Here is a 50003-nt window from a genome sequence, read left to right as displayed (position 1 = left end):
TACTTAACAACTCAGCACTTTATGCTTCGTTCGTTTCCGTCTATCTCGTCGGTATGGGGTGCATTCTATACCATTTCTTTCTCAACGCAACCCCCAAAATGCATTATTCATGCCAAGCGACTTTTTTTTATACCAAATTACTCTTTTAGTTCGCTTTTCGCCTATTTATTCAACAAAATTACTCTAAATAATCTGATTCTTTTATAATAATCTCAATATAAAAGCCTCAAATAATCCAAATTCAACTAATCTTTCAACATCAAGCTCTTTTTTACTCTAGTAAAATAGTTGCATTTTAAAATACCTATATAAGGCTTTTGATTTTCTTATACCAATATCGTCATACCTTAAAAATATAAAAAATAGGAAACACTACAATTTTCTCAAATATTTAAAATCCCAATATTCCTACTATCACTTCAGTGCCTATTTATAAATAGAAGCTAGTTTTTAAAAGTGATCTAGTAGAAGTAGAAGTTTAGTCGTCTAAATCACTTTTATATCTATATATAGATGCATTAACTTATTTTTAAATCTTTTTTATAGCTCTATCCCATATTAGATATATTTTTTTATTTCCTACTGATGTAAACGATAGAGTAACTATGTAGTTTTTATAAATTATAAAATAGTTATATTTAAGCTACACATCTTATTGAAAGTCTCTTCTTTTTTATCACGACTATTTATGTATAAAAATTGCAGATCAAGGATCTGCCTTTTTTGTTTATGATAATATCCATGAAGAATATAATAATTTTTAAATATCAATATATTAAACCAAAAACACAAGTGAAAATCTTATAGTCAGAACTTTTATTCATAGCATAACGATTGTCGCTTTATAGTATTGTTGAATAAATATCTTCACAAAGCTAAACCCTATTTTCTCATTAATGATAAATCATTTTCATACTCAAGTTTTTTATCAGATAACTTACTCCACGTGGAACAATCGCTATTTTGCTATAGTTTTTGCGATCAAAAATATCGATCCAAATAGAATCTAAGAAAAGGAAAGTTGATTGATATTATACGTTAGAATCATATAGCAAAGAAAAAGGGAAACGATCTCTCCCAAAATCATTCCCCTATTAAAGTCAAATCTAGTGATTTGACCGATTATTTCGCAGTTATTATTATTTTGTACTTGTGCCCTCTGAAATGTGATTTAAACCACAATTTTCGTTACTTAATATAATCAGATTATTTAGCAAATGCAATCAAAATAGAAAAAATTAATCACTGTTTTTATAGATGTTTTTTTTATGACAATATATTTAATAGAGATAAAGAAATATACAAAAAGGCCACCTTTTGGCAGCCTTTATTTTTCAATTACTTAACAACAAATTACCTTAATCAGTAAAGGTTACTTTCGCAATTGCTTTCTTACTTGCCTGAATAATCAAAGTACCATTTTCTTTGACCATAAAGCCTGCATCAACTACATTCCAATCAACCTTAACTGCACCACGACCAACAGCATCTTTAGATTGAGCTGAATTTTTGGTTAAGCCTGCGGCACGAAGAATTGAAATAATCGAAACTTCACCACCAAACTCACCACGTGAAATGGTTACTTCAGGCGTTCCTTCAGGAAGTTCACCTTCAGTAATTAAGTTACCTGCTCCTTTGTGGGCATGTTCAGCAGCTTCAGTACCGTGGAAACGTTCAACCAATTCCAGTGCAAGAATTTTCTTCACATCTTGAGGATTACGACCTTCTTCAACCTCTTTCAATAGAACCGCAATTTCATCTAATGATTTGAAGCTGAGTAAATCAAAATAGCGTTCAATTAAGCTATCTGGCATAGAAAGGACTTTTTGATACATCGCACCCGGTGCATCAAATACGCCAATATAGTTGCCTAAAGATTTAGACATCTTATTTACACCATCCAAACCTTCAAGGATGGGTACAGTAATACACACTTGCGCTTCTTGATCATAACGACCTTGAAGTGTACGTCCCATCAATAAGTTAAAGGTTTGATCTGTACCACCCAACTCAACATCGGCTTCAAGTGCAACCGAGTCATAACCTTGTACCAATGGATACAAAAACTCATGAATTGCAATCGGCTGATGGTTGTTATAACGCTTGGTGAAATCATCACGTTCAAGCATACGCGCCACAGTTTGCTGTGAAGCCAACTGAATCAAATCAGCCGCAGATTTTTCTGCAAACCATTCTGAGTTAAAACGTACTTTCGTTTTAGCAGGATCAAGAATTTTAAAAACTTGTTCTTGATAGGTTTTAGCATTCTCTAATACTTGTTCACGTGACAATGGTGGACGGGTTGCGCTCTTTCCTGTTGGATCACCAATCATGGCAGTGTAATCACCAATCAAGAATGTCACGTCATGACCTAAGTCTTGGAACGTTTTTAATTTATTGATTAAAACGGTATGACCTAAGTGCAAATCTGGCGCTGTAGGATCAAAGCCCGCCTTAATTTTTAAAGGACGATTTTCTTTGAGTTTCTTTAAAAGATCCTCTTCAGAAATAATTTCGTGTGTACCTCGTTGAATGAGGGCAAGTTGTTCTTCGGCTGGCAGGAAATTTGACATCACAAAACCCAAATACATATGTTGTTCAATTTGTGCGATATACTAACACTTTTTCAGCACAATGCAGGCGAAGTATATTTCATGACAACAATCTATATTGGCGTAATGACGGGCACGAGCATGGACGGCGTCGATTTTGTTGCTGCTTCATTTAATCCACTCCACATTCATGCAACATTAACCGTACCTTTCGATCCTCATTTACGTGATGAATTGATGGAACTCACGTTACCTGATGACAATGAAATTGACCGCATGGGTAAAGCTGATATGGCTTTGGCTACTATGATTGGACACGGCGTAAACCAATTGATTGCTGAAAATAATCTAGATAAAACTCAAATTAAAGCCATTGGTTCACATGGGCAAACCATTCGTCATCGTCCTGAACATGGTTTTACCTTACAAATTGGTGATCCCAACATCATTACTGAAATCACGCAAATTCCAGTAATTTCCGATTTTAGACGTCGTGATATGGCAGCAGGTGGCCAAGGAGCACCCTTGGTTCCTGCATTTCACCAAGCACTCTTTCAACATGAAAGTATTCATCGGGTGATTTTAAACTTAGGCGGTATTGCCAATGTCAGCATGTTGCCCGCAGGTCAACCCAATGCTGTTTATGGTTTTGATACAGGACCTGCCAATATTTTGATGGATGCATGGTGTCACCGCTATACGGGCCAACCTTATGATGAAAATGGTAATTGGGCAGCGTATGGACAACCAATTCGTAGCCTACTTGATCGTTTACAGTCACATGAATATTTCTCCAAAGAACCCCCAAAAAGTACAGGACGTGAAGACTTTAATCTTGAATGGTTAGATGAAAAAATCACAGATTGGCGCAATGATCTTGAATATGATGAACTCGAAGATACACCTGAAAATGTACAAGCAACTTTACTAAAACTGACTACTCGTGCAATTAAAAAAGCCATTTATCGTTCAAATATGGATACTGGTGAAGTCTATGTCTGTGGTGGCGGTGCATATAATTCACATTTGCTTGAACAACTCCGTTGGCGTTTACGCAAACATAATTGGTCTGTGCAAACAACGTCTGCACTCGGACTTGCACCAACTTGGGTTGAAGCGACTGCTTTTGCATGGTTAGCAATGCGCTCAGATCAACATCTCAGTGGTAATCTTCCTAATGTGACAGGTGCTAAAGGTGATCGTATTTTAGGTACTATTACTTTTGTTTAAAATAGTTGAGTTATAGGTCGATCATTGTTCTACAATTTTCGACCTATAAAGCCTATTGCCTGTCCTGTACTGCTGTGAACAAAAAATATAAAACTGCCACTATCAATAAAAATAATTTTGAGAATATTCCACAATGAACGTGAAACAACAACGCATCGAACAATACCAAAGAGATGGACTCACTTTTGATGTGATAGATCGTGGTCCTTTAGATGGAAAGCCGTTTGTATTACTGCATGGATTTCCCGAAACCAATCAAAGTTGGCAACACACTGCTGAAATTCTCAATCAGCAAGGCTACCGTACTTTTGCAGTCAACCAACGTGGATATAGTCTTGGTGCACAACCCTCGAAACGTCGTGACTATCGTAGCTCAGCGTTGGTTGAAGATATTAATACTTTACTTGATATTATTCAGGAACCTGCTTATTTGATGGGACATGACTGGGGTGCAGTTGTTGCGTGGGAAATAGCACAAACTTATCCTGAAAAAATTAAGCATCTCATTACTATTTCAGTACCACATAAAGCAGCATTTATGCGTTCAATGCTCAGTAGTAATCAGCTTTTCAAATCATATTATATTGGACTATTCCAACTACCTAAAATCCCAGAACTACTCTTTGAAAAATTGCCAAGAATTGGTCTAGGTTTATTAAAAAATTCAGGAATGAATGAGCAACAATTGAAAGATTTTCAAAAAGAAATGGTACAAGACAAACGCCTAAGTACAGCGTTGAATTGGTATCGTGCCCTGCCATTTAGTTCAAATAAAAATTTAACGAAACCTGTGACTGTACCGACTTTATTTATTTGGGGCAAACATGACACAGCAATTGGTGAAAAAAGTGTAAAACTCAATAAAGATTATGTGGAAGCACCGTACCAAGAAGTGATTATGGATGCTACACATTGGATTCCTGTACAAAATGCCCAAGAACTTACACAACATGTATTAGGGAGCATTCAATAACATACCTATTTTTATGCTTAACCATTTCACACTTAATTAAAATCCATAAAAAAGCCCTCATTATTTGAGGGCTTTGATATTTCATTCGTCAGTCAGTACATCAGCATATATTTTAGATTGAGAATGATGATCCACAACCACATGTAGTCGTTGCATTTGGATTATCTACAATAAAACGTGAACCTTCTAAACCTTCAAGATAATCTACTTTTGAACCGACTAAATACTGATAACTCAATGAGTCTACGAGCATTTTCACATCGCCATTCGAAAATTCGGCATCATCTTCATTTTGGCTTTCTGCAAAATTAAAGCCATAAGAAAAACCTGAACAACCGCCACCTGTCACATAAACTCGTAACATCAAATCTTGATTCCCCTCGCTATCACGTAGCTGGCGAACTTTATTTGCAGCATTATCAGTCATCTCAAGCACTTGTGCATTCATGATCGGTATTCCTCAAACAATCTGGATGGTTCTAAAAAGACAAAACCATATATTCAATATAATAACATACTCAATATATGGTCAGTCTACGAACTTTAAAGTTTATTCAGAGTAAAAGACTCTGAATAAATTTGAGCTTACTTGTAGTTTTCGTCCTGAAGTGCGCATTCAAAGTTTTTCGGATTTTGTTTACAGCGGAACTGCCACAAAAACTTCATCATTTGTTTGTTATACACACCTTGCTTGGTCAAGCTAATACGTGATTCACGCATCAACTTTTGATAACCTGGTTGATCACCTGCAGGAACTTGCATCCAATATTTAGCAGGAATATCAGCCTTCATTTTTCCAATAATACCGTTAGCACGTGGTAATTGTGATTTTACCCAATCACGCGATTTTTGACCAAAACCTGCTGGGAATTTATCTGGGCGAATAATCAAATTACCCGTAATTTGCAAAATTGGATAATTGACAATCGCACCTTTGGTACCTAAACCTTTATGTAATTCTAACGGTTTAAATACAGCAGCAGGTGCACCAATAATGTCGACCTGACCATTGTTAAACTTTGCACCAAAGTTAGTTACATCAGCACTTACCGCCTGTGCACCGATTTGCTGAACCATAATTTTTTGTGCTTGATCATAATCAAGTACTGCTATTTTCTTACCTGCCGCTTTTGCAACGGTATTAATACTACGGTCATTAACCATAAGATAAGCATCGCCGACAGGAATAACACCGACTACTTCATATTGACCACTAGTCATGTATTTTGCAAATGCAGGAGTTGAAAGACCTTGCATCACTTTTACCGCAAGGTTTACATCAGGAATAGCACCAATTGCATCTAAAGAACCTGTAAAGTTATTAAACTGACGACCACGCATACCCGTCACACTAATACCGTCACATTTACCCGCTTTAAAATCTTCTGCAATCACTGCTTCATTTTGATTTACACGTAACTCAATATCAGCCCCCCAACTTTTGGCAGCAAGCTGATAATCTTTCATTAAAGTATAAACATCACCACTTTTACCTACTAGGTCAAATACACACATCACTTGCTTTGCTTGAGTTGCTGAAGCAGTTGCCATAAGCCCTGCTGACAGTAATAAAGCTTTGGATAATTTCATTATTTTTTTCCTTTCCTTGATCATCTCTTTTAATTATTCATGATCTGCCCTAATCATCCAAATGAGCGTAGGCATAGACAATAAATACAACTTTATATCTGATCACATAATACAAAGTCTCTACTTTTCATCACAAGAATACTGGATTTAAGAGCAACCACAATGGCAAGAATGACATGAAAATACAATTTAAAAAGTCTAGATCGAAATCTAGACTTTTTATTAAAAATCAATAATCTTAATTATTATTCACCGCCAAGTGAACACTCAAAATTCGCTTTATCGACAGAACAACGTGCTTTTTTCAATACAGACATCATACCTGCATCATAGATGCCTTGTTTCGTCAGTTCCAAACGACCGTCACGCATCAACTTTTGGTATTTCAATTTATCTTCAGGCGTTAGGTTCATTTTGTATTTTGCAGGAATAGTCGCTTCCAAGCGATTGATCATAGCAAAGCTTTTTGGCAAATTTTTTACAAAATAATCACGCGATTTTTGACCAAAACCTGCTGGAAATTTCTCAGGACGAATGACAAAATCTGCTGTTACTTGTAATACCGGAAAGTTAAACATTGCACCGTTTGTACCTAGACCTTTTTGAATTTCAAGAGGTTTGTAGGCATAAGCTGGCGCACCAACCATATCGACTTGACCATTGTTAAATTTTGCAACAAAATTAGTAATATCCGAAGGAACTGCTTGTGCACCAACACGCTGTACAAGTATTTTTTGAGCATTATCATAGCTTAAAACAGCAAATTTCTTACCTGCTGCTTTTTCAATCGAATTGATACTTTTATCACGTACAAATATAAATGCAGAACCTAGTGGGGCAATACCTGCAACTTCATATTTTTTTCCACCAAGCGTTGTCGTCATTTTTGCAGCATTACGTGGATCTAATGCAAAAGTAATTGCTTTTTGTGCAATCGCATTACTTGGAACACCACCAATAGAATCAATTGAACCTGCAAATTTATTGTATTGACGTGCGCGCATTGCAGTCATAAATACGCCATCACATTTACCTGCTTTGAAATCATTGTCCGCTACTGCTTCATCTTGCTTAGGTAGTAAAACAACATCAGCACCCCAAGATTTAGCAGAAAGCGCCCATTCCTGAGCCATTTGATACGATTCGCCAGACTTACCTAACAAGTCAAATACGCATACATTGACAGCAGCTTGTGCAGATGATGCAAAACCGACCACTGTTGTTGCAGCAATTGCTAAGGCAATTTTTTTCATAATTACATCCTTTTCGATTTATTGTTCAGGAATACAGAACGCTCCATATGCGCAATATTAATCAGCTTTATATAAAAAAAATAGAGCATTTGCTCCATTTTTTTTAGACATTTTATTTATTAATATTTTTCATATACTTATGTTTTGACTGTACATTCAGTTTTACAATTTTTCTATATTCTTTGCAAGAACTCACAGTTTCATCGCATAGTCTTTACATAGGAATTTATAAAATTATTCATTTTTAATGATGAAATAAGCAATTACGCCAATACAGTACTCAACTTTATAAAAATTAACCTGAAAAACAAAATATTCTAAAAGTATATAAAATAAGCCAATTTTTATTGTCGTAATAACTCTATTTTATTGAATGTCCCGATATTTTCAAATTTTTTACTCATTCCTATTATTCACCACTTAACGAATACTCAAAGTTGGTTCGTTCAATAGTACAACGTGCACGTTTTAAAACAGACATCATCGTTGCATCATACACACCATTTTTAGTGAGTTCTATACGTCCATCACGAAGTAATTTTTGATAGCGAAGTTTATCTCCAGCTGAAATATCGAGTTTATATTTAGTAGGAATTTCAGCTTCCATAACGCAAACTGATTGCTTCGCTTGAGCAATCTGCGGTAAAAATACACCACTCAAACCGAGTATCATTAATTTATTTAAAATTTTCAACTATTTACCTTTTTATTATACATTTTCGTTAAAGCTCTCACGAAGAATGAATCCATCAATTAAAATCACACCTAATATTTTTATGTTTACATTAATTCTAAAATTATTTTAGTCTTACAAACTCATCAAATTACAAGATAGAGGTTGAAATATTTTTTAATGTAATTTTTTTCAATTTATAAATATAATGTGACTTATTTTGCAAAAAAGGTGTCTTACATTTTTTCCGATAAAGCGCACATTTAAATTTGAGATTTTTTTATTTTATTGATGATTATCAGTTAATTAAACTTATTTAAAGATGTAAATTTTAAATCATCTGATTTTTCATAATATAAAGATATTTTAATATATAAAATAATTAAAATTAAACAACAGTATGTTTAACTTCATACTTCAAAAAAAGAGCCTTTTAAAATTAAATTTCAAAAGGCTTTGAATTAGTTCAGAAATGATCAAAAATTAGGTATGAATTAAGCGATTATTCTCCACCCAATGAGCATTCAAAATTGGTGCGATCGACTGAGCAACGTGCACGTTTTAACACCGACATCATACTTGCATCATAAATGCCTTGTTTGGTCAGTTCAATCCGACCATCTCTGAGTAATTTTTGGTATTTTTCTCGCTCTTCTTTACTCAAATCTATCCGATACTTAGCAGGAATACCATCTTCAAGGCGCTTTACCATAGCAAATTGACGAGGTAATTGTTTAATAAACCAAGTTCTAGATCGTTCACCAAAACCCATAGGAAATTTGGCTGTATTAAAAATTAAATCAGCAGTGACATTAAGCACAGGAAAATCAACCATTGCACCTGTTTGACCTAAACCCTTCTCAATTTCTAAAGGTTTATAAGCATAAGCAGGTGCCCCAACCATATCTGCCTGACCTTTATTAAACTTTGCGACAAAATCAGAAACATCAGAAGGTACAGGTATTGCTCCCACACGTTTTACCATAGCAATTTGGGCTTTATCGTATTCAAGAACAGCGAATCGCTTCCCCACACCTTTTTCAATCGTATTGATTCTTTTATCTTTTACAAAAATATAGGCAGGACCAATTTGCCCAATACCACCGACTTCATAATCCACACCATCAATATTGGTTTTTAAACGCTTTATATTACGTTTATCAAGGACATAAATAATCGCTTTTTGTGCAATTGCATTACTTGGTACTCCACCTAATGCATCGACTGAGCCAGCAAATTTATTATAAGATCGTGCACGCATAGTGGTCATATAAACAGCATCACACTTACCTGCTTTAAAATCTTCGTCTGCGCGCTCTTCATTCTGATAAGCGATTAATTGAATATCTGCGTTCCATCCTTTAGCTGCTAAACGCCATTCTTCCATCATTTTATAAGATTCACCGGCCTTGCCCAGTAAATCAAATACACATACATCTTGTTTTGCCTGAGCAGTGCTTGTCATTCCCATTGATATTAAGACAGCCAATGCAAGTACGCCATTTTTCATTGTATTTCCTTATACTTTTGATTGTATTTTATACAAATTAACAATAAATCACTTTTTCCCACAAAAATAGAGCCTTTGCTCTATTTTCCGATAAGTAACGATAACTCAATCTTTTATAATTTTTTTTGTTTTACTCAAGATATCCTTTAAAATAGCCAACCTTGTGTTCAAAAGAATGACGTTTCATGATTCAGCTCGACCAACTTTCGATTCGCCGTGGCGGACGAATTTTATTTCAAAAAGCGTCTATGCAACTCCATCCAGGCTGGAAGATTGGTTTGACAGGTGTCAATGGTGCAGGTAAATCAACGCTTTTCTCTGCACTTTTAGGTGGTATGGAATCTGATGGTGGCTCTTTAACTCGTCCAGCAGTTTGGACCGTTGCACACATGGCGCAAGAAATTAAAGCCTTAGACATGAAAGCCATTGATTTTGTACTTTCAGGCGATGAAGAATTTTGGGAAATTCAAAACAAACTCGATCATCCTGAAAACTTAGATGACAATGAACTTGCACATTTATATGGACGTTTTGATGAAATTGATGGTTATACAGCACCCTCAAAAGCATCACAACTCATGGCAGGACTAGGTTTCTTTGAACATCAATCACAACTTGATGTTTCGAGTTTTTCTGGTGGTTGGCGCATGCGTTTGAACCTCGCACGCACCCTCATGAGCCGTTCAGACTTATTATTACTTGATGAACCGACTAACCATTTAGATTTAGATGCTATTTTATGGTTAGAAGATTGGCTGAAAGCCTACGAAGGTACATTGGTACTCATTTCACATGACCGTGATTTCTTAGATGCCATTACTGATCATATTTTACATATTGAAAATCAAGAATTAATTCTCTATACAGGGAACTACTCTACCTTTGAACGTACTCGTAGTGAACGCCTAGCGCAACAACAACAAGCGTATGAAAAGCAGCTTGAAACTCGTGCGCATTTACAAAAATATATCGATCGTTTTAAAGCACAAGCAACCAAAGCTAAACAAGCACAAAGCCGTATTAAACAGCTTGAACGCATGCAAGAACTTTCTGCTGCACATGTGGATACACCATTTACCTTTAGTTTCCGCGAACCAACAAAAATGAGCTCACCATTACTTGAGCTTGAACATGCAGATATTGGTTATGGTGAAAAACTGATTGTCACCAATGTGAATTTACAAATTACACCGACTAGTCGTATTGGTTTACTCGGGATGAATGGTGCAGGTAAATCGACATTAATCAAATCTTTAGTTGGTGATTTACAGCTCATGCAAGGTCTTCGTAAAGACTCTGAACTGCTGAATATTGGTTATTTTGCACAGCATCAAATGGATGCTTTGGATGGTAATGCGAGTCCAATGTTGCAATTGGCACGTATTGCCGATAAAAAAATCAGTGAAGCAAGCTTACGTTCATTCTTAGGGAGCTTTGGTTTTAGTGGCGAACGTATGGATACACCAAGTGAAAGCTTCTCAGGCGGTGAACGTGCACGTTTGGCTTTGGCTCTCATTGTATGGCAACGCCCAAATGTTTTGATTCTCGATGAACCGACCAACCATTTAGACTTAGATATGCGCCATGCTTTGACTATGGCACTCACCGACTTTGAAGGTGCTGTGGTTTTGGTTTCGCATGAACGTCAATTGGTGGCGAGTGTTTGTGATGAGCTTATTTTAGTTCATGGCGGTGAAAGCCGTGAATTTGATGGCGATTTGGTTGCTTATGCAGATTGGTTACGCCAAGCTCGTATCGACATGATGAAAAATGGTCAAAAACCTGCTGAACCTGTTAAATCTCAAGTCATTGAGAAAACAGCATCTTCAAATAAAGGCGATAAAGAGGCACAACGTAAAGAAGCTGCTCGTCAAAGAGAGCTGAGTCGTCCGATTCGTAAAAATATCGAAAAAATTGAAGCTGAAGTTAGTAAAATCCAGCCTCGTTTAGCAGAAATTGAAACCTTACTTGGTGATTCAGCACTGTATGAAGCCCATCGTAAAAATGATTTACTAAAATTAATGGATGAACAAAGTGTCCTCAAGGGTAAATTAGAAAAATCTGAAGAAAAAATGTTAGAACTGATGATGGAATTGGAAGAGCTCGAAAGCTCTTTTGAATAATTTTTCATTTTGTGCTTAAAAGCCGCTATTTAGCGGCTTTTTTTATTATCGAAAAATGTAAAAAAATAAATATCACTCTTATTTACAAAATGAATATTTTATTTAATGACTCTGCTGACCTGAATCCCCTTTAATATAAAACAATATTAAGATCAAGTATTTGATTTTATTTCAAAAAAAATACATAACTTTTATTTATATGTTTCCGTGGAACATTTTTAACATTCTTTATTTTAACTTAACTAATGCATTTAAAACAATATAACTAAATACCTTCATCTCCTTAACTCTCAAGGAAATCATGTTATCCACAATGCATAAAAATATAATTTAAATTTAATTCCGATGCCATTTATATATCAATAAATAATACCTGTGGATAAGTGTTGATTTTTTGTTTTATATTTTTAAATTTCTCTCTGATACAAAACTATTTATGAATATGAATGGCATAAAACTGCTACTTTTTTATTATTAGAATAATTTTCTACACTTATTTTTTATTATTTTAGCTTTATGTTTGATTAAAATACATACAATTCTGACGAATAACACTGACTATTATCGCTTTTTAAAGAGATTTTTTAGCTACTTAGGAAGTAAATTTGAGTATTCTTAATTCCTTTCCATAAAAAACTCTTACTACAAAAATACGCTCATTAGACATATCAAATAAACGATACTAAGCAATAATCAAATTTTTAAGCAAAAAAAAAACACTGTCCATACAATGTTTTTCTCACTCACACACCATTTAAATCACTTATATATTTTGAACTTTTCTCACCTTACAAAAGCGAAGCTCTATAATTTTCCAATCCGAATCATAGATCCATAATTCTTGAATTTGACGTAATTCATTTTCAAGCTCCAAAGTCACTTTACAATGAGTTTGCTCACGATCAAACTCAAATTCCTCACTCGAAATTTCAGGTTTTTGTGGCTTCCACACACCATTTTTAACCGCATGTGCAATTTTTTCATAGCGAGTTACACTACTTTCAGTAATCCCTTCTTTTTCATAAATTACCTTAAATGATGGTGCTTCAAACTGCGCTAAAACTTCATAATTTCCCGTAAAAAAAGCATTAATCCAACCATCTCGGGTTTGTTCTAATTGTCTATCCATTATACTTAGCCTCTTATTTTATAATAATCTAGAGATTGATGATTCAATATGCCACAAAAATAAGTCATTTTCATAAAAGAAATATTGCGCTACGAAGACACTTTTATTCAAATAAAAGAAAACCCCGAGAGAGTTAACTATTCGGGGTTTTTTGCAGAATTAATGCTCAATTAAGCATCAATATCTGCATTTAAAGCATTTTCTTCAATGAATGCACGACGCGGTTCTACGTCATCACCCATCAAACAAGAGAACATACGATCTGCTTCAATCGCATCATCAATGGTCACTTGAAGCATATTACGATTTTCAGGATCCATTGTCGTTTCCCAAAGCTGTTCAGCATTCATCTCACCCAGACCTTTATAACGCTGGATCATCATGCCACGACGTGAATCAGACAAAATATGCTGCCAAACCTGATGGAATGTAGCAACATTAATTTTCTTCTCACCTTTTTGCAAATAAGCGCCATCTTCAAGTAAAGTAAACCAACTCTTCGAGTTTTGTAGTAAACGCTTGTATTCATTTGATGCAAGTAAGCCCTGATCAAGTAAATAATGATGTGGCAAATTATGAACATAAATCGTTACACGTGGCCAAAAGTGTGTCACTTTCGTGCCATCTGCATGTTCTTTATCAAACGGCTCTAATGTAATTTCAGGACGCAATGAAGGCTGATTTTGAGCAATAGCTACAGCCAATTTCTCGCCCCATTGCTTCACATATGACTCATCATGATTCTGATCAAGCTTAAAGCCTTCCAACTCAAGCAAACCATCTAATAAACTCGCTGGATAGCGTACTGTTAAACGCTGAATACTCTTTTGTGATGTTTGATAATCAGCAATCACTTTAGCTAGTGCATCACCACGAATAGCAGGTGCTTCTGCACTAATATGTAAATTCAGTTCATCAATCGCATTTGAAATAAGGTAAGTTTCAAGTGCATCATTATCTTTGAGATACTGCTCTTGCTTACCCTTTTTAAGTTTATATAACGGTGGTTGTGCAATATAAATATAACCACGTTCTACAAGTTCAGGCATTTGACGGAAGAAGAAAGTCAGAAGTAAAGTACGAATGTGTGAACCATCCACGTCCGCATCGGTCATAATAATGATTTTATGATAACGCAATTTATCGGGATTATATTCTTCACGACCAATACCACAACCGAGTGCAGTAATAAGCGTACCCACTTCTTGCGATGAAATCATTTTGTCAAAGCGTGCACGCTCTACGTTCAGGATTTTACCTTTTAACGGAAGAATGGCTTGCATCTTACGGTTACGTCCCTGCTTCGCAGAACCACCCGCAGAGTCACCTTCGACTAAGTATAATTCAGAAAGTGCAGGATCTTTTTCTTGGCAATCTGCTAACTTACCTGGCAATCCAGCAATATCTAATACACTTTTACGACGAGTTAATTCACGCGCTTTACGAGCAGCATCACGTGCACGTGCCGCATCAATGATTTTACCCGCAATCGATTTGGCTGCTGCAGGGTTCTCTAAAAGATATTCAGAGAACGATTTATTCATCGCTTGCTCAACAGCCGTTTTTACTTCACTTGAAACCAATTTTTCTTTGGTTTGTGAGGAGAACTTTGGATCAGGTACCTTCACTGAAACAATTGCAGTTAAACCTTCACGCGCATCATCACCTGAAACAGCAACTTTCTCTTTTTTGAGTAAGTTTTCACTTTCCATATAGCTGTTTAAGCCACGTGTTAAAGCTGCACGGAAACCGGCAAGATGCGTACCACCATCTTTTTGAGGAATGTTATTGGTAAAGCAACGAACATTTTCCTGATAAGTATCATTCCACTGTAATGCAACTTCAACACCAATGCCATTATCTGCCATTGTGGTGAAATGGAAAATGTCATTCAGATGTGTTTTGCCCTGATTGATATATTTTACAAACTCAGACAAACCACCTTCGTAATCGAATACATGCTCAGACCCAATACGATTATCCGCAAGTACAATACGTACGCCTGCATTCAAAAATGAAAGCTCTCGTAAACGACGTGCTAAAATATCAACATTAAAAATAGTTTGGCTAAACGTTTCAGCGCTTGGCCAAAAACGAACAGTAGTACCTGTTTCAGTTGTATCGCCAATGACTTTAAGCGGATAAACAGAATCGCCATGTTTATATTCTTGTTGGTGAATATGCCCAGCACGCTGAATGGTCAATTCAAGTTTGCTTGAAAGTGCATTTACAACGGATACACCAACACCGTGTAAACCACCTGAAACCTTATAACTGTTATCGTCAAATTTACCGCCTGCATGCAGAATCGTTAAAATCACTTCTGCTGCAGATACGCCCTCTTCTGGGTGAATATCGGTTGGAATACCACGACCATTGTCCGATACACTAACCGACTCATCCTCATGAATCGTAACTTTAATCTCGTCACAATAACCTGCTAAAGCTTCATCAATGGCATTATCGACCACTTCAAAAACCATATGATGCAAGCCTGAACCATCATCAGTGTCACCAATGTACATGCCTGGACGTTTACGTACAGCGTCCAATCCACGTAAAACTTTGATACTGGAAGAGTCATAAGCCTTTTCAGTGGTTTGTTCTGTTTGAGATGCTGATTGATCTTCTGAACTCATGGTTTCTCCCTGATAAAAAGTGGGTCTGTCCAAATCTGGCTAAAATATAAAATCATGGCACAACAGCCTGAACTTGACCGTGGTCAACATAAAATAATCGATATGAAATAGACAAATCATGTAAATGTTTTTTGACTGAGTCATGGTCTAGTGTGGTCATAAAAACCTGACTACCCAATTGGCTTAAACGCTTAATTAAACGCTGTTGTGCAGTTAAATCTAATTCTGCTGTCACATCATCTAATAATACCACAGTTTCCTTATTACAGGCATGTAACATGGCGATTTGAGATAGTTTTAATGCCATGATTAGTAACTTTTTTTGACCTCTAGAAAGCACCACATCAGCGTCACCTAGAGGCGTTTTTAAGCGCAAATCTGCCCGATGTGGACCATATTCGGTATAACGCCGATCGACATCTTTTTGATGATACTGAATGAGATCATTAGCCAAACCCTGTTCCACGTGAAACCCCGCACTATATTCCAATTGAATATTTAAATGAGGTAATAATTCAGCAAGGTCTTGTTGTAAATATTTTTTCCATTGCTCCACAATTTCCATTCGTTGAGAATGTAAAATCTCTCCATAGTCGCTGAGCATTTTATTCCACGGTTCTAAATCTTGTAGAGATAAATGACGCTTTGTTTTCAGTAAACCATTTCGTTGTTTCAATGCTCTGGAATAATATTGCCACGCATGATAAAAATCAGGCTCCACGTGAAACATGAGCCAATCAAGCAACTGACGTCTAGGCTTTGCCCCATGATCAATAATATCGGTACTCAGCGGATCAATCAGTTGTAACGGTAGAATTTTTGCAAGTTGTCCTTGAGTAGCAACGGTATCACCATTCACCTTAATAAACTGTTCACCACTTTGCATTTTCTGCATACCGATTTTTTCAGTCGAGGATTGCGCAAAGACAATTGCATCAGATGTATTATTTTGAATATAATTTTTGGGAATATGCGTACGGAAAGAACGTCCCGTTGCAAGTAGATGAATTGCCTCAAGAATCGATGTTTTTCCTGAACCATTCTGCCCATAAAAGACATTAAACGGCTGCAACTCATGGAGTGCAACCGTTTTGATGTTTCGGACACGCTGTATATTTAAACGTGTAATATGCATGATTTAGTTTAAAGAATCAGAGTAAAAATCAAACACGCATCGGCATAACGACATAGGTTTGATTTTGCTGAGTTGGATCTTGTACCAATACAGATTGGTTTGCTTCTGTCATGGTCATAATCACATCATCGCCATCCAAAACACTTAAAACTTCTAAAATGTATTGTGCATTGAATGACATTTCCATAGGTGTATCTGCATATTGAATCGCTAAATCTTCAACTGCTTCATCTTGCTCTGGATTATTAGCACGCAACTGTAAAGAATCCGCACCAAAATTTAAGAATACACCACGAAGTTTTTCATTACTTAAAATTGAAACACGCTGTAAAGATTGCTTAAAAACATCATGAGCAATAATCACTTTTTTATCACCACCACGTGGAATCACACGACGGTAATCAGGAAATTTCCCATCAATCAGTTTTGTCGTGAAACGTACGGTAATATCACCCTGCTCTTTATCACGGCTTGGCGTATTAATCGTGACGTTTAATAATTCACGACCAATTAGCAAAGTTAACTGTTCATCTTCAATACTTAGTAAACGTTGCAACTCACCCACAGCTTTACGTGGAACAATCGCCTGTACAGGCTGTGTTGCTGTAGATGATGCCAATGTTTCGCACAATGCCAAACGGTGACCATCTGTTGTCACAGCACGTAATTGATCTTCATCAATCTCAAGCAGCGTGCCTGTCAAATAAAAACGAACATCTTGGACAGCCATTGCAAACGATGTTTTTTCAAATAAGCGTTTCAATTCACGTTCTGTAACCTGAACTTGCGTGCCCTGACTATTTTCAGTGGTCAATAATGGGTAATCTTCCGCAGGTAAAGTACCGAGAACAAAACGACTTGCACCTGATTTTAAAATACAGCGTTGATCATCGGTAATTTGTAAATCAATCAATGCGCTCGTTGGCAATGATTTACAGATATCCATCAACTTACGTGCGGGTACAGTGGTTTCCCCTGCTTGTAAACATGCACCATCAGCCAATGTTGTACTTGCCACCAATTCAACTTCTAAATCTGAACCTGTAATGGTTAAAGCTTGTTGATTTGCTTGAATTTTTACGTTTGAAAGAATGTTTAAAGTATGGCGACGTTCAACAGCACCCACTACATGAGATAAAACATTAACTAAGCTTTCTTTCGCGATTTTCAAACGCACGATGGATTCCTCTAAAACTAGATATAGGTAAATTTTTTGTCGAATGACGTACTATGCGGCAGATTATGCCGCATTGCAAGAACTGGAAGTTAAGAATATTTTTTGAGCGAATTTCTGCTTTGTCACATCAACTTTGCAACAAACGCATGAGGTTTTTATAATCCTCATTAAAAATTGGATCTTCATCACGTAAACTTTGCACTTTATCACACGCATGCATCACGGTACTGTGATCTCGACCGCCAAAAGCCATTCCAATTTCAGGAAAACTATCACCAGTAAGTTCTCGTGCCAATCCCATTGCTAACTGACGCGGACGTGCATAAATACGAGTACGCTTTGGTCCAACAAGCTCTTTGAGGGGAATTCGGAAGTACTCACTCACTACACGCTGAATATTTTCAGTGCTGATGTTACGGGCACGAATTGCCAATACATCTTTAAGCGATTCACGAACCACTTCAAGATCAATATTCGTACCTTTAAAACGTGAAATTGCTACGACTTTATTCAGCGCACCTTCAAGTTCACGAACATTGGCAACGACTTGCTGTGCAATAAACAAGGCACAATTACGCGGTAAATCAACACCGCTGCTTTCTGCTTTTTTCAGTAAAATTTCAATACGAGTTTCAATATCAGGTGGTTCTACACCCACTGATAGCCCCCATGAAAAACGTGAAACTAAACGTGGATCAAGTTCTGTTAATTCTTTCGGGTAACGATCAGAAGTTAAAATAATCTGCTTTGACTCATCGAGTAAAGCATTAAACGTATAGAAAAACTCAACAAGACTTGCTTCTTTACCTGCCAATAAATGAATATCATCAACCAATAATAAATCAAGTGAACGACAGTTTTTCTTAAACTCTTCAACCTTACCTTTTTGTAAAGAACTTACAAAATCTTGTACAAAACTTTCTGCAGTCATATACATGACACGCGCATTCGGTTTTGCTTGTAGTAAAGAATTCCCCACAGCTTGCATTAAATGAGTTTTACCCAAACCAGTAGGTCCATATAAAAACAATGGGTTATGTTGTGATTCACCTAATTGGGTCAATACTTTACGGCATGTTTCAGCTGCCATTTGATTAGAACGACCTTCAACAAACAGTGCAAAAGTAAAAGATGGGTTCAGTACACGTTTACGCGTGTTCTTTGGTGAAATCGTTTCATGTTCTTTTTTTACACGTGTTGTTATTGGTGTAACAGATACAGGTGCCGAGTCCAACGCTGCAGTTGTTGTTGCAGGTTGTTCAGCTGCAGATAAAATCGCACCAGGGCGAGAATCTACTAAAATTTCAACTTTACGGATACGCCCTTCTGAAAGCTGTTCAGCAAGAATTGAAATCAACTCAAGATGATGCTCTTGAATATAGCGTGTCCAATAAGGATTCGGTGCATAGAGTTTAAGTGTATCTTGTACTTCTTCTGCAATAAGGGGTCGAATCCACATCGCATAGACATTATCAGAGAGCTCTTGTCGCAAGCGAGTTAAGCAGTCGGTCCAAAGCATGTGAAACCCCTTAATTAATTCTGTTTAAATTTAAAAACAGCCCTCAACCATTGAGGGGTCGCCATTCTAACCAAGTTATCCACATCTGTCATGAACTAATATTCAATTCTTGAATAAAAAAACAACATTCTGTGAATTATTTTAAATTCAACCCCCTTGTGGATAAAATTCCAAACAAGCTGTGGATAGAATAAATGCCAAAGTTATACACAGTTTATCAAGACAATTAAAACATAGTTATTCACAATATAAGAAAATGATTTTAAAAAATAAAATATTGATTTCCACAAGAAACCAAGACCCTAATAGTAATAAATTTAAATTTATAAATTTGAATTTAATTATATATAACCCTTATTTCTGGGGATAACTAGCATAGCGAATTAAATTTAAATTCAAATAGGAAATATAAATTTAAAAATGAATGTTTAAATTTATACGCTTAACGGTTGTGGGTATTTCTATTGATATCTCTGTTGATAACTATCATTTTTAATATAAATTATGTGTTTAGCTTGTGAATACTATTTTTATGCTTCCTGATAATCAATTGTTGATTGATTTTGTAAATTGATCAAAAAAAAATCTTTTATTAAAATAAAATAGGTTATTCATTGACAGAACAAACAATGCACAATAAACTCGCGAACCTTTATACAAAGATCATTTTTGGAGTTTCGATATGAAACGTACTTTCCAACCATCTGAATTAAAGCGTAAGCGCGTTCATGGTTTCCGTGCTCGTATGGCTACTAAAGCTGGTCGTCAAGTTCTAGCTCGTCGTCGTGCAAAAGGTCGTCATAGCTTAACTGTTTAATTCATTAAACAGTTTTAGCTTACGATTTGGGTGTTATGTCACTTTATAGTTTCAGTCCTTCGGTGAGAATCCGTTGTGCTGCAGATTACAAATGTGTATTTGATGGTGCGCTTTTTAAAGTGCATCAACCCCATTTTTTATTTTTAGCAAAAGTTACCGAACAGCCTCATAGCCGTTTGGGTATTGTTGTTGCTAAGAAAAAAGTGCGCCGTGCGCATGAAAGAAATCGAATAAAACGGCTTGCTCGGGAAAGTTTTCGCTTACATCAGCAAAACATTGAGTTGCTCGATATTGTAGTGATGCCAAAAATGGGTATTGATACAATTTCAAATGCTGAATTACATCAGCAATTACAATTTGCGTGGCAAAAATTGCAACGCCTTGTCAAAAAGCACCATAAAATAGCTCCCTCTTCCTCTCAAAATTAGAGATGACCAATGGCTCGATTACTGCATTGGCTGATTCGTTTCTATCAAATTGCGATTAGTCCTTTAATTGGACCTCGTTGCCGTTATATTCCAACTTGTTCTCAATATTCATTGGAAGCGATTCACGTTCATGGTGCCTTAAAAGGTAGTTGGCTTGCGACAAAAAGAGTATGCCGTTGTCATCCTTGGGGTGGTTTTGGTTATGATCCTGTGCCTGTTCCTAAAAAAGTAATTCGTTTTATTTCATTTCAACCAGTGGATTCTCAAACGGTTCATGTTGCTGTACCCTTGCGTGGACGTTTATTGAACCAAAATCATTCACACCATTTGGGGTAATTGTTATGCAACAATGGGCCAGATTTGCAATTCTCGGGGCCATGTTTGTCACTGCGTATTTATTAATATTGGCATGGCAAAAAGACTATGGACATTCTAGTCAATCTGAGCAAAAACCCGCAGCTATTGTTGCGCAAGATACAACTCAGGCGCATCTTGCTACTGATCAGCCACAAGTTGGTGCGACTGCCCCTGCGGCAAAGACTACACCACAAAAGCTGATCACGATTAAGACCGATCTTTATAATATTTCTATCAATCCCAAAGGTGGTGATATTGAGCGTGTTGAACTGCTAAATCATGATAAGAGCAAAAATAGTGACGATTCTTTCGTTATGCTTGAAAATGATGCAACACGTAAATATATCGCAGAAACTGGTTTTAAAGGTTTGAATGGTACGGATAACAATCCGAATGCCCGTCCTCAGTATGAAACAGAAAAAGCGGCTTATACACTTGCTGATGCAAAAGATGTAAAAGGTAAGGACGGCAAAGTTGAAAAAGTGATTTCAGTGCCGTTAGTGTTTAAAACTGCTGATAATGTTGAAGTGATTAAAACCTTTACATTTAAGCAAGGCACTTATCCAATTACAGTTAGCCATAAAGTAACGAACCGCAGTGCACAACCGTGGCAAGGTCAACTTTACGGTAACATCATCCGCGATAATTCTGATGATCCAGGTAAATCGGATCAAGGGATTTTTACACTAGGCACTTACTTAGGTGGTGCGTGGGGTACACCTGAAGAGCATTACAATAAGCTTAAATTTACCAATTTCTCTGAAGAAAAATTGAATAAAGAAGCGACTGGTGGATGGGTTGCAATTGTTCAGCATTACTTTGTGAGTGCTTGGATTCCAGGTAACTTTAATGGTCAGCCATTTAAAGCGACACTTGAATCAAATAAAGACAATAACTTAAATGTGATTGGCTTTACTTCACCAGCAATTAATATTCCTGCTGGCACAGCAATGGAAATTGATGCGACATTCTATTCAGGTCCAAAAGTTCAGTCTGAACTAAGTGATTTGGCTGTTGGTTTGAACCAAACTGTTGATTATGGTTGGTTATGGCCAATCGCAAAATTATTGTTCATGGGCTTACAATTCTTCCATGGTATTGTGGGTAATTGGGGCTGGGCAATTATTCTGCTAACCATTTTGGTGAAACTGATTCTTTGGCCTTTATCTTCAAAAAGCTATCGTTCTATGGCGAAGATGCGTGTAATTGCACCTGAAATGCAACGCATGAAAGAAGAGTTTGGTGAAGATCGCATGCGTTTCTCTCAAGAAATGATGGCGCTTTACAAACGTGAACAAGTGAATCCACTTGCGGGCTGTTTACCGTTATTACTTCAAATGCCAATCTTCCTTGCGTTGTATTGGGTATTGATGGAGTCGGTTGAATTACGTCATGCACCATGGATGCTTTGGATTCAAGATTTATCTGCAATGGATCCATGGTTTGTACTTCCATTGATTATGGGTGTGACCATGTTTGTACAACAAGCATTGAATCCACAACCAACTGATCCTATGCAAGCAAAAGTGTTCAAAATCATGCCGATTATGTTCACTGTATTTATGTTGTTCTTCCCTGCTGGTTTGGTTTTATATTGGATCGTGAACAACTCGATTACGATTCTTCAGCAATCATTTATCAATAAAAGTGTTGAAAAAGCCAAAGCAAAAACGACAGAGGTTGTGTAAATGATTGAGTCTTTATAAAGATTCATCACCAAGCAACAGCTGAAAAAATCCGCTTAAGATGGTAATCTTAGGCGGATTTTTTATTGTCTAAATTTAGAGATTGCTCATGAATACACCTGCCCAAAACACGACGATTGCAGCCATTGCAACACCACCTGGTCGTGGAGGTGTTGGTGTTATTCGTTTATCAGGTCCGAAAGCCTATGCAATTGCTGAAGCACTGACACAAAAAGTATTACCTAAAGCACGCTTTGCTGGTTTTCGTCAGTTCTTAGATGAGCACAATGAGGTTATGGATGAGGGCTTAGTGATTTGCTTTCCGAACCCACATTCGTTCACAGGTGAAGATGTAGTGGAGTTACAAGGGCATGGTGGTCCAATCATTCAAAATACTTTGCTCGCTCGTTTACTTGAATTGGGTGCAACAGCGGCTAAAGCGGGTGAGTTTTCCATGCGTGCTTTTGAAAATGGCAAAATGGATTTGGTGCAAGCAGAAGCAATTGCCGATTTGATTGATGCAACTTCACAAGTGGCAGCACGTTCTGCAGTTCGTTCATTACAAGGTGTATTTTCTAACAAGGTCAATACGGTATTACAAAAACTAATTCATTTGCGCTTGCATGTGGAAGCCGCAATTGATTTCCCAGAAGAAGAAATTGATTTTTTAGCTGATGGTAAAATTTTAAATTTGCTTGAAGATGTTCAATCGTCAGTGACCACCGTTCAACAATCTGCACGTCAGGGGCAATTGTTACGTGAAGGCTTACAAGTGGTGATTGCAGGTAAGCCGAATGCTGGAAAATCATCTCTTTTAAATGCTTTAGCAGGTAATGACCGTGCCATTGTGACTGATATTGCAGGTACAACGCGTGATGTTTTGCATGAAAAAATTAGTTTAAACGGCTTACCTATTACCCTGACAGATACAGCTGGTTTACGTGATACAAGCGATATTGTTGAACGAGAAGGTATTCGCCGTGCGATTAAAGAAATTGAGCAGGCTGATTTATTATTGCTTGTCTATGATCTAAGCCAAGGCGACAATCCGTTAGAATTAGCGAAGAGTTATTTTGCTGAACATATAGAGCCAAAACGTTTGATGTTGATTGGCAATAAATGTGATTTAACTACGCAAGCACCCGAATTAAACGATTTAGAGGGTTTCCGTCATATTACTGTGTCTGCAAAGCAGGAAATGGGCGTTCAAGTGCTGATAGATGCGATTACAGCGCATGCAGGCTTCCAACCTGAAGAAGATACCTTTATTGCACGAACTCGTCATTTGGACGCAATGAAGCGCACTCAACGCTATTTAGCGGAAGCACATGAGCAATTGACGATTTATTATGCAGGTGAGTTGGTCGCAGAGTCACTTCGTCTAGCACAAAATGCTTTGGGTGAAATTACGGGTGATTTTAGTGCAGATGATTTATTGGGTGTGATTTTTGGATCGTTTTGTATCGGAAAATGATGATTTAATAAAAATATTTAACATAAATAATAAAAAAGCTGACATAAGTCAGCTTTTTTTTTGATTAAAAGTTGTTTTTCAGTAAATTTCATTTATTCAGAAGCTAAAATTATTTATGGTAAAGATAATTTCTTTAAAAGGAGTAAAAATAATGAATAAATTTTCTCTAGCAATTTCTACAATTTTATTGGCTTCTACTGCGCAGGTTTGGGCATATGACTTAGAAGATCAACACATCATTACAGCAGCTGAAAAGCATCCTGTAACGACTGCACAAGCGCTTAAATTAGCAGATGAAACTGCCGTAAGTGTAACGGGTACAATTGTCCGTAAGATTAAACATGAACATTATGTACTTAAAGATGCAGCAGGTCAGATCAATGTTGAAATTGATGAGAAATTGGCAACACCTGCACAGCTTAAAGTTGGAACAAAGATTAAGGTTCTAGGTGAGGTCGATACACACCGTACTAAACCAACTGATATTGATGCAGTGAAAATTGAATTTTTGAAATAATTTTCTATTTAGTTCAAGAATTTTATATTGTGTGATAGACCTAAAAAGTAGGTACTCACTATTAAGGTGAGCCTACTTTTTTCTATTTTAAAAATCTAATAATAATGATTAAACAGTGCTTTTTTGTACGTTCAGATGTTTCAATAACAAGCCGATGCATAACAATCCAACGCCAATACAGAAGCCAAAGACCCCCATTTTTAAACCAAAATGATCAGAAAGCCATCCTGCAAAAATAATTGGGACAATTGTTCCAAAGTAAGCAATAAATAAGTATGTAGACACAACTGCGGCGCGGTTTTCAGTTTGGGTCATGTGATGGATTAATGCAAAAGCACCAAGTAGTGCCAAACCATGCCCTATTCCGACAAAAATGACGCTTATAAAGAATAAAAAACTCCAATGCATCGCCATACACATTGATAAAACAACATAACTTAAAGTCAATGAAATTAGACCAATATTCAGTGCCTTATGCATGTTGGTCGTTTTGAAAATGAATTGAATTAAGGCTGAAATTAGCAAAATACTAGCGATCGTGATTCCGCTAACCATTGGACCATGCCACGGAATGACATCCTGAATAAACGATGGTGCTAAAGAGGCAAATAGACTGAATGAACCAAATGCACAGAAGGCGGCAAAACTTACAATATAAAATAATGTTTTGAATTTTGGTGCAGGCAATTCTAAATGGGGTGCAACGGAAAATGCTTGTTTCTCAAAAGTAGCGATTTTGACACGTGATAAACCAACAATACTGAGTAATGCAGCAATGATGACGGGGATATAGGGTGTAACCAAAGGTGCTTGAGAAAATTGTGCGATTGTTCCACCAATTAAGGGTCCTAAACCGAAGCCAATGACAGTAATAATCGAACACAGTTGTGCAGCATATTGTTTGTGCGAACCAGGAATGGTCAGAATTAATCCAAGCATTGCAGAGGTGCTAATGAGACCTGAAGCAATACCAATAATAAAACGCCCAAATCCGAGTAAGCTGGTGTTACTTGCAAAAACTGAAAAAATCAGTCCAATAACAGCGAAGAATAAGCCCATTTGTAGGGTACGAATAAAACCAAAACTATTACTACTACGTCCTAAAAAGAGTAATGTCGTCATACAGCCGAACATATAGGCGATAAAAATATAAGTGATTTGGCTTGGTAAAAGTTGCCAAAGTTGCTGATAAATTGGATATAAAGGACTAGCAAGCGCTGTACCGATGGTTCCAACGCACAGCGCAAGGCTCACCATATAAAATGGTCGCCAAGATTGAGGGTTCATAAATGTCCGTAACAACAGAAATAAAGAAGAATGCTGATCTTCAATAAAAAAGGAAGATTGGCATGAAAAACTGAAGATTAAATTGAGATTAGAACTTAATCAAATAGAGGTCAATGTCTAATTTATTATTTATATGATTATTCATGTGTCACAAATAGGTGGAGGTAAAGTTTTAGTGGTTTTAGCTTCAGAAACTAGGGATAGAGTGGTGAATGTCGATGTAAATCGTCAAGAATTGCCTGCACATAATGTGTTAGTACGTCTTTTAGTAGAAATTAATACCGCAGCAATTTGAAATTTTGTTTCACGTGGAACCTAAAATTTATCGTTTTTAGTTTTGATCCTTTAATTGATCACTTACTACAGTTTTCACACAAGTTGAGTCCATGGTTATGCTTTAATGCGACTGAATTATTTTTTTAGATTTAAAGTCTATGTTAAAACAATTGATCACATTGGGTCTAAGTCTGGCATTTTGTAGTAGTAGTTTTGCAAATGTTGAGAGCGTTAAAGCGAAATTGGTACAGCAATATCCACAAGTTAAAATTGAAAATTTACAAGCTACGGAAATGCAAGGTTTATATAGTGGAACACTTGATCATCAGATTGTTTATATCAATGAAGATGCACAACATTTATTTATTGGTTCGATGATTCGTTTGAAAGATCAGCGTAATTTGACCAAAGATTTAGCAATGAAAAAAGACATTGTTGACTTTAAAAGTCTTCCTTTTACAGATGCAATTAAAACTGTTCGAGGAGATGGAAAACGCCAATTGGCCGTATTTTCTGATCCAAATTGCCCATATTGCAAGGTTCTTGAAGGCAATTTAGCGAGCTTAAATAACGTTACGATTTATACATTTATGTACCCAATTAAGACACAATCTGTGCAGTCATCAAAGCAAGTATGGTGTTCAGCTAATAAAGATTATGCATGGAAAAATTTAATTCAAAAAGCCATCCAACCAACAGCAAGTGCTGACTGTGCAACGCCTATAGAACGTAATTTACAATTAGGTAAAAAACTGGGTTTACAGGGAACACCTGCCATTATTTTTTCAAATGGTTATAAAGCATTGGGTGCCTACCCTGCAGTTGAAATTGAGAAAATTTGGCAGCAAGCGGGTTTATAAAAAAATATAAAATATGCAACATTCAAAAAAATCACCATTTAAATGGTGATTTTTTACATTATTTTTAGTTTTGTAATAACTATGTGTTAAGTTCGTTTAGAAACAAAGTTGTAAATGACCAAGACAATAATTGCACCGATAACGGAAGCAATGAATCCAGCAGATGATCCAGGTGGGTAAATTCCGAGTAATTGACCGCCATATGTTGCGACTAATGAACCTACGATACCTAGAGCAATAGTGACAAGAAATCCAGCTTTGTCATCCCCTGGATGGATAGCTCGAGCAAGTAGTCCTGCAAAAAAACCAATAATAATTGAACCGATCAGTGATAGCATGAGTCTTCTCCTTATCCTGTAGTTTTAAATACTAATTTTTATAACTTCATAGATTTACATCTTCAATATGCATCAATAATGGGATGATAAATAGTTATTCTATGCTAAGACATGTTGCCTTTTTGTTCGAACTTTTGTCGATAAATAAAAAAAGCGGCTTACGCCGCTTAAATTCTAAAAGTATCGTCTTAAAGACCAATTTCACCAATAAAAGGAATGTGGCGATACTTTTGATCGTAATCTAAGCCATAACCAACAATAAATTTATCTTCAACTTCGAAGCCCAAAAATTTAACATCAAGTTCAATTTCACGGCGTGAAGGTTTGCTGACTAAAGTACACAGTTCAATTGAATTTGGACTGCGTGTTTCCAAAATTTCGAGAACTTTACTGAGCGTATTTCCTGAGTCAATAATATCTTCAATGACCAAGACATCTTTGCCACGAATTTCGCCATCTAAGTCTTTTAAAATTTTCACATCACGTGAAGATGATGTGCCACCACCGTAGCTCGAAACGGTCATAAAATCGAGTTCGTGTCCTTTGCTAATTGCACGGCATAAATCTGCCATGAAGATTACAGAACCTCGTAACAGACCAATCAGAACGAGTTCTTTGTCGCTACTCGCATAATGGGCATCAATTTTTTGTCCAAGTTCTTTGACTTTTTCCTGAATTTCTTCAGTTGAAATCATTACTTTCATTTCAATGGTCATGGGAAATACCTAAAAACATCAATCATGCAAAAATAAAAAAGGTGTTGACGTGCAACACCTAAAAGATGAATCAATTTTAAAACATATCAAATCAAGATGCATCTTTTTTGACAATTCATTGTGTAAACGGTTCTTTAATGTGCATCACGTTTAAGTAAAAACGCACATGCAACACATATCGAGCCGATTAAAATTAACGTTCGCTTTGATCGTTTTTGCTTAGGTCGATAGACTTGTTGCTGAGTGTGTTCTTGCTCATGATTTTTGTTCATACGCCTTTTCTCCGTAAATATAGGTCGCGTGAATGTTACGATCATCACCCATAGTCAGCAGTGCAAATAACGCATCTTCAATATTTTTAGCACGTTCTTGACGCAGTTGTTGTAATGCCGTGGCTTTTAAATTCAGCACCACAAAATCAGCTTCTTTACCAATATTGAAGTTGCCCAATTTATCATCCAAATGTAGTGCTTTTGCACCACCTAAAGTGGCGTGATAGAGCGATTCAAAGGCAGAAAGTTTATCACCCTGAAGTTGTTGAACTTTATAAGCTTCATTTAACGTCTGTAATTGGCAAAATGATGTTCCTGCACCAATGTCAGTTCCTAAGCCAACTTTAACCTGTTTTTCCCACGTTTTTTTCAGTGGAAATAAGCCACTACCAAGGAATAAATTAGACGTTGGGCAGAAGGCAATTGCTGAATCGGTATCGTGCATACAATCCCATTCATGCTCTTCTAAATGCACACAATGTGCAAATACAGAACGCTCCCCTGTTAAGCCAAAATGATGATAAACATCTAAATAGCCTTTTTGCTCAGGGAATAAATCTTTTACCCATGCGATTTCATTTTTATTTTCACTTAAATGGGTATGTACATAAACATCAGGATATTCGGCTTTTAACTGCCCTGCTCTTGCCAATTGTTCAGGTGTCGAAGTTGGTGCGAAACGTGGCGTAATGGCATATAGATTACGCCCTTTACCATGCCATTTTTCAATGAGGACTTTTGAATCGTGGTAGGCGCTTTCTGCCGTATCGGTTAGTTCATCAGGTGCATGACGATCCATCATTACTTTACCCGCAATTAAGCGCATTTGATGCTGCTCTGCTGCTTCAAATAAAGCATCAACTGACTGAGGATGAACGGTACAAAAAACTAATGCTGTGGTTGTACCATTTTTAAGTAATTCATGAACAAAAAACTGTGCGATTTTATCTGCATAGTTTTTATCTGCAAATTGCATTTCAGTTGGGAATGTATAAGTATTCAGCCATTCCAAAAGCTGTTCGCCGTAAGCACCGACCATTTCTGTTTGTGGAAAATGGATATGTGTGTCGATAAAACCTGGAACAATTAATTGTTCAGGATAATGTTGAATTTGGGTATTTTCGGGGATGTGTTGTTGACCTGCTTCCCATTCACCAAACCAACTAATTTTGCCGTTTTGGGTAATAAGAAGACCATCTTCTACATATCGCACTTGGTCGTGGATTTCACGTGCTTGGGCAACTGTATTCTGAATATCAAGGAAACGACCACGAATGGCTGTTGTTGTATGTACAGAAGACATTTTAAACCTGCGTTTTGAATTTTTTCGATTGATTGTAGCTGATTTTTATTGTGGGTTGCCTATTTTGTCTGATTTTGTCTAAGTTATTCACTGATGTTACGCAGTAACATGAAAATCATATTTTACCACTTAATGAGTTTGGATACGTGGTAGTAGTCATCCGCATTTGTTTGTTGTAGAACTACTTGTGATTGAAAATGCTTCTGCAATCATTATTTTTAAAGGACAAGATGTTTGTGCTTTATATTTAGCCAGTTTTATTTGTAGCAGATAAAGCGCTCTTTAAAAAGAAGTGAGCTTACTCTCCCGTATAGGACGGATTCATCTTATTTTTTGTCTAGGTTTATCAAAGACAATATAATAATTTCTGAGTTTAAAATTTTTCAAAATGAGTTTTTTATTTTTCATCTCCAATAATACAGTTGAAAGAACTCAATCATGGGTATATACATTAAGTGATTTAAATCGACTCGCTGTAATAAAGTTCAAGTAAAAAATTGGGTATTATTCTTGATTATTAATAGTTTTAAGTTCGTCAATATTTTGTATAAAAATGATAATGATTAAATAAATTTAATTCTCTATTTGTATAACTTAACAGATTATTTAAGTTACATTTTTTATGAATAATAATTTAATTTTAGAGGGTAGACTGAATTAAAAGCCATTAAAAAGGTACTACATATGAATACGTATTCTTCATTATTAAATTTAGATCAGTATGTTGCTATTGTGACCGGAGGTGGTAATGGTATTGGAGCCGCAAGTTGTAAGCTATTGGCCCAACATGGTGCTAGTGTCGTTGTTGCAGATTTAAAATTGGACGCAGCTCAAAAAATTGCAGATGAAATAAAAGCTCAAGGATTTCAAGCCATCGCTGTTGAGTGTAATGTTTTGAATGATGAAGATTTAGTGCGTTTGGTTGAAACGACGGTTAATCATTATCATAAAATTAATATTTTGGTGAATAATGCCGGTGGTGGTGGTGCAGGTCGAGAAAGTCCCGAACATCTGAGCGTTGAACAGTTTGCTCGTACTTTTCAGCTTAATGTTTTTAGTGGTTGGCGTTTATCTCAACTCTGCGCACCTTATATGAAGCAAGCTGGTTTAGGTTCGATTATTAATATTTCTTCTATGAGTTCAATTAATAAAAGCCCTGCAATTAGTGCATATGCATCATCTAAAGCTGCAATTAATCATATGACAGCCAATTTAGCTTTTGATTATGGTCCTGAAATACGTATTAATGCTGTTGGACCAGGAGCAATTCGTACAGATGCTCTAGCTTCAGTTCTAACGCCTGAAATAGAGCAACGAATGTTAGCGCACACGCCACTACAACGCTTAGGAGAAGCAGACGATATTGCTGGAGCAGTGTTGTATTTTGCTGCACCCATTTCAAAATGGGTCAGCGGACAGGTTTTATTTGTAAATGGTGGTGGTGTACAAACATTAGATTAAAAGATGATTTAAATTGAAATGTATAAAAGTCCAAAATATTTTTGGGCTTTTATTTTTTTGAGCGACCCTGCTAAGGAAAATAACGAGTCCAAAAAATGACAGGATTATTGAATAAAATGCATCATTACTGATCTAAACTTGGCAGAAATATTTTTTAGAAATGAGGGTGATTAGCCACGAGTTGATTACTCTTATTTACACAACTCTTTACCCCAATCATTTGAGCAACCATATTGATTAAATATATCGAATGGATATTTTATTGTTACTGCTACACGCAATAATAAAAAGAAGATCGAAGCAATAAAAATGAATAATAAAAAGCCCTCCAATGGGAAGGCTCTCTGATTTTATTGATTGCTAAAGTTAGTTATAGGGTTGTTTCGTTATATTTTTTACTATGACGAATTGATAACACAGCAGTAATAGCTAAAGTAATCACGATGAAACCTAATGAAATCCAAATTGGCATGTGGAATACATCAAGTAATAACATTTTTGTACCAATGAACATGAGAATAATACCTAGACCATACGGTAAGTAATGCATTTTCGATGCTGCACCAGACAACAAGAAAAACATCGCACGTAGACCTAAAATTGCCATGAGGTTTGCAGTTAATACAATGAACGGATCACTTGTTACAGCAAAGATCGCAGGAATAGAATCCACCGCAAAAATTACATCAGATGCTTCAACCAAAATTAAAACTAAAAATAATGGTGTTGCCCAAAGTACGCCATTTTGACGGACAAAGAATTTTGCACCTTCAAGTTTTGGCGTGATTCGCATGTGTTTACGCAACCATTTGAGAATCGCCATATCTTCGATATTGGTATTTTCTTCGTCCTGACCTTTGAGGAATTTGAAACCTGTATAAAGTAAGAACGCACCGAAAATATAGAGAATCCAAGAGAATTCTTGTACAAACCATGCACCAATGAAGATAAAAATAGTACGTAAGACAATTGCACCGAGTACGCCATAAAGCAAAATTTTACGTTGTAAACCTTGTGGAATTGCAAAAGCTGCGAAGATCATTAGCCAAACAAAAACATTGTCAATTGCAAGTGATTTTTCAAGTAAATAACCTGCGAAATACTCCATTGTTTTTGCATTGGCAATGGTGATACCAGCTGTTTGTTGCAAGTACAGCCACAGACCACCACCAAAAAGTGATGCAATCGTGACCCAAGCAATACTCCAATAGGCTGCAGTTTTTAATTTGACTTCTTGCCCTTCTTTTTGCTTGAAGCCCATAAAGTCGATGAGGAGCATGACTGCAACAATGGCAAAGAACGCCAAATATAGCCACGGATTACCGATGGTTTCCATAAAATTCTCCTGATCTGGCAAGTAATCAGGCATAAAAAAGACCTTGATCAGCTGCCAGATGATTAAACATCTGTGTCAACATGATCAAGGTCTTGCCTACATTTTAGAAATTATGCTCATTCTAAAATGCTCAGATACCGGCTTTTTTATTTAGAAAAAAATAAAAATGCGTAATGACGATATTCTGACATAGTACAAACAACATCTTTGTACTATTTGAAGGAGGCTACTCCCCTTGTTCGAATAAATTTTGCTATAGAAATGTTGCCACTTCTAAATATGATGAAAGAATCGCATATTTAAAATCATTGTGCAAATTTTGTTTGTTATTTCGGTACTCAAAACTTAATTATTCAGATGAAAGTCTTGTCTTTGAATCAATACTATCGCAAGTAAAGTTCCGAGTATTGCCAAAATACCGCCAACTATGCCAATACTGTGTAACCCATAATGTGTTGTGGCATATGCACCGAGCAATGCCCCACCACCAATCCCTACATTGTATAAGCCTGAGTAAATGGCCATCGCAACATCGGTGGCATCGGATGCTAGATTTAGAGTTTTGGCTTGTTGAGCAAGGCTAAAGCAGATAATTGCCATTCCCCAAAATAAACTCAGAATGCTAAAGCTCATAAAATCAGTAGCCAGTGGCATGAGTAATAACATCGACACAGCCAAAATTGCACTGCTCATCGGAATTGGAAGTTTGGGATATTTTTGCCCAAATTTACCAAATAGATAAGAGCCAATAAAGCCTGCTGCACCATAAATTAATAATAACATGGTGGTTTGTGACGAGCTGAAATGCGCTACATTTAAAGCAAAAGGTTCGATATAACTGTATGCGGTGAATTGCGCCGTGATCACAATAATTGTGAGTGCAAAAACAATCATTAAACTTGGACGCTTAAAGAATGTTTTTAGACTACTAAGCGAGCCTGAATTAACACTTGGTAAACGAGGTAAAGTTTTTGCCAAAATAAGACAAACCAGTGCTGCTCCCAAAGCTATGAGTGCAAATGTATTTCGCCATCCATAAGCCTCACCAATCATACGACCTAACGGAATACCTAAAACCATTGCCAAAGCTGTACCTGTGGCAAGCAGCCCGAGCGCTTGGAATTCTTTGTCTTTAGGTGCAACTCGGACAGCGAGTGACGCGGTAATTGACCAAAATAAGGCATGTGAAAATGCAATGCCAATACGGCTTACGAGTAAAAAACTAAAACTTGACGCAAAATAGGACAGTACATGACTGACAATAAAGACAATAAATAATGCAATGAGTAGAAAACGCCGTTCAATATTTTTGGTCAAAAGCATAATCGGAAGTGAAATTGGCGCAACGACCCATGCATACAGCGTAATCATAATGCCAACATCGGTTGCAGGCATTGCAAAACTTTTGCCAATATCGCTGAGGAGTGCAACAGGTACAAATTCTGTGGTATTGAAAATAAAGGCGGCAAAAGCCAAGCTAATCACACTGACCCATTGCTGTGTTTCATTGGGTGTGCTTTGCTGTTTTTGAGTTGACATGGTCAATGTATTTGGTGGGAGTCTTTAAATTTTAAGCTGAAATGAATTGAAAGTTAAGTTGCAATTGGACTTGAAAATTTGAAAAGCTAGACAAAACATAACAAAACTAAAATTTCATTTATGGCATTTTATTGAAAGTCTTAACTTAAGTGAGAATAAAAATGTTAGAAATTAAACATAAAGATAATGGTAAAAAAGGCGAGTTTTTTGTTGGTGAAGATAATCAACATCTTGCTGAAATGGCGTACACGTGGGCTGGTGAAAGTATGTTGATTATTGATCATACTGATGTTTCTGATGAATTACGTGGACAAAGTGTTGGGCGTAAATTACTTGATCAAGTGGTTGAAATGGCACGTAGTAAAAATGTGAAAGTGATTCCACTCTGCCCATTTTCAAAATCAGTTTTTGATAAAGATGAATCTATTCGTGATGTTTTGAAAGACTAAGACCGTTTTGCTAAAGTGGAATTGTGTCTAGACCAATCGAATGAAAAAGAGAAAGAATTTATGCAATTCCAACATGTAGATAATCAACAAAAAGGCGTATTTTTCCTTAATGATGATCAAAGCAATCGTATTGCCGAGATCAGTTATGTGTGGAGTGGTGAGCATAAAATTATTGCTGACCATACTTGGGTAGATAACTCATTGCGTGGACAAGGGATTGCACGTCAGTTGCTCGATACTTTAGTAGATTTTGCACGTGAAAAAAAATTAAAAATTGTCCCGACATGTTCTTATGTCGATGTGATGTTTCGCCGTGAAAAAAGCTATGCTGATGTGATTGCTTGATTTTAATTATTAATAATTAAAATAGACATTAAAAAACCCGCTGATGCGGGTTTTTTATTTCACTATCAAATTACTTTGATTTTAACGCAGTAAGTAATTTTTGATGTAATCCACCAAAACCGCCATTCGACATAATGACAACGGCATCACCCTCACCAGCTTCCGCAACCACAGTTTGGATAATGTCATCGAGTGAACGTGCAACCACCGCTTTATTTGGGGAAGCATCAATTACAGGTTGTAAATCCCAATCTAAACCTTCTGGTTGATACCAAATAACTTCATCCGCCAAACGAGCAGAATGTGCCAAACCATCTTTATGTGAACCCATACGCATAGTGTTTGAACGTGGTTCAATAATCGCCCAAAGTTTACGTTCACCTAAGCGTTTACGTGCGCCTTCTAAAGTGGTATCAATTGCTGTTGGGTGATGTGCAAAGTCATCATAAACTTCAATGCCATTTACTGTATCTAACAGTTCCATACGGCGTTTTACACCACCGAAGTTTGACAATGCTTCACACGCCACTTCAATTGAAACACCCACATGCTCAGCAGCGACAATGGTCGCTAAAGCATTGGCAACCGAATGTTGCCCTGTCATGTTCCATCTAACAGTACCTTTAACTACACCGTGTTGTAGCACTTTGAAATGTGAACCATCGGCAGATAATTGTTCTGCATATACTTCTGCCGAGTCGTTTGCATCTAAAGAGGTACGAATAACAGGTGTCCAACAGCCCATTTCTAAGACTTCATCAATATTGGTTTCAGTGATCGGTGCAATGATGCGACCTTCACTTGGAATAGTACGGACTAAGTGATGGAATTGTTTTTGAATGGCAGCCAAGTCATCAAAAATATCTGCATGGTCAAATTCAAGGTTATTTAAAATTGCAGTTTTAGGATGGTAATGAACGAACTTAGAACGCTTGTCGAAAAATGCAGAGTCATATTCGTCTGCTTCTACGCAGAAATATTTTCCACCACCTAAACGTGCGCTTTGGCTAAAACCTAAAGGCACACCACCAATCAAAAATCCTGGGTTTAAACCTGCTTGATCTAGTACCCACGCAAGCATCGTTGTAGTGGTGGTTTTACCGTGCGTACCTGCAACACCAAGGACATGTTTGCCTTGTAAAACGTGATCTGCAAGGAATTGTGGACCTGAAGTATATGCCATACCGACATCGAGCATATATTCCACAGCATCTATACCACGTTTCATGGCATTACCGACAATGACTAAGTCTGGATGCGGTTGTAAATGGCTACGGTCAAAGCCTTGCATCACATCAATACCGGCATTTTCTAACTGGGTGGACATTGGTGGGTAAACGTTTTGATCTGAACCTGTCACCTTGTGTCCTAAATCTCGCGCTAATAGCGCCAAAGAACCCATAAATGTGCCAGAAATACCTAAGATATGCAGATGCATTCGTTTTAACTCCACTGCTTTTATAGACACATCACTTTGTTGTTGTGGTGTTGTCATGTTCATTTGATTTGAAAGCAACGATAGCAAGGCTTTAAGGGAAAAGATAGTTTTTCTTGTATCGTAAAAATGAAAAAAGCATTTAGGTTGTTATTGTAATTTACTCGATGATACTGCATATAAATATAGACTATCTTCTTCACCATTATTTAAGAACTTTATGACTTTATTTAATGGAAAAGTAAATTGTTGACCATCGGTTAATACGGTCGCATAAGAAAGGGACTTTTCACTATCATTATAAAATTTAGAATTAATTTTTTGTGCATTTTCAAAATTTACCCAATTCCATTGTTTCGATTTGTCATTTCTTTTAATCGTTTCACCTACATAGGCGCCTGCTCTAACTACAATACGTGCGAATTGTTCATTTGATAATTTATCTAAGTCCGTTTTTCTGACTTCTAAAAGGTATTGATCTACAATTTTAAGGCTGTCATAGCTGAAGTTTAATTCTTTATTTTTTTTAAAAATCCAATTTATAGATAGGATCTGCTTGTTCATGATTAAACATATAAGCTAAATCATTAAAAGTTTCGTTGATTTAATTTACTTTTAATGGTTCTGCATTGCTTATCGAGGAAGAAAATAGTGCAATTAAACCAAGTAAAAAATTTTTCATTTGTAATATCTCTTGAATTGATTATTAGAATTTAAATCTTTAAAAATGGATTTGGTTTTTATGGAGTAAGAATAATTGAATTTAACTTTTTTAGCATTAGGCTTTCTTATTATCTCCAACTGTTTTATGACATTGGCTTGGTATGGTCATTTAAAATTTTTACATGATACGCCGTTATGGCAAGCCATTTTATTTGGTTGGGTCATAGCATTGCTCGAATATAGTTTTATGATTCCTGCTACACGTATGCTCTCACAACATGGCTGGGCATTGGGACAGATGAAAATTACCCAAGAAGTTGTCACACTCTTGGTTTTTGTTCCCTTTATGATATTTCTGTTTAAACAGCCATTTAAATTGGATTATTTGTGGGCAGGCTTATGTTTATTGGGCTGTGTATATTTTGTCTTTAGAAGTCAGTAATTCATTAACCTGACTCAGTTCGCCTTATTTCCATAAAAAATAATGAAAATATTGCCCTACGATGTCTGTTAAATTTTCTTGAGATGAAAAATCAGTCTATAATAGTGAGCTTCTTGATATTCATTTAAACACTGATCACCAGTATTTAAACTTCCTTACATTCGTTTACGGAATATATGCAATGAATGCGGCCGCTGTACAAGACGCTCCTTTAGTTGGAATTATCATGGGTTCTCAATCTGATTGGGCAACCTTAGAACACACTGCCAATATGCTAAAACAGCTTGGTGTCCCTTTTGAAGCTGAAGTGGTATCTGCGCATCGTACGCCAGACCGTTTATTTGAATACGCTGAAACTGCGCGTGAACGCGGTATTCAAGTGATCATTGCAGGTGCAGGTGGTGCAGCACATTTACCAGGTATGTGTGCGGCAAAAACTGATCTTCCAGTGCTTGGTGTTCCAGTTAAATCGTCTATTTTAAATGGCGTAGATTCATTGCTTTCAATCGTACAAATGCCAGCAGGCATTGCGGTGGGTACATTGGCAATTGGTCCAGCAGGCGCAACCAATGCCGCAATTATGGCAGCGCAAATCTTGGGTTTAACCCGTCCTGAAATTGCAAAAAATGTTGCAGATTTTCGTGCAGCACAAACCGATAAAGTTGCGAGCAAAAACATTCCAGGTCAAATCTAATATTTAATAATTTTAAGTATTATTTAGACTAGCCAAGCATAAACGGGACATACGTTATGGATAAAACCATCGGTATTTTTGGTGGTGGTCAATTGGGTCGTATGATGGCGCAAGCTGCATTACCGCTTAATATTCAATGTACTTTTTTTGAAGCCAACACAGATTGCCCATCGGCAGCTTTAGGTCAAGTGATTTCCACTCAAGCTGAAAATGGTTTACAGGATTTTATTGTCAGTGCAGATGTTTTCAGCCTAGAGTTTGAAAATACTCCACTCGCTGATGTTGATGTATTGACCCAGCAAAAAGATGTGCATCCACCTCGTCAGGCTTTGGCAATCGCACAGCATCGTTTATCTGAAAAAGCCTTGTTTGATGAACTCGCAATTCCTGTTGCACCGTATAAGGCAGTGACATCTCTAGATGAGTTAAAGGTTGCTATTGCAGAACTTGGTTTACCGATTGTTCTTAAAACCTCGCGTGGTGGTTATGATGGCAAAGGTCAGTTTGTACTTCGTACAGCTGATCAAATTGAGCAAGCTTGGGCTGAACTCGGCCCTGCGGGTGAACTCATTGCTGAAAGTTTTGTAACTTTCTCACGTGAAGTATCGATCATTGCTGTACGTGGTATAGATGGCGATGTGAAAACTTGGGCTTTGGCTGAAAATCATCATCACGATGGTATTTTGTCACACTCGATTGTACCTGCACCAAACAGTGTGGATTTACAGCCTGTAGCGCAGGATTATATTACTCGCCTGCTCAATCATTTGAACTATGTCGGTGTGTTGACGCTTGAATTATTTGTAACAGACAAAGGTTTGTATGCAAATGAAATGGCGCCGCGTGTACATAATTCTGGGCATTGGTCGATTGAAGGTTCAATTTGTTCGCAATTTGAAAATCATATTCGTGCTGTGGCAGGTTTACCATTAGGTTCAACTGAAGTTGTTCGTCCAACGGTGATGGTTAATATTATTGGTCAATATCCGAAGTCTGAAGATGTATTGGCACTCAATGGTGCGCATTTACATCTTTATAATAAGACTGAACGTGAAGGTCGTAAGATTGGTCATATTACCCTGATGCCAAATGATAGTGCTGAATTGGTGACTTTATGTCGTCAGTTGGCGAAAATTTTGCCGAATCCATTGTCACTCAGCGAAGATATGAACATTTAAACTCAACTTTGTTTGTTAAAAAAGCGGTCATGAAAATGATCGCTTTTTTATTTCTTGAATTTCGGTATGATGCCCCTCCTTTATTTTTACAGACATTTTTTTGGCATGATCGGTGATGAAAAAATGTCGTTAGATAAAAGTACAAATAAAAAAATAACAATAAAATTCATATCAGCATGGCAGCAAATTTTTAAATTTAAAATAAATTTAAATGTGCAATTTTATTTTGAATTCAAAATAAAATAATGTGAAAGATATTGGATGTCGAAGTTATCCACAGAACTTTATACTTAAAAATAAAGAAAAGTTTGAATTTAAAGTATAAGACACTTTGAATTTAAACTTATTGCTGAAGCTGGGTGTGGATAATTTTTTAAATTCAAAATGCTGTGATTTTAAAAATAAACAAATGAATTCAAATTTTACGTATTTATACCTGTCATTTTATTCATAGACTGATAAGGTATTTACATAATTTAAAGTTAAAACTGATTATGAATACTATGCTTCGTTTTTCAATTTTATGCGGTTCACTTTTATTCACGGTGAATCAAGCAAATGCTGAACTCATAATAAATGGCACGCCATCTACAGCAATAAATATCAGTAGTCCAAATGTGAATGCTGAATTTAACCCTAAAAATAATTTTCAAAGTTGTTTGGCAAATTTACGTTCATCTGCAATTTCATCAGGTGTAAATGGTTCGACTTATGATCGTTATACGCAAAATTTAACGCCTGATTATTCGGTGATTGAAAAACTGAATTATCAACCTGAATTTTCAACCCCCATTTGGGATTATCTTTCAGGTTTAGTTGATGAAGAGCGTGTCGCAAAAGGTCGTGAAATGTTGGCACAGCACCGAGATGTACTAAATCGAGTGCAAGCCGCTTATGGTGTACCTGCGGAAACAGTTGTTGCTGTTTGGGGTGTAGAAAGTAATTTTGGTGATATTTCAGGTAAGTATCCACTATTACAAGCACTTGGGACATTAAGCTGCGAAGGGCGCAGGCAAGGTTATTTCCGTGGAGAGTTCTTTTCGACTATGCGTATTTTACAACGTGGCGATTTAAGAGAAGAGCAACTAAAAGGTTCATGGGCGGGTGCTTTTGGTCATACGCAATTTATGCCATCGACTTATGAAAGTTTAGCGGTTGATTTTGATGGTGATGGTCGCCGTGATTTGGTTTCAAGTACAGCAGATGCTTTGGCATCGACTGCGAATTTCTTGAAACGTGGCGGATGGCAAACAGGCATGCCATGGGGCTTTGAAGTTAATATTCCTGAGAGTGCTTCAGTCGGTGGCGAAAGTCGTCGTAATAAAAAATCTCTCAGCTCATGGGAAAGTCGTGGCTTTACCCGTATTGATGGTTCACCTATTATTCAAGGAAATTTATCGGGGAATACATCGGCAGGGTTAATGATGCCAGCAGGTAAAGATGGTCCTGCATTCTTGGTGTTTAAAAACTTTGATGCAATTTATGGTTATAACGCTGCTGAAAGTTATGCACTTGCCATTGCACATTTGTCTGATCGTTTACAAGGTAAAGGAACAATCCAAACCGCTTGGCCGACGAATGATCCTGGGACTTCACGTGCAGAACGTCGTGAAATTCAAAATTATTTGTTGAAAAAAGGTTATCCGATTGGTGATGCAGATGGTTTGATTGGTGATAAAACTCGCCAAGCGATTCAGACAGAGCAAGCACGTTTAGGTTTAACTCAAACGGGTCGTGCAGGACAGCAAATTCTAAAAGCATTTAGAAATGAAAATGCACAGAATATGATGAAGTAATGTATTGATTATAAAAAAGGTCTGCAATTGCAGACCTTTTTTATAGTTTTTTATCCAAAATTTTCTTTATGATGAAGTGTAAAGTTATTCGATATCAGTTTTGTCTATTTTAACCGCTTCCAATACATCAAAAATAACGGCTGTTACATCTTGAGTGTGAGCACGATCATTGAAAATTTCATACGCAGATATTGTAATATCTGTATCACTTGGTAATTGTTTTTGCTCTTCTTCAATTAGGTGTTGAATGGGCAAGAGTGTTTGTTTAATAGAAAGATGTAGCACATCTTCGAACTCAATATTTTCATCTTCAAGTTCAATCATTTGCTCATTGTAATATGGCAATAAAACCGCATGGAGATAGGGTTGAAGTTCCGTAATATCGAAAATTTCAATGTCACGGCTCTGTTCAATCGTGCTGATATGATCATTCACTTCAAGAATAATATGATAATAACTCACCGCAATCTCCTTTAAATTACTCAGTTTACAATAGCATAAGTTGAGCAAAAAATGCATCAAACCCTTATATAAAATATGGATTTAGAGTATATGACTCAAATGGTTTACTTTCTTGAATTTAACATGGCTAAATCGGCATTGGTTAGTTGAAATTGATATAAATTTTGTTCTTTCATAACAGGATACATCAACGCTTTAGGATCATCATTATGTTTTAAGCCGAGTGCATGCCCGAGTTCATGTGCGAGGGTAATACGTAAATCATTTTCAGACTGAAACTCATAGACATTAATTTCACGTCCATTGAAGACACCTTTATCAAATTGGCGTGGTTGAAAACGCTGATTGAATTGATCAACTGATTGATTGAACTGATGATTAATCGAATTTGCCTGATTTACGTTCTGATTTAAATGTTCAACTTTACGATTAAATATATCGGTATTTGTTTGCAGTTCAACTTGTTGTTGTTGGAGTTGTTGTTTTTGCTGCTGAATTTGTTGCATTACGTTGTCGCTATAGCGTTGCTGTGATTGATTTAGGGCATTGACCATTTGATTATATTGGTTCAACCGTTGTTCGTAGTTTATTTGCTGAATATCAAGCTCTCGCTTCGCTTGTAATAATTCTTGTTCAAGCTGTTGAACTTTAAAGTGTTCAGCATCTGTATATTGGCGTGTATTTTCTAAAATACGCATTTCTTGACTACGTGCGGAAGATTCTGCCTGGCGTTCATCGTAAATTAAGTTAATTGCTAGTTGAGCATTGGGGTCATAGACAAAAAAACTTTGTTTAGCACCTGTATACCAAATGTCAGCAGCTTGTTGTGTAAGTCGTTTTACCTGCTCCTGTGTGAGATTAAACCGTGGATCAACATGACCAATACGATAACGCAGACGTGTATCGGTCGGATGTGTAATGCGATCCATCACAGAATTATGATTGAGTTGAGGGTGTTGCATGCGTTGAAATGCAAAATAAGCAGTAAAAATAAGGGCTGCAATAATTAACCAAAAGCGCATAAATTTTATAAAAGTATTCTATCGTTGTTCATAATTTAGCTGAAAATAATGTATTCGAGAATAGTGGTCAGTTTGTTAATTACTTTATTTATAGATAAATACTCAGACGGATGATGCATTTTAAATTTATATCATTATTTGAAGATATAAAAATGCTGAAAAAAGTCGGAAATTTTTCCAGCATACTTGGTGTTGTTACGAGGAAAGTAGTGCGTTATTAGTTACAGCCTTTAGTTTCAAAGTCGGTTTTAGATGTATAAGTGATTTTTGGTAAATATTCACCCATAACTTACTCTTCATCACCCCAATTTTTTGTACGGAAATGCTATCGATATCGTTCTGAGCAAACAAAATAATAGAAGCTTTGACTCGTTTATCTTTAGTGGATTTACTCATTTTTATACAAATTTCAAGTCTTAAGCTTATAACTTAATTTAGCTAGATTAAGTTATATAATCTCATTATTCTAAACCATTAAATAAAAATGCTTTTTTACATTGTAAGTATGAATGTCTTCAAAATTAAAACCATAAAAAAACCGTACTTTCGTACGGTTTTTTTTATTTTAAAGCAAGGTTAAATTGACAAATTATTTTTTGTCATCTTTAACTTCAGTGAACTCAGCATCTACAACGCCATCGTCCGCTTTTTGTTGTTGACCCGCATCGCCAGCAAATTGGCTAGGATCAAAACCTTCAGCACCACCTTGACCTTGTGCTGCTTCATAAGCACGTTGAGAAATTGGCATGATGATATTTTGTAAAGCTTCAGTTTTCGCTTTGATATCATCAACGTCATTTTCTTTAGTAGAAGCTTCAAGCTCAGAAACCGCAGTTTCGATTGCAGTTTTTTCATCAGCAGTCACTTGTTCACCAAGGTCTTTTACTGCTTTTTGTGAGCTAGCAACTAAAGCATCTGCTTCGTTACGTGCTTTAGCAAGTTCTTCGAACTTACGATCTTCTTCAGCATTCGCTTCAGCATCTTTAATCATTGCTTCGATTTCAGCATCAGACAAACCTGAGTTTGCTTTAATCTGGATAGATTGCTCTTTACCAGTGCTCTTATCTTTCGCAGATACTTTCAAGATACCATCGGCGTTGATGTCAAATGATACTTCAATTTGTGGCACACCACGTGGAGCAGGTGGAATGTCGCCCAATTGGAAGTTACCCAACAATTTGTTTTGCTGAGCCATTTTACGTTCACCTTGGAACACTGAAATATCTACAGCAGGTTGGTTGTCAGCAGCTGTTGAGAACACTTGAGATTTCTTCGCAGGAATCGTGGTGTTTTTCTCAATGATTGCTGTTAACACGCCACCCATAGTCTCGATACCAAGTGTAAGCGGAGTTACATCAAGTAAAAGTACATCAGTTTTGTCACCTGAAAGTACCGCACCTTGAATTGCAGCACCCATTGCTACAGCTTCATCAGGGTTTACGTCTTTACGTGGTTCTTTACCGAAAAATTCTTGAACTTTCTGTTGAACCATTGGCATACGTGATTGACCACCAACCAAGATTACGTCAGAGATGTCAGAAGTCGAAAGACCCGCATCTTTAAGCGCAATACGGCAAGGCTCAATGGTACGAGCAACTAAATCAGCAACTAAACCTTCCAATTTTGCACGTGTTACGCTAATCACTAAATGTTTAGGACCAGTCGCATCAGCAGTGATGTATGGCAAGTTAATTTCAGTTGCAGTTGATGAAGAAAGTTCAATTTTCGCTTTTTCAGCTGCTTCTTTCAAACGTTGTAATGCAAGAGGATCTTGTTTTAAGTTGAAGTTCTGTTCTTTTTTGAACTCTTCAACAAGATAATCGATCAATGCATTATCAAAGTCTTCACCACCAAGGAATGTATCACCATTTGTAGACAATACTTCGATTTGTTGGTCGCCATCAAGGTCTGCAATTTCAATGATTGATACGTCAAATGTACCACCACCAAGATCGTATACAGCGATTTTACGGTCGCCTTCTTTCTTGTCCATACCAAACGCAAGTGCAGCAGCAGTTGGTTCGTTGATGATACGTTTAACTTCTAAACCTGCAATTTTACCTGCATCTTTAGTTGCTTGACGTTGAGCATCGTTGAAGTAAGCAGGAACGGTAATAACCGCTTCAGTTACTGTTTCACCTAAGTAGTCTTCAGCTGTTTTCTTCATCTTTTTCAAGATTTCAGCAGAAACTTGTTGTGGTGCAAGTTTTTTGTCGTTGACATCAACCCAAGCATCACCATTATCAGCTTGAACAATTTTGTATGGTACAAGACCAATATCTTTTTGTACTGCTTGATCTTGGTACTTACGACCAATCAAACGTTTGATTGCATATAGTGTATTTTTCGGGTTGGTTACAGCCTGACGCTTTGCTGATTGACCTACTAAGATTTCACCATCTTTATACGCAACAATAGATGGTGTTGTACGTGCGCCTTCAGCGTTTTCGATTACTTTTACTTTGTCGCCTTCAAGTACAGCTACGCAAGAGTTTGTTGTACCTAAATCAATACCAATAATTTTAGCCATGCGATATATTCCTCAATTTTTTTTACAGTGTTTTGCTTGTTATTCAATATGAGAGCCATTCAAAATTTTTCAAGTCAAAATGCATAAAAAAATTAAAAACTCTCAAGTTTATAAGGCTTAGGCGCCTACCATGACCATTGCAGGACGCAGTAAACGACCGTTGATGGTGTAGCCTTTTTGTAGAACAGTGCCAATTTCATTGGCTTTTGCCGTTGGATCAATCCCTACTGCCTGATGGAGGTCAGCATTAAAGCCACGTGTTGTGTCTGCTTCGGTAACACCAAATTTTTCTAAAGTTGTGAGTAAAGATTTTAGGGTTAGTTTTACGCCTTCAACCATTGCATTGTCTTCACCTGCAGCAGCAATTGCGCGCTCTAAATTATCGACTGTATCAAGCAACTCTTTGGCAAATTTTTCCAAAACCGTATCTTTGTGCTTTTCAGATTCGCGTTGAATGCGCTCAACACTTTTCTGAGCTTCATATACAGCATTTGCAGTACGAGCTTTTTCAAGTTTTAGGCTTTCGGCTAAAACTGAAATTTGTTGCTGTAAATCTTCAGCAGTCACTTCAGTTTGTTCAGTTTCAGTATGTGCTGATTCTTGTTCTGCAATTTGCTCTTGTTGAAGATCTTGAGCTTGTTCGTTTTGCTCAGTCGCCATTGATTTGCTCCCTTTAAATAGGTTCTTAAACATGTACAGTCCTTTAGGCTTCAATATTCACTCTGAACTGCCATGAGTGATAAATTTCATGATTACTAAAGAAATCGGGGCGAGAGATAAAAATTCAAGCAATAATGCCGATTAAATTTACCTAATTAGCGATATTGGTCTAAAAATGCTGATTTTTGATAACATTGACTATAACTTTTGAATGATAGTATGCAAAACGATCATTCTTGAACTGTCAGTTTTATAGGATGAAGCGAATTGTGTGAATGTGATTTCTAAGTTGAATTTAATATATTAAATTTTTGATTTTTATATATAAAAATAATTATAAATAGGGGTGGATTATCAATATTTAGAGTTAAGTACAACTTTTGAAAGTCAGGGGTGATTGATCATTTAATATTTAAAAGGTATTACAGAGAGGTGAAAAAAGTATTTTTCAAGTATGGATACTCGCTGTATTATATTTAACTAGAATCTATAGCTGTAGTTTCTTTTTTTGTTTTAATGGCTTATCCAAATCAATTGGGTAAGCTTTTTTTTTTGCCAATTAAAAAGTAAATTGACTTTTTTACATAGAAAATAGAAAAATAAAAGCGAGCCATAAAGACCATTATGCCTCGCTTCATGTATAAGCTTTATATTTTGAGAGAGCGAATCAAGACTTATCTGTCTTGGTTATTGCTATGATTGAACGCTCCACGACGGTTATCACGTTTCTTATTGCTTTGATTTAGGTTAGATGTATTGTTCTCAGTTTTATGATTTGGGCGATTCATTTGACCATTGTTATGGTTGTGGTTTTGTTGTTTCTTTTGCCATTCCTGTTGGCGTTGTTGCCATTTGGCTTGATCTAGTCGGTATTGATCACGTTTAGTTTGATCAAATTGCCTACGTTCATGATCAAGTTGACGCTGTCGGCGATCTTGTTCAATACGCGCTTGTTGTAAGCGATAAGCACGCTCACGTTCATAGCGATCATCATAATGACGATTGTTACGTTTATAACCTCGGTCATCGTACGTTCCATAACTCGTGTTACCATAATAACCGCCACGTGATGAATAGCCATCCTCAGGAAAAGCAACACAGCCAACAGCGAGAAAAGCGGTAGTGATTGTTGCAATAAGTGCTTTAATCATGTTGATTGCCTCCAATAATTCATACATCAATAGCAAAAAAAAATCTGTTAAAAAGCAAAATTGTCAATGACAAGGACATAGAGTCAGATTAGCTTAATATAAGTGTTTTATTTGTATGTTGATTATATGACTTGTATAAGAATATAGTCATATTGAGACTGATCATGTAGAGAATATGAAGAGTCAGGGATAAGAATTAAGGAATGAACAGTAATGGCTTTTACACAAAATTTACAAGAAAAGATTGAACAGGGACAGGGTGCAGCAGGTCGTACCTTAGATCGCTTACCGAAATTTGCACAAGAATCATTAGCTAAACTATTGGGTTATCCCTATCAGTACCCACAGCTCGATAGCTTTACTAAATGTTTAATGGCAGCGCAGTTAAAACAAGGCAAAGTGGGTTTTATTGGGGAAAGTGTTGAGAGATCACGCAAAGCCTTTGAATCACAAATGCAGTCTATTATTCATAAACCTACGCATGTTCAATTTGTTGAAGATATTCGTTTGCCCTTACAAAGTGGCAGTATTTACGCACGACATTATCACCCTGCACTGGGTAAAAAACTGCCGATGATCGTGTTTTATCATGGTGGTGGTTTTGTGGTGGGTAGCGTTGATACGCATGATGAAGTTTGTCGTTTAATTGCTGTGCATGCTAAAGCGCAAGTACTGAGTATAGATTACCCGCTGGCACCTGAAGTTGGACCGAAAGCATTAATTCAATCGTGTGAAGATGCATTGGCATGGGTCTATCAAAATCGTCGACAATTTAAAATTTTAAAAAATCGTATTGCGGTAGCAGGAGATAGTGCAGGTGGAAATATCAGTGCAGTGATTTCACAACGTGCAGTCAATACAAGCTATGCACCATCAGCGCAGTTCTTGATTTATCCTGCTGTAGATTTCAAGAGTCGCCATCCATCTTTCTTTGCTTATAAAGATGGTCTTGTACTTACAGGACAAGATATTGACTATGTGACGGATTATTATGTGACTCGACATAAAATGGAGCTTGATGATCCAATTATTTCGCCCATTAATGGTCAGTTAAAAAAAGTTGCACCTGCTTTTATTGTGACAGCAGGGCACGATGTTCTGCACGATGAAGGCAAAATTTATGCTTATAAATTACGTCAAGAAGGTGTCAAAGCACATTATCATGAATATGAAGATCAAACACATGGCTTTATTAATCTGACGCCAATTTCAAGAAAAGCGAAAAAGAACTTAATTGAAATGTGTAAAGAATTCCGTAAATTTTGGGATAAATATTAATTGTTGAGTAAGCTTATTTCGCTTTAAGTCGAACCGTTGTTTCAAATGAGCATGAAACAACGGTTTTTTAATATGATCTTTGTTCATTTCAAGACGATTTACTTGAGGATAACGCTATTTTTAATGCCTCAGGAAAAGTGAGCTGAAAGTCAGTCGAATAAAAGCCTTTCATAAAAATTGCTTGCGATAGATCGGGGAAAATATTTTGAGTGTTTTGCCATTCAGCATGAGGAATATAAGCTAAGCGACCTTTAAAATGAGGTGCGAACTGATAGCGGTATTGTTGATCTTGTTGTTCAATTTTAAAAAAATGAGCAGGAAAAATACGAGAGGAGATCTGAACTGGTAAAGTTTTTTGAGATAAATTTAGTTGAATATTAAGTATTTCATTGTTCACCGAAATTTGACAGCTCAATTGAGTTGGTGAAAAACTCCACTCAAATTGAGCAAGTTCTTTAGGAATCCCCCAATGATAGCGCCCTTCGTCTACGGAAGCTTGGCTTGAAACATAAATTTTAGGTATATGCGAATGCATATTTAAACCATTGCTAGTATGGTCTAAAAAAAGCAATTCATCATAAGGACCGACGGGTGAACTGTGATAACGCACGAGCATGATTTGAACTAAGCGACCGAATTTAGATTTTTCTAAACCAAAAGGCATAAACTGCTCAATTAATTGTGGATTGAGCCAATAATTTAAAATATAGCCTTCACCCGAAAGATGCCAAGGGAATTCAGTATGTAAATGCTGTGCTAAAACTATTTGATTCATAAGAGGCAATCCTTCATTTTCACATATGTATTTTTTATTGAAGATATGCAAAATACTGTATGACGTTATTGATAATATTTATTCAATGTTTGTAATCGAAATAACTTTCATGATTCAAAGCAGACTAATATAGTCATCATGAATTTAAAACGTTTTAGGAAATAAAAGAATGATCAAAAAGATAGGATTAAGTTTAGGTTTGGTACTTCTTGCGAGTCATACATTTGCCAATACAGACATGCAAATTAAAACCAATCTTGGTAACATTGATATTGAGCTTTATGATGATAAAGCACCATTATCAGTTGCTAACTTTAAAAACTACGCTAAAACGAATTTTTATAACGGAACTGTTTTTCATCGTGTCATCCCAGGCTTTATGGTTCAAGGCGGTGGTATGAATGAAAAAATGATTGAAAAGCCAACTCAGGCAGCCATTAAAAATGAGTCTTCAAATGGTCTGAAAAATACACGTGGTACATTGGCAATGGCACGTACCAATAATCCAGATTCAGCAACCAGTCAGTTTTTTATTAATGTTGCAAATAATGACTTTCTAAATAAAGCTGCAGGTAATCCTGGTTATGCTGTATTTGGTAAAGTTACTAAAGGTATGGAAATTGTCGATAAGATGGTTAATGTGCCGACAGGAAGCTACGGTATGTATCAAGATGTGCCTAAACAACCGATTAAAATTCTCAGTATTAGCTACAAAACAGTACCTACAAAATAATTTAAAAATAAAGCAGAAATAAAAAAATATGTTTCTGCTTTATAATTAAATACTTATGAGAAATATGTTGTTTTTTAAAAAGTATATCGTTTAAAAATACAACATACGATAAAACAATTGGTTAAAAGTACTTGTCATCAAACTGAAATGGTATAGAATGCACCCCATACCGACGAGATAGACGGAAACGAACGAAGCATAAAGTGCTGAGTTGTTAAGTA

The 50003-nt window shown here is 36.5% G+C and carries 45 protein-coding genes and 1 pseudogene; 20 read left to right on the top strand and 26 right to left on the bottom strand.

Annotation, left to right across the window (positions count from 1 at the left end; all coding sequences use genetic code 11):
• Positions 1-1358 precede the first annotated feature (1358 nt).
• Complete coding sequence (gene tyrS, locus ACK1JC_RS13895; protein WP_409512464.1) at positions 1359-2591, bottom strand: tyrosine--tRNA ligase; 1233 nt, start codon at positions 2589-2591, stop codon at positions 1359-1361.
• A gap of 63 nt (positions 2592-2654) precedes the next feature.
• On the opposite strand from tyrS, the gene ACK1JC_RS13890 reads away from it, so the two are divergent.
• Together ACK1JC_RS13890 and ACK1JC_RS13885 are read left to right on the top strand one after the other, a co-directional pair.
• Positions 2655-3782, top strand: coding sequence for an anhydro-N-acetylmuramic acid kinase (locus ACK1JC_RS13890; RefSeq protein WP_409512463.1), 1128 nt, complete (start codon positions 2655-2657; stop codon positions 3780-3782).
• 133 nt (positions 3783-3915) lie between these two features.
• A complete protein-coding gene (locus tag ACK1JC_RS13885) occupies positions 3916-4755 on the top strand; it encodes an alpha/beta fold hydrolase (protein WP_409512462.1) in 840 nt (279 codons plus the stop codon).
• A gap of 112 nt (positions 4756-4867) precedes the next feature.
• Here the strand turns inward: ACK1JC_RS13885 and erpA are convergent, their stop codons facing one another.
• The 5 genes and pseudogenes from erpA to ACK1JC_RS13860 all read right to left on the bottom strand — a co-directional run bounded on the left by erpA (position 4868) and on the right by ACK1JC_RS13860 (position 9781).
• The gene (erpA, locus tag ACK1JC_RS13880; protein WP_409512461.1) at positions 4868-5203 is read right to left on the bottom strand and encodes an iron-sulfur cluster insertion protein ErpA; all 336 of its coding nucleotides are present in this window, start codon (positions 5201-5203) and stop codon (positions 4868-4870) included.
• 137 nt (positions 5204-5340) lie between these two features.
• Entirely contained in the window at positions 5341-6345 is a 1005-nt protein-coding gene (locus ACK1JC_RS13875) for a putative solute-binding protein (protein ID WP_409512460.1), read from the bottom strand.
• 245 nt (positions 6346-6590) lie between these two features.
• Positions 6591-7598, bottom strand: a complete 1008-nt coding sequence (locus tag ACK1JC_RS13870) for a putative solute-binding protein (RefSeq protein ID WP_409512459.1) — start codon at positions 7596-7598, stop codon at positions 6591-6593.
• Between the two features lie 409 nt (positions 7599-8007).
• Positions 8008-8247 (bottom strand): annotated as a pseudogene (locus ACK1JC_RS13865) (putative solute-binding protein); the annotation flags it as partial.
• A 526-nt stretch (positions 8248-8773) separates the two neighbouring features.
• Positions 8774-9781, bottom strand: a complete 1008-nt coding sequence (locus ACK1JC_RS13860) for a putative solute-binding protein (protein ID WP_409512458.1) — start codon at positions 9779-9781, stop codon at positions 8774-8776.
• A gap of 185 nt (positions 9782-9966) precedes the next feature.
• Here ACK1JC_RS13860 and ACK1JC_RS13855 point away from each other — a divergent pair, with 185 nt between their 5' ends.
• Positions 9967-11904 (top strand): ATP-binding cassette domain-containing protein, encoded by a 1938-nt coding sequence (locus ACK1JC_RS13855; RefSeq protein ID WP_409512457.1) that lies wholly within the window; start codon positions 9967-9969, stop codon positions 11902-11904.
• 763 nt (positions 11905-12667) lie between these two features.
• Here the strand turns inward: ACK1JC_RS13855 and ACK1JC_RS13850 are convergent.
• The 5 genes from ACK1JC_RS13850 to dnaA all read right to left on the bottom strand — a co-directional run bounded on the left by ACK1JC_RS13850 (position 12668) and on the right by dnaA (position 19503).
• Positions 12668-13033 carry a hypothetical protein gene (locus tag ACK1JC_RS13850; RefSeq protein ID WP_409512456.1) on the bottom strand — a complete coding sequence of 122 codons (366 nt, stop codon included), beginning with the start codon at positions 13031-13033 and terminating at the stop codon, positions 12668-12670.
• A 170-nt stretch (positions 13034-13203) separates the two neighbouring features.
• On the bottom strand, positions 13204-15672 hold the full coding sequence (gene gyrB / locus ACK1JC_RS13845) for a DNA topoisomerase (ATP-hydrolyzing) subunit B (protein ID WP_409512455.1): 2469 nt from the start codon (positions 15670-15672) through the stop codon (positions 13204-13206).
• Between the two features lie 52 nt (positions 15673-15724).
• Positions 15725-16807 carry a DNA replication/repair protein RecF gene (gene recF, locus ACK1JC_RS13840; protein WP_409512454.1) on the bottom strand — a complete coding sequence of 361 codons (1083 nt, stop codon included), beginning with the start codon at positions 16805-16807 and terminating at the stop codon, positions 15725-15727.
• A 28-nt stretch (positions 16808-16835) separates the two neighbouring features.
• Positions 16836-17984, bottom strand: coding sequence for a DNA polymerase III subunit beta (dnaN, locus tag ACK1JC_RS13835; RefSeq protein WP_409512453.1), 1149 nt, complete (start codon positions 17982-17984; stop codon positions 16836-16838).
• Positions 17985-18111: 127 nt separating this feature from the next.
• The gene (gene dnaA / locus ACK1JC_RS13830; RefSeq protein ID WP_409512452.1) at positions 18112-19503 is read right to left on the bottom strand and encodes a chromosomal replication initiator protein DnaA; all 1392 of its coding nucleotides are present in this window, start codon (positions 19501-19503) and stop codon (positions 18112-18114) included.
• Positions 19504-20185: 682 nt separating this feature from the next.
• Between dnaA and rpmH the strand changes: the two genes are divergently transcribed.
• From rpmH to ACK1JC_RS13800, 6 genes are all read left to right on the top strand, one after another.
• Positions 20186-20320: a 50S ribosomal protein L34 gene (gene rpmH, locus ACK1JC_RS13825; RefSeq protein ID WP_000831329.1), complete on the top strand. Its 135-nt coding sequence runs from the start codon at positions 20186-20188 to the stop codon at positions 20318-20320.
• Positions 20321-20355: 35 nt separating this feature from the next.
• Positions 20356-20748 (top strand): ribonuclease P protein component, encoded by a 393-nt coding sequence (gene rnpA, locus ACK1JC_RS13820; protein WP_409512451.1) that lies wholly within the window; start codon positions 20356-20358, stop codon positions 20746-20748.
• Between the two features lie 9 nt (positions 20749-20757).
• Positions 20758-21084, top strand: coding sequence for a membrane protein insertion efficiency factor YidD (gene yidD, locus ACK1JC_RS13815; RefSeq protein ID WP_409512450.1), 327 nt, complete (start codon positions 20758-20760; stop codon positions 21082-21084).
• Between the two features lie 5 nt (positions 21085-21089).
• The gene (yidC, locus tag ACK1JC_RS13810) at positions 21090-22793 is read left to right on the top strand and encodes a membrane protein insertase YidC (protein ID WP_409512449.1); all 1704 of its coding nucleotides are present in this window, start codon (positions 21090-21092) and stop codon (positions 22791-22793) included.
• A gap of 106 nt (positions 22794-22899) precedes the next feature.
• The gene (mnmE, locus tag ACK1JC_RS13805) at positions 22900-24264 is read left to right on the top strand and encodes a tRNA uridine-5-carboxymethylaminomethyl(34) synthesis GTPase MnmE (RefSeq protein ID WP_409512448.1); all 1365 of its coding nucleotides are present in this window, start codon (positions 22900-22902) and stop codon (positions 24262-24264) included.
• Positions 24265-24415: 151 nt separating this feature from the next.
• Positions 24416-24781 carry a NirD/YgiW/YdeI family stress tolerance protein gene (locus ACK1JC_RS13800; RefSeq protein WP_409512447.1) on the top strand — a complete coding sequence of 122 codons (366 nt, stop codon included), beginning with the start codon at positions 24416-24418 and terminating at the stop codon, positions 24779-24781.
• A 108-nt stretch (positions 24782-24889) separates the two neighbouring features.
• Here ACK1JC_RS13800 and ACK1JC_RS13795 read toward each other — a convergent pair whose 3' ends face one another.
• On the bottom strand, positions 24890-26068 hold the full coding sequence (locus ACK1JC_RS13795) for an MFS transporter (RefSeq protein ID WP_409512446.1): 1179 nt from the start codon (positions 26066-26068) through the stop codon (positions 24890-24892).
• A gap of 145 nt (positions 26069-26213) precedes the next feature.
• Between ACK1JC_RS13795 and ACK1JC_RS13790 the strand changes: the two genes are divergently transcribed.
• Both ACK1JC_RS13790 and ACK1JC_RS13785 read left to right on the top strand, forming a co-directional pair.
• On the top strand, positions 26214-26363 hold the full coding sequence (locus tag ACK1JC_RS13790; RefSeq protein ID WP_409512445.1) for a hypothetical protein: 150 nt from the start codon (positions 26214-26216) through the stop codon (positions 26361-26363).
• A 139-nt stretch (positions 26364-26502) separates the two neighbouring features.
• Positions 26503-27204, top strand: a complete 702-nt coding sequence (locus ACK1JC_RS13785; RefSeq protein ID WP_409512444.1) for a DsbC family protein — start codon at positions 26503-26505, stop codon at positions 27202-27204.
• Between the two features lie 86 nt (positions 27205-27290).
• Here the strand turns inward: ACK1JC_RS13785 and ACK1JC_RS13780 are convergent, their stop codons facing one another.
• The 4 genes from ACK1JC_RS13780 to guaD form a co-directional block, all read right to left on the bottom strand.
• Positions 27291-27542, bottom strand: coding sequence for a GlsB/YeaQ/YmgE family stress response membrane protein (locus ACK1JC_RS13780; protein WP_409512443.1), 252 nt, complete (start codon positions 27540-27542; stop codon positions 27291-27293).
• Between the two features lie 188 nt (positions 27543-27730).
• The gene (hpt, locus tag ACK1JC_RS13775; RefSeq protein WP_409512442.1) at positions 27731-28258 is read right to left on the bottom strand and encodes a hypoxanthine phosphoribosyltransferase; all 528 of its coding nucleotides are present in this window, start codon (positions 28256-28258) and stop codon (positions 27731-27733) included.
• 134 nt (positions 28259-28392) lie between these two features.
• Positions 28393-28530, bottom strand: a complete 138-nt coding sequence (locus ACK1JC_RS13770; RefSeq protein ID WP_409512441.1) for a hypothetical protein — start codon at positions 28528-28530, stop codon at positions 28393-28395.
• Positions 28514-29833: a guanine deaminase gene (gene guaD, locus ACK1JC_RS13765; protein ID WP_409512440.1), complete on the bottom strand. Its 1320-nt coding sequence runs from the start codon at positions 29831-29833 to the stop codon at positions 28514-28516. Before guaD ends, ACK1JC_RS13770 begins: the two co-directional genes overlap by 17 nt.
• 684 nt (positions 29834-30517) lie before the next feature.
• Between guaD and ACK1JC_RS13760 the strand changes: the two genes are divergently transcribed.
• Entirely contained in the window at positions 30518-31294 is a 777-nt protein-coding gene (locus ACK1JC_RS13760) for a glucose 1-dehydrogenase (protein ID WP_409512439.1), read from the top strand.
• 370 nt (positions 31295-31664) lie between these two features.
• Here the strand turns inward: ACK1JC_RS13760 and ACK1JC_RS13755 are convergent, their stop codons facing one another.
• Both ACK1JC_RS13755 and ACK1JC_RS13750 read right to left on the bottom strand, forming a co-directional pair.
• Positions 31665-32630 (bottom strand): TerC family protein, encoded by a 966-nt coding sequence (locus ACK1JC_RS13755; protein WP_409512467.1) that lies wholly within the window; start codon positions 32628-32630, stop codon positions 31665-31667.
• A gap of 345 nt (positions 32631-32975) precedes the next feature.
• Entirely contained in the window at positions 32976-34169 is a 1194-nt protein-coding gene (locus tag ACK1JC_RS13750; RefSeq protein ID WP_409512438.1) for a sugar transporter, read from the bottom strand.
• 161 nt (positions 34170-34330) lie between these two features.
• Here ACK1JC_RS13750 and ACK1JC_RS13745 point away from each other — a divergent pair, with 161 nt between their 5' ends.
• Together ACK1JC_RS13745 and ACK1JC_RS13740 are read left to right on the top strand one after the other, a co-directional pair.
• Positions 34331-34618: a GNAT family N-acetyltransferase gene (locus ACK1JC_RS13745; protein ID WP_409512437.1), complete on the top strand. Its 288-nt coding sequence runs from the start codon at positions 34331-34333 to the stop codon at positions 34616-34618.
• A 60-nt stretch (positions 34619-34678) separates the two neighbouring features.
• The gene (locus tag ACK1JC_RS13740) at positions 34679-34963 is read left to right on the top strand and encodes a GNAT family N-acetyltransferase (protein ID WP_409512436.1); all 285 of its coding nucleotides are present in this window, start codon (positions 34679-34681) and stop codon (positions 34961-34963) included.
• Positions 34964-35033: 70 nt separating this feature from the next.
• Here the strand turns inward: ACK1JC_RS13740 and mpl are convergent, their stop codons facing one another.
• The gene (gene mpl / locus ACK1JC_RS13735; RefSeq protein ID WP_409512466.1) at positions 35034-36401 is read right to left on the bottom strand and encodes a UDP-N-acetylmuramate:L-alanyl-gamma-D-glutamyl-meso-diaminopimelate ligase; all 1368 of its coding nucleotides are present in this window, start codon (positions 36399-36401) and stop codon (positions 35034-35036) included.
• Positions 36402-36548: 147 nt separating this feature from the next.
• Positions 36549-36962, bottom strand: coding sequence for a hypothetical protein (locus tag ACK1JC_RS13730; RefSeq protein ID WP_409512435.1), 414 nt, complete (start codon positions 36960-36962; stop codon positions 36549-36551).
• A gap of 193 nt (positions 36963-37155) precedes the next feature.
• Here ACK1JC_RS13730 and ACK1JC_RS13725 point away from each other — a divergent pair, with 193 nt between their 5' ends.
• The 4 genes from ACK1JC_RS13725 (at position 37156) to ACK1JC_RS13710 (ending at position 41171) form a co-directional block, all read left to right on the top strand.
• Positions 37156-37503, top strand: a complete 348-nt coding sequence (locus ACK1JC_RS13725) for a DMT family protein (protein ID WP_409512434.1) — start codon at positions 37156-37158, stop codon at positions 37501-37503.
• Between the two features lie 181 nt (positions 37504-37684).
• Entirely contained in the window at positions 37685-38197 is a 513-nt protein-coding gene (gene purE / locus ACK1JC_RS13720; RefSeq protein ID WP_409512433.1) for a 5-(carboxyamino)imidazole ribonucleotide mutase, read from the top strand.
• Between the two features lie 56 nt (positions 38198-38253).
• Positions 38254-39375, top strand: coding sequence for a 5-(carboxyamino)imidazole ribonucleotide synthase (locus ACK1JC_RS13715; RefSeq protein WP_409512432.1), 1122 nt, complete (start codon positions 38254-38256; stop codon positions 39373-39375).
• Between the two features lie 503 nt (positions 39376-39878).
• Positions 39879-41171 (top strand): lytic murein transglycosylase, encoded by a 1293-nt coding sequence (locus ACK1JC_RS13710; RefSeq protein ID WP_409512465.1) that lies wholly within the window; start codon positions 39879-39881, stop codon positions 41169-41171.
• An 84-nt stretch (positions 41172-41255) separates the two neighbouring features.
• On the opposite strand, the gene ACK1JC_RS13705 is transcribed toward ACK1JC_RS13710, so the two are convergent.
• From ACK1JC_RS13705 to ACK1JC_RS13685, 5 genes are all read right to left on the bottom strand, one after another.
• Complete coding sequence (locus tag ACK1JC_RS13705) at positions 41256-41633, bottom strand: hypothetical protein (protein ID WP_409512431.1); 378 nt, start codon at positions 41631-41633, stop codon at positions 41256-41258.
• A gap of 104 nt (positions 41634-41737) precedes the next feature.
• Positions 41738-42655, bottom strand: a complete 918-nt coding sequence (locus ACK1JC_RS13700) for a matrixin family metalloprotease (protein WP_409512430.1) — start codon at positions 42653-42655, stop codon at positions 41738-41740.
• A gap of 589 nt (positions 42656-43244) precedes the next feature.
• The gene (gene dnaK / locus ACK1JC_RS13695; RefSeq protein ID WP_409512429.1) at positions 43245-45185 is read right to left on the bottom strand and encodes a molecular chaperone DnaK; all 1941 of its coding nucleotides are present in this window, start codon (positions 45183-45185) and stop codon (positions 43245-43247) included.
• A 117-nt stretch (positions 45186-45302) separates the two neighbouring features.
• The gene (gene grpE / locus ACK1JC_RS13690; RefSeq protein ID WP_409512428.1) at positions 45303-45845 is read right to left on the bottom strand and encodes a nucleotide exchange factor GrpE; all 543 of its coding nucleotides are present in this window, start codon (positions 45843-45845) and stop codon (positions 45303-45305) included.
• 674 nt (positions 45846-46519) lie between these two features.
• On the bottom strand, positions 46520-46996 hold the full coding sequence (locus ACK1JC_RS13685; protein ID WP_409512427.1) for a hypothetical protein: 477 nt from the start codon (positions 46994-46996) through the stop codon (positions 46520-46522).
• Positions 46997-47209: 213 nt separating this feature from the next.
• On the opposite strand from ACK1JC_RS13685, the gene ACK1JC_RS13680 reads away from it, so the two are divergent.
• A complete protein-coding gene (locus tag ACK1JC_RS13680) occupies positions 47210-48274 on the top strand; it encodes an alpha/beta hydrolase (protein ID WP_409512426.1) in 1065 nt (354 codons plus the stop codon).
• 88 nt (positions 48275-48362) lie between these two features.
• Here ACK1JC_RS13680 and ACK1JC_RS13675 read toward each other — a convergent pair whose 3' ends face one another.
• A complete protein-coding gene (locus ACK1JC_RS13675; RefSeq protein ID WP_409512425.1) occupies positions 48363-49049 on the bottom strand; it encodes an acetoacetate decarboxylase family protein in 687 nt (228 codons plus the stop codon).
• Positions 49050-49218: 169 nt separating this feature from the next.
• Between ACK1JC_RS13675 and ACK1JC_RS13670 the strand changes: the two genes are divergently transcribed.
• Positions 49219-49782, top strand: a complete 564-nt coding sequence (locus ACK1JC_RS13670) for a peptidylprolyl isomerase (RefSeq protein WP_409512424.1) — start codon at positions 49219-49221, stop codon at positions 49780-49782.
• Positions 49783-50003 lie beyond the last annotated feature (221 nt).

Source organism: Acinetobacter sp. TY2, assembly GCF_046269225.1.
Taxonomy (GTDB): Bacteria; Pseudomonadota; Gammaproteobacteria; order Pseudomonadales; family Moraxellaceae; genus Acinetobacter.
Note: the sequence above shows the minus strand (reverse complement) of the source record. Positions and strands in the feature narration are given on the sequence as shown.

What these genes read in the sequence shown, in the direction of transcription:
- tyrS (WP_409512464.1), bottom strand. Translation starts at nt 2,591, where the DNA reads ATGTATTTGGGTTTTGTGATGTCAAATTTCCTGCCAGCCGAAGAACAA.
- ACK1JC_RS13890 (WP_409512463.1), top strand. Translation starts at nt 2,655, where the DNA reads ATGACAACAATCTATATTGGCGTAATGACGGGCACGAGCATGGACGGC.
- ACK1JC_RS13885 (WP_409512462.1), top strand. Translation starts at nt 3,916, where the DNA reads ATGAACGTGAAACAACAACGCATCGAACAATACCAAAGAGATGGACTC.
- erpA (WP_409512461.1), bottom strand. Translation starts at nt 5,203, where the DNA reads ATGAATGCACAAGTGCTTGAGATGACTGATAATGCTGCAAATAAAGTT.
- ACK1JC_RS13875 (WP_409512460.1), bottom strand. Translation starts at nt 6,345, where the DNA reads ATGAAATTATCCAAAGCTTTATTACTGTCAGCAGGGCTTATGGCAACT.
- ACK1JC_RS13870 (WP_409512459.1), bottom strand. Translation starts at nt 7,598, where the DNA reads ATGAAAAAAATTGCCTTAGCAATTGCTGCAACAACAGTGGTCGGTTTT.
- ACK1JC_RS13860 (WP_409512458.1), bottom strand. Translation starts at nt 9,781, where the DNA reads ATGAAAAATGGCGTACTTGCATTGGCTGTCTTAATATCAATGGGAATG.
- ACK1JC_RS13855 (WP_409512457.1), top strand. Translation starts at nt 9,967, where the DNA reads ATGATTCAGCTCGACCAACTTTCGATTCGCCGTGGCGGACGAATTTTA.
- ACK1JC_RS13850 (WP_409512456.1), bottom strand. Translation starts at nt 13,033, where the DNA reads ATGGATAGACAATTAGAACAAACCCGAGATGGTTGGATTAATGCTTTT.
- gyrB (WP_409512455.1), bottom strand. Translation starts at nt 15,672, where the DNA reads ATGAGTTCAGAAGATCAATCAGCATCTCAAACAGAACAAACCACTGAA.
- recF (WP_409512454.1), bottom strand. Translation starts at nt 16,807, where the DNA reads ATGCATATTACACGTTTAAATATACAGCGTGTCCGAAACATCAAAACG.
- dnaA (WP_409512452.1), bottom strand. Translation starts at nt 19,503, where the DNA reads ATGCTTTGGACCGACTGCTTAACTCGCTTGCGACAAGAGCTCTCTGAT.
- rpmH (WP_000831329.1), top strand. Translation starts at nt 20,186, where the DNA reads ATGAAACGTACTTTCCAACCATCTGAATTAAAGCGTAAGCGCGTTCAT.
- rnpA (WP_409512451.1), top strand. Translation starts at nt 20,356, where the DNA reads ATGTCACTTTATAGTTTCAGTCCTTCGGTGAGAATCCGTTGTGCTGCA.
- yidD (WP_409512450.1), top strand. Translation starts at nt 20,758, where the DNA reads ATGGCTCGATTACTGCATTGGCTGATTCGTTTCTATCAAATTGCGATT.
- yidC (WP_409512449.1), top strand. Translation starts at nt 21,090, where the DNA reads ATGCAACAATGGGCCAGATTTGCAATTCTCGGGGCCATGTTTGTCACT.
- mnmE (WP_409512448.1), top strand. Translation starts at nt 22,900, where the DNA reads ATGAATACACCTGCCCAAAACACGACGATTGCAGCCATTGCAACACCA.
- ACK1JC_RS13800 (WP_409512447.1), top strand. Translation starts at nt 24,416, where the DNA reads ATGAATAAATTTTCTCTAGCAATTTCTACAATTTTATTGGCTTCTACT.
- ACK1JC_RS13795 (WP_409512446.1), bottom strand. Translation starts at nt 26,068, where the DNA reads ATGAACCCTCAATCTTGGCGACCATTTTATATGGTGAGCCTTGCGCTG.
- ACK1JC_RS13785 (WP_409512444.1), top strand. Translation starts at nt 26,503, where the DNA reads ATGTTAAAACAATTGATCACATTGGGTCTAAGTCTGGCATTTTGTAGT.
- ACK1JC_RS13780 (WP_409512443.1), bottom strand. Translation starts at nt 27,542, where the DNA reads ATGCTATCACTGATCGGTTCAATTATTATTGGTTTTTTTGCAGGACTA.
- hpt (WP_409512442.1), bottom strand. Translation starts at nt 28,258, where the DNA reads ATGACCATTGAAATGAAAGTAATGATTTCAACTGAAGAAATTCAGGAA.
- ACK1JC_RS13770 (WP_409512441.1), bottom strand. Translation starts at nt 28,530, where the DNA reads ATGAACAAAAATCATGAGCAAGAACACACTCAGCAACAAGTCTATCGA.
- guaD (WP_409512440.1), bottom strand. Translation starts at nt 29,833, where the DNA reads ATGTCTTCTGTACATACAACAACAGCCATTCGTGGTCGTTTCCTTGAT.
- ACK1JC_RS13760 (WP_409512439.1), top strand. Translation starts at nt 30,518, where the DNA reads ATGAATACGTATTCTTCATTATTAAATTTAGATCAGTATGTTGCTATT.
- ACK1JC_RS13755 (WP_409512467.1), bottom strand. Translation starts at nt 32,630, where the DNA reads ATGGAAACCATCGGTAATCCGTGGCTATATTTGGCGTTCTTTGCCATT.
- ACK1JC_RS13750 (WP_409512438.1), bottom strand. Translation starts at nt 34,169, where the DNA reads ATGTCAACTCAAAAACAGCAAAGCACACCCAATGAAACACAGCAATGG.
- ACK1JC_RS13745 (WP_409512437.1), top strand. Translation starts at nt 34,331, where the DNA reads ATGTTAGAAATTAAACATAAAGATAATGGTAAAAAAGGCGAGTTTTTT.
- ACK1JC_RS13740 (WP_409512436.1), top strand. Translation starts at nt 34,679, where the DNA reads ATGCAATTCCAACATGTAGATAATCAACAAAAAGGCGTATTTTTCCTT.
- mpl (WP_409512466.1), bottom strand. Translation starts at nt 36,401, where the DNA reads ATGCATCTGCATATCTTAGGTATTTCTGGCACATTTATGGGTTCTTTG.
- ACK1JC_RS13730 (WP_409512435.1), bottom strand. Translation starts at nt 36,962, where the DNA reads ATGAACAAGCAGATCCTATCTATAAATTGGATTTTTAAAAAAAATAAA.
- purE (WP_409512433.1), top strand. Translation starts at nt 37,685, where the DNA reads ATGAATGCGGCCGCTGTACAAGACGCTCCTTTAGTTGGAATTATCATG.
- ACK1JC_RS13715 (WP_409512432.1), top strand. Translation starts at nt 38,254, where the DNA reads ATGGATAAAACCATCGGTATTTTTGGTGGTGGTCAATTGGGTCGTATG.
- ACK1JC_RS13710 (WP_409512465.1), top strand. Translation starts at nt 39,879, where the DNA reads ATGCTTCGTTTTTCAATTTTATGCGGTTCACTTTTATTCACGGTGAAT.
- ACK1JC_RS13700 (WP_409512430.1), bottom strand. Translation starts at nt 42,655, where the DNA reads ATGCGCTTTTGGTTAATTATTGCAGCCCTTATTTTTACTGCTTATTTT.
- dnaK (WP_409512429.1), bottom strand. Translation starts at nt 45,185, where the DNA reads ATGGCTAAAATTATTGGTATTGATTTAGGTACAACAAACTCTTGCGTA.
- grpE (WP_409512428.1), bottom strand. Translation starts at nt 45,845, where the DNA reads ATGGCGACTGAGCAAAACGAACAAGCTCAAGATCTTCAACAAGAGCAA.
- ACK1JC_RS13685 (WP_409512427.1), bottom strand. Translation starts at nt 46,996, where the DNA reads ATGATTAAAGCACTTATTGCAACAATCACTACCGCTTTTCTCGCTGTT.
- ACK1JC_RS13680 (WP_409512426.1), top strand. Translation starts at nt 47,210, where the DNA reads ATGGCTTTTACACAAAATTTACAAGAAAAGATTGAACAGGGACAGGGT.
- ACK1JC_RS13675 (WP_409512425.1), bottom strand. Translation starts at nt 49,049, where the DNA reads ATGAATCAAATAGTTTTAGCACAGCATTTACATACTGAATTCCCTTGG.
- ACK1JC_RS13670 (WP_409512424.1), top strand. Translation starts at nt 49,219, where the DNA reads ATGATCAAAAAGATAGGATTAAGTTTAGGTTTGGTACTTCTTGCGAGT.